Origin of the sequence: Halorussus halophilus, from assembly GCF_008831545.1 — an archaeon.
Taxonomy (GTDB): Archaea; Halobacteriota; Halobacteria; order Halobacteriales; family Haladaptataceae; genus Halorussus; species Halorussus halophilus.
Genome location: NZ_CP044523.1, coordinates 281,371 through 336,050, shown reverse-complemented (window position 1 = coordinate 336,050; position 54,680 = coordinate 281,371). Strand labels below are relative to the sequence as shown.

General features: G+C 62.9%; 57 protein-coding genes (2 of these 57 only partly in view). 23 read left to right on the top strand and 34 right to left on the bottom strand.

Annotated features, from left to right (window positions below; translation table 11 throughout):
• The 5 genes from F7R90_RS01625 to F7R90_RS01605 all read left to right on the top strand — a co-directional run.
• Positions 1 to 432: the 3' portion of a hypothetical protein gene (locus F7R90_RS01625; RefSeq protein ID WP_158055542.1), read on the top strand. Its footprint begins 87 nt before the window's first position; the window shows 432 of its 519 coding nt (coding positions 88-519); the start codon falls outside the window, past its left edge; its stop codon occupies positions 430 to 432.
• Between the two features lie 66 nt (positions 433 to 498).
• A complete protein-coding gene (locus F7R90_RS01620) occupies positions 499 to 768 on the top strand; it encodes a ubiquitin-like small modifier protein 1 (RefSeq protein WP_158058808.1) in 270 nt (89 codons plus the stop codon).
• Positions 769 to 1,038, top strand: a complete 270-nt coding sequence (locus F7R90_RS01615; RefSeq protein ID WP_158055541.1) for a hypothetical protein — start codon at positions 769 to 771, stop codon at positions 1,036 to 1,038.
• Positions 1,039 to 1,040: 2 nt separating this feature from the next.
• Positions 1,041 to 1,436 carry a hypothetical protein gene (locus tag F7R90_RS01610; protein ID WP_158055540.1) on the top strand — a complete coding sequence of 132 codons (396 nt, stop codon included), beginning with the start codon at positions 1,041 to 1,043 and terminating at the stop codon, positions 1,434 to 1,436.
• A gap of 39 nt (positions 1,437 to 1,475) precedes the next feature.
• The gene (locus tag F7R90_RS01605; RefSeq protein WP_158055539.1) at positions 1,476 to 1,778 is read left to right on the top strand and encodes a DUF4397 domain-containing protein; all 303 of its coding nucleotides are present in this window, start codon (positions 1,476 to 1,478) and stop codon (positions 1,776 to 1,778) included.
• Positions 1,779 to 1,840: 62 nt separating this feature from the next.
• Here the strand turns inward: F7R90_RS01605 and F7R90_RS01600 are convergent, their stop codons facing one another.
• The 4 genes from F7R90_RS01600 to F7R90_RS01585 form a co-directional block, all read right to left on the bottom strand.
• Entirely contained in the window at positions 1,841 to 3,106 is a 1,266-nt protein-coding gene (locus tag F7R90_RS01600; protein WP_158055538.1) for a trans-sulfuration enzyme family protein, read from the bottom strand.
• Positions 3,107 to 3,301: 195 nt separating this feature from the next.
• Positions 3,302 to 3,808, bottom strand: coding sequence for a GNAT family N-acetyltransferase (locus tag F7R90_RS01595; protein WP_158055537.1), 507 nt, complete (start codon positions 3,806 to 3,808; stop codon positions 3,302 to 3,304).
• Positions 3,809 to 4,243: 435 nt separating this feature from the next.
• Positions 4,244 to 6,166, bottom strand: a complete 1,923-nt coding sequence (locus F7R90_RS01590) for an aldehyde ferredoxin oxidoreductase family protein (protein WP_158055536.1) — start codon at positions 6,164 to 6,166, stop codon at positions 4,244 to 4,246.
• Positions 6,167 to 6,333: 167 nt separating this feature from the next.
• Complete coding sequence (locus F7R90_RS01585; RefSeq protein ID WP_158055535.1) at positions 6,334 to 8,784, bottom strand: outer membrane protein assembly factor BamB family protein; 2,451 nt, start codon at positions 8,782 to 8,784, stop codon at positions 6,334 to 6,336.
• A gap of 233 nt (positions 8,785 to 9,017) precedes the next feature.
• On the opposite strand from F7R90_RS01585, the gene F7R90_RS01580 reads away from it, so the two are divergent.
• A complete protein-coding gene (locus tag F7R90_RS01580; protein WP_158055534.1) occupies positions 9,018 to 9,422 on the top strand; it encodes a VanZ family protein in 405 nt (134 codons plus the stop codon).
• Between the two features lie 436 nt (positions 9,423 to 9,858).
• Positions 9,859 to 10,944, top strand: a complete 1,086-nt coding sequence (locus F7R90_RS01575) for an archaeosine biosynthesis radical SAM protein RaSEA (RefSeq protein WP_158055533.1) — start codon at positions 9,859 to 9,861, stop codon at positions 10,942 to 10,944.
• Positions 10,945 to 10,968: 24 nt separating this feature from the next.
• Here the strand turns inward: F7R90_RS01575 and F7R90_RS01570 are convergent, their stop codons facing one another.
• On the bottom strand, positions 10,969 to 11,481 hold the full coding sequence (locus F7R90_RS01570) for a hypothetical protein (protein ID WP_158055532.1): 513 nt from the start codon (positions 11,479 to 11,481) through the stop codon (positions 10,969 to 10,971).
• A gap of 2 nt (positions 11,482 to 11,483) precedes the next feature.
• Positions 11,484 to 12,125: a hypothetical protein gene (locus F7R90_RS01565; protein ID WP_158055531.1), complete on the bottom strand. Its 642-nt coding sequence runs from the start codon at positions 12,123 to 12,125 to the stop codon at positions 11,484 to 11,486.
• 215 nt (positions 12,126 to 12,340) lie between these two features.
• On the opposite strand from F7R90_RS01565, the gene F7R90_RS22645 reads away from it, so the two are divergent.
• Positions 12,341 to 12,466: a hypothetical protein gene (locus tag F7R90_RS22645; protein ID WP_267905101.1), complete on the top strand. Its 126-nt coding sequence runs from the start codon at positions 12,341 to 12,343 to the stop codon at positions 12,464 to 12,466.
• Positions 12,467 to 12,869: 403 nt separating this feature from the next.
• On the opposite strand, the gene purQ is transcribed toward F7R90_RS22645, so the two are convergent.
• Positions 12,870 to 13,547 (bottom strand): phosphoribosylformylglycinamidine synthase I, encoded by a 678-nt coding sequence (gene purQ, locus F7R90_RS01560; protein WP_158055530.1) that lies wholly within the window; start codon positions 13,545 to 13,547, stop codon positions 12,870 to 12,872.
• A 55-nt stretch (positions 13,548 to 13,602) separates the two neighbouring features.
• Entirely contained in the window at positions 13,603 to 13,857 is a 255-nt protein-coding gene (purS, locus tag F7R90_RS01555; protein ID WP_158055529.1) for a phosphoribosylformylglycinamidine synthase subunit PurS, read from the bottom strand.
• 183 nt (positions 13,858 to 14,040) lie between these two features.
• On the opposite strand from purS, the gene F7R90_RS01550 reads away from it, so the two are divergent.
• Together F7R90_RS01550 and F7R90_RS01545 are read left to right on the top strand one after the other, a co-directional pair.
• Positions 14,041 to 14,997 (top strand): formyltetrahydrofolate deformylase, encoded by a 957-nt coding sequence (locus F7R90_RS01550; RefSeq protein ID WP_158055528.1) that lies wholly within the window; start codon positions 14,041 to 14,043, stop codon positions 14,995 to 14,997.
• A 158-nt stretch (positions 14,998 to 15,155) separates the two neighbouring features.
• Positions 15,156 to 16,562, top strand: coding sequence for an aryl-sulfate sulfotransferase (locus F7R90_RS01545; RefSeq protein WP_158055527.1), 1,407 nt, complete (start codon positions 15,156 to 15,158; stop codon positions 16,560 to 16,562).
• A gap of 37 nt (positions 16,563 to 16,599) precedes the next feature.
• Here F7R90_RS01545 and F7R90_RS01540 read toward each other — a convergent pair whose 3' ends face one another.
• Entirely contained in the window at positions 16,600 to 17,667 is a 1,068-nt protein-coding gene (locus F7R90_RS01540) for a phosphoribosylaminoimidazolesuccinocarboxamide synthase (RefSeq protein ID WP_158055526.1), read from the bottom strand.
• A gap of 582 nt (positions 17,668 to 18,249) precedes the next feature.
• Between F7R90_RS01540 and cofH the strand changes: the two genes are divergently transcribed.
• Entirely contained in the window at positions 18,250 to 19,644 is a 1,395-nt protein-coding gene (gene cofH, locus F7R90_RS01535) for a 7,8-didemethyl-8-hydroxy-5-deazariboflavin synthase subunit CofH (protein ID WP_158055525.1), read from the top strand.
• Positions 19,645 to 19,670: 26 nt separating this feature from the next.
• Positions 19,671 to 20,234: a metal-dependent hydrolase gene (locus tag F7R90_RS01530; protein WP_158055524.1), complete on the top strand. Its 564-nt coding sequence runs from the start codon at positions 19,671 to 19,673 to the stop codon at positions 20,232 to 20,234.
• A gap of 18 nt (positions 20,235 to 20,252) precedes the next feature.
• On the opposite strand, the gene F7R90_RS01525 is transcribed toward F7R90_RS01530, so the two are convergent.
• The 6 genes from F7R90_RS01525 to F7R90_RS01500 all read right to left on the bottom strand — a co-directional run bounded on the left by F7R90_RS01525 (position 20,253) and on the right by F7R90_RS01500 (position 26,087).
• On the bottom strand, positions 20,253 to 20,447 hold the full coding sequence (locus F7R90_RS01525; protein WP_158055523.1) for a hypothetical protein: 195 nt from the start codon (positions 20,445 to 20,447) through the stop codon (positions 20,253 to 20,255).
• A 133-nt stretch (positions 20,448 to 20,580) separates the two neighbouring features.
• Positions 20,581 to 21,708, bottom strand: coding sequence for a 7,8-didemethyl-8-hydroxy-5-deazariboflavin synthase subunit CofG (gene cofG, locus F7R90_RS01520; protein ID WP_158055522.1), 1,128 nt, complete (start codon positions 21,706 to 21,708; stop codon positions 20,581 to 20,583).
• A 36-nt stretch (positions 21,709 to 21,744) separates the two neighbouring features.
• Entirely contained in the window at positions 21,745 to 22,362 is a 618-nt protein-coding gene (cofC, locus tag F7R90_RS01515) for a 2-phospho-L-lactate guanylyltransferase (protein WP_158055521.1), read from the bottom strand.
• Positions 22,363 to 23,041: 679 nt separating this feature from the next.
• Entirely contained in the window at positions 23,042 to 23,833 is a 792-nt protein-coding gene (locus F7R90_RS01510; RefSeq protein WP_158055520.1) for a hypothetical protein, read from the bottom strand.
• Positions 23,811 to 24,992 carry a tubulin/FtsZ family protein gene (locus F7R90_RS01505; protein WP_158055519.1) on the bottom strand — a complete coding sequence of 394 codons (1,182 nt, stop codon included), beginning with the start codon at positions 24,990 to 24,992 and terminating at the stop codon, positions 23,811 to 23,813. The genes F7R90_RS01510 and F7R90_RS01505 overlap by 23 nt, the downstream gene beginning before the upstream one ends.
• 204 nt (positions 24,993 to 25,196) lie before the next feature.
• Complete coding sequence (locus tag F7R90_RS01500) at positions 25,197 to 26,087, bottom strand: complex I NDUFA9 subunit family protein (protein ID WP_158055518.1); 891 nt, start codon at positions 26,085 to 26,087, stop codon at positions 25,197 to 25,199.
• A 133-nt stretch (positions 26,088 to 26,220) separates the two neighbouring features.
• Between F7R90_RS01500 and tmk the strand changes: the two genes are divergently transcribed.
• Both tmk and F7R90_RS01490 read left to right on the top strand, forming a co-directional pair.
• Positions 26,221 to 26,829 carry a dTMP kinase gene (gene tmk, locus F7R90_RS01495; RefSeq protein ID WP_158055517.1) on the top strand — a complete coding sequence of 203 codons (609 nt, stop codon included), beginning with the start codon at positions 26,221 to 26,223 and terminating at the stop codon, positions 26,827 to 26,829.
• 72 nt (positions 26,830 to 26,901) lie between these two features.
• The gene (locus F7R90_RS01490) at positions 26,902 to 27,372 is read left to right on the top strand and encodes a hypothetical protein (protein ID WP_158055516.1); all 471 of its coding nucleotides are present in this window, start codon (positions 26,902 to 26,904) and stop codon (positions 27,370 to 27,372) included.
• Between the two features lie 5 nt (positions 27,373 to 27,377).
• Here the strand turns inward: F7R90_RS01490 and F7R90_RS01485 are convergent, their stop codons facing one another.
• Positions 27,378 to 27,701, bottom strand: a complete 324-nt coding sequence (locus F7R90_RS01485) for a hypothetical protein (RefSeq protein WP_158055515.1) — start codon at positions 27,699 to 27,701, stop codon at positions 27,378 to 27,380.
• 131 nt (positions 27,702 to 27,832) lie between these two features.
• Here F7R90_RS01485 and F7R90_RS01480 point away from each other — a divergent pair, with 131 nt between their 5' ends.
• Positions 27,833 to 28,378 (top strand): XTP/dITP diphosphatase, encoded by a 546-nt coding sequence (locus tag F7R90_RS01480; protein ID WP_158055514.1) that lies wholly within the window; start codon positions 27,833 to 27,835, stop codon positions 28,376 to 28,378.
• A gap of 563 nt (positions 28,379 to 28,941) precedes the next feature.
• Here the strand turns inward: F7R90_RS01480 and F7R90_RS21980 are convergent.
• The 7 genes from F7R90_RS21980 to F7R90_RS01445 all read right to left on the bottom strand — a co-directional run bounded on the left by F7R90_RS21980 (position 28,942) and on the right by F7R90_RS01445 (position 35,713).
• Entirely contained in the window at positions 28,942 to 29,871 is a 930-nt protein-coding gene (locus F7R90_RS21980) for a hypothetical protein (protein WP_192498376.1), read from the bottom strand.
• Positions 29,872 to 29,935: 64 nt separating this feature from the next.
• The gene (locus F7R90_RS01465) at positions 29,936 to 30,415 is read right to left on the bottom strand and encodes a DUF7384 family protein (RefSeq protein ID WP_158055512.1); all 480 of its coding nucleotides are present in this window, start codon (positions 30,413 to 30,415) and stop codon (positions 29,936 to 29,938) included.
• Positions 30,408 to 30,545, bottom strand: coding sequence for a hypothetical protein (locus F7R90_RS21975; protein ID WP_192498375.1), 138 nt, complete (start codon positions 30,543 to 30,545; stop codon positions 30,408 to 30,410). The genes F7R90_RS01465 and F7R90_RS21975 overlap by 8 nt, the downstream gene beginning before the upstream one ends.
• 36 nt (positions 30,546 to 30,581) lie before the next feature.
• Positions 30,582 to 32,402, bottom strand: coding sequence for an LEA type 2 family protein (locus F7R90_RS01460; protein ID WP_158055511.1), 1,821 nt, complete (start codon positions 32,400 to 32,402; stop codon positions 30,582 to 30,584).
• 262 nt (positions 32,403 to 32,664) lie between these two features.
• Positions 32,665 to 33,630, bottom strand: coding sequence for an ABC transporter ATP-binding protein (locus F7R90_RS01455; RefSeq protein WP_158055510.1), 966 nt, complete (start codon positions 33,628 to 33,630; stop codon positions 32,665 to 32,667).
• A gap of 19 nt (positions 33,631 to 33,649) precedes the next feature.
• Positions 33,650 to 34,648 carry an ABC transporter permease gene (locus tag F7R90_RS01450; RefSeq protein ID WP_158055509.1) on the bottom strand — a complete coding sequence of 333 codons (999 nt, stop codon included), beginning with the start codon at positions 34,646 to 34,648 and terminating at the stop codon, positions 33,650 to 33,652.
• 3 nt (positions 34,649 to 34,651) lie between these two features.
• On the bottom strand, positions 34,652 to 35,713 hold the full coding sequence (locus F7R90_RS01445) for a substrate-binding domain-containing protein (protein WP_158055508.1): 1,062 nt from the start codon (positions 35,711 to 35,713) through the stop codon (positions 34,652 to 34,654).
• Positions 35,714 to 35,775: 62 nt separating this feature from the next.
• Here F7R90_RS01445 and F7R90_RS01440 point away from each other — a divergent pair, with 62 nt between their 5' ends.
• Positions 35,776 to 36,525 carry a TOBE domain-containing protein gene (locus F7R90_RS01440; protein ID WP_158055507.1) on the top strand — a complete coding sequence of 250 codons (750 nt, stop codon included), beginning with the start codon at positions 35,776 to 35,778 and terminating at the stop codon, positions 36,523 to 36,525.
• On the opposite strand, the gene F7R90_RS01435 is transcribed toward F7R90_RS01440, so the two are convergent.
• Positions 36,522 to 37,436, bottom strand: coding sequence for an acyltransferase (locus F7R90_RS01435; protein WP_158055506.1), 915 nt, complete (start codon positions 37,434 to 37,436; stop codon positions 36,522 to 36,524). The genes F7R90_RS01440 and F7R90_RS01435 overlap by 4 nt on opposite strands.
• 168 nt (positions 37,437 to 37,604) lie before the next feature.
• Positions 37,605 to 39,137: a heme-binding protein gene (locus F7R90_RS01430; protein WP_158055505.1), complete on the bottom strand. Its 1,533-nt coding sequence runs from the start codon at positions 39,135 to 39,137 to the stop codon at positions 37,605 to 37,607.
• Positions 39,138 to 39,549: 412 nt separating this feature from the next.
• Here F7R90_RS01430 and F7R90_RS01425 point away from each other — a divergent pair, with 412 nt between their 5' ends.
• Together F7R90_RS01425 and F7R90_RS01420 are read left to right on the top strand one after the other, a co-directional pair.
• Complete coding sequence (locus tag F7R90_RS01425) at positions 39,550 to 40,068, top strand: PadR family transcriptional regulator (protein ID WP_158055504.1); 519 nt, start codon at positions 39,550 to 39,552, stop codon at positions 40,066 to 40,068.
• Positions 40,069 to 40,134: 66 nt separating this feature from the next.
• Positions 40,135 to 40,563: a hypothetical protein gene (locus F7R90_RS01420; protein WP_158055503.1), complete on the top strand. Its 429-nt coding sequence runs from the start codon at positions 40,135 to 40,137 to the stop codon at positions 40,561 to 40,563.
• Positions 40,564 to 40,622: 59 nt separating this feature from the next.
• On the opposite strand, the gene F7R90_RS01415 is transcribed toward F7R90_RS01420, so the two are convergent.
• The 4 genes from F7R90_RS01415 to pyrH all read right to left on the bottom strand — a co-directional run bounded on the left by F7R90_RS01415 (position 40,623) and on the right by pyrH (position 45,464).
• Positions 40,623 to 42,446, bottom strand: coding sequence for a site-2 protease family protein (locus tag F7R90_RS01415; RefSeq protein WP_158055502.1), 1,824 nt, complete (start codon positions 42,444 to 42,446; stop codon positions 40,623 to 40,625).
• 56 nt (positions 42,447 to 42,502) lie between these two features.
• Positions 42,503 to 42,814, bottom strand: a complete 312-nt coding sequence (locus tag F7R90_RS01410) for a hypothetical protein (protein WP_158055501.1) — start codon at positions 42,812 to 42,814, stop codon at positions 42,503 to 42,505.
• Between the two features lie 116 nt (positions 42,815 to 42,930).
• Positions 42,931 to 44,721 carry a lysine--tRNA ligase gene (lysS, locus tag F7R90_RS01405; RefSeq protein WP_158055500.1) on the bottom strand — a complete coding sequence of 597 codons (1,791 nt, stop codon included), beginning with the start codon at positions 44,719 to 44,721 and terminating at the stop codon, positions 42,931 to 42,933.
• A gap of 17 nt (positions 44,722 to 44,738) precedes the next feature.
• Positions 44,739 to 45,464 (bottom strand): UMP kinase, encoded by a 726-nt coding sequence (pyrH, locus tag F7R90_RS01400; RefSeq protein WP_158055499.1) that lies wholly within the window; start codon positions 45,462 to 45,464, stop codon positions 44,739 to 44,741.
• Positions 45,465 to 45,587: 123 nt separating this feature from the next.
• Here pyrH and F7R90_RS01395 point away from each other — a divergent pair, with 123 nt between their 5' ends.
• From F7R90_RS01395 to F7R90_RS01385, 3 genes are all read left to right on the top strand, one after another.
• Positions 45,588 to 46,397, top strand: a complete 810-nt coding sequence (locus F7R90_RS01395) for a molybdopterin synthase (protein WP_158055498.1) — start codon at positions 45,588 to 45,590, stop codon at positions 46,395 to 46,397.
• A gap of 247 nt (positions 46,398 to 46,644) precedes the next feature.
• Positions 46,645 to 46,917, top strand: coding sequence for a DUF7123 family protein (locus tag F7R90_RS01390; protein WP_158055497.1), 273 nt, complete (start codon positions 46,645 to 46,647; stop codon positions 46,915 to 46,917).
• A gap of 547 nt (positions 46,918 to 47,464) precedes the next feature.
• On the top strand, positions 47,465 to 48,430 hold the full coding sequence (locus F7R90_RS01385; protein ID WP_158055496.1) for an NOG1 family protein: 966 nt from the start codon (positions 47,465 to 47,467) through the stop codon (positions 48,428 to 48,430).
• 10 nt (positions 48,431 to 48,440) lie between these two features.
• On the opposite strand, the gene F7R90_RS01380 is transcribed toward F7R90_RS01385, so the two are convergent.
• The gene (locus F7R90_RS01380) at positions 48,441 to 49,808 is read right to left on the bottom strand and encodes a DUF389 domain-containing protein (protein ID WP_158055495.1); all 1,368 of its coding nucleotides are present in this window, start codon (positions 49,806 to 49,808) and stop codon (positions 48,441 to 48,443) included.
• A 36-nt stretch (positions 49,809 to 49,844) separates the two neighbouring features.
• On the opposite strand from F7R90_RS01380, the gene F7R90_RS01375 reads away from it, so the two are divergent.
• Positions 49,845 to 51,131, top strand: a complete 1,287-nt coding sequence (locus tag F7R90_RS01375; protein ID WP_158055494.1) for a TIGR00341 family protein — start codon at positions 49,845 to 49,847, stop codon at positions 51,129 to 51,131.
• 1 nt (position 51,132) lies between these two features.
• Here F7R90_RS01375 and F7R90_RS01370 read toward each other — a convergent pair whose 3' ends face one another.
• The 3 genes from F7R90_RS01370 to F7R90_RS01360 all read right to left on the bottom strand — a co-directional run bounded on the left by F7R90_RS01370 (position 51,133) and on the right by F7R90_RS01360 (position 53,712).
• The gene (locus F7R90_RS01370) at positions 51,133 to 51,882 is read right to left on the bottom strand and encodes an SIMPL domain-containing protein (protein WP_158055493.1); all 750 of its coding nucleotides are present in this window, start codon (positions 51,880 to 51,882) and stop codon (positions 51,133 to 51,135) included.
• Positions 51,883 to 51,967: 85 nt separating this feature from the next.
• Complete coding sequence (locus F7R90_RS01365) at positions 51,968 to 53,293, bottom strand: TIGR00341 family protein (RefSeq protein WP_158055492.1); 1,326 nt, start codon at positions 53,291 to 53,293, stop codon at positions 51,968 to 51,970.
• 158 nt (positions 53,294 to 53,451) lie between these two features.
• Complete coding sequence (locus F7R90_RS01360) at positions 53,452 to 53,712, bottom strand: HalOD1 output domain-containing protein (protein ID WP_158055491.1); 261 nt, start codon at positions 53,710 to 53,712, stop codon at positions 53,452 to 53,454.
• A gap of 182 nt (positions 53,713 to 53,894) precedes the next feature.
• Between F7R90_RS01360 and engB the strand changes: the two genes are divergently transcribed.
• On the top strand, positions 53,895 to 54,515 hold the full coding sequence (gene engB, locus F7R90_RS01355; RefSeq protein ID WP_158055490.1) for a GTP-binding protein EngB: 621 nt from the start codon (positions 53,895 to 53,897) through the stop codon (positions 54,513 to 54,515).
• Positions 54,516 to 54,539: 24 nt separating this feature from the next.
• Here the strand turns inward: engB and F7R90_RS01350 are convergent, their stop codons facing one another.
• Positions 54,540 to 54,680, bottom strand: partial view of a DUF1611 domain-containing protein gene (locus F7R90_RS01350; protein ID WP_158058807.1) — the final stretch only. 903 nt of this gene lie beyond the right edge of the window; only the last 141 of its 1,044 coding nucleotides appear in the window; its start codon lies off the right edge, out of view; it ends in the stop codon at positions 54,540 to 54,542.

Sequence of the window (54,680 nt, the reverse complement as noted above, 5' to 3'; positions counted from 1 at the left end):
GACGGTGGCGCAGTCGCCGCCGGGATGCTGGGGACGCTCGGCCCGCCGCTCGTGCCCGCGATACTCCTCGGTGAGGGTCTTCCCGGAGCGGTCATTACGCTCTTCGAAGTGGGTCTTCCCGGAGCGGTCGTTACGGCGACTGCCGCGCTGACCGCGCTCGCTGTCCCACTCGGCGGCTACGTCGCGGGGTGGTTCGGTGGTCCCGGCAGTCGCCGGGGCGCGATGCACGGCGGCGCAGCAGTGTTCGCATCGATACTAGCTGTTGGGACAGCCTTCGCCTACCTCGGTAGTGGCGGTCTCTTGGCCGCGTTCGGCACCGGGGTCGCGCTCGCGCTCGTCACGCTCCCCACTGTCGCTATCGGTGCCCTCGTCGGCGGCGTCGCGGGCTACGTCGGTGGAAAGCGCCGCGCTCGCGCGGAGCGAGAAGCCTAACTCTCAATCGCGGCAAGCCACCCCGTCGGCGGCGACTTTATGCCTGACGCGTCCGACTTCGAAGACATGGACCTCGAACTGCGGTTCTTCGCTAACTTTCGCGAGGCGGTCGGACAGAAAGTCCTCGAACGGGCGTATCCCGACGACGCCACGGTCGGTGACGTGCTAACCGACCTCGTCTCCGAGTACGACTTGGACCTCTTCGAAGACGGTGACATCCGGCCGATGGTCTCCGTGATGAAGAACGGCGACGACGTACACCACTTAGAGGGAATGGACACCGACCTCGAAGACGGCGACAAACTCAGCGTCTTCCCGCCGGTCGCAGGTGGATAGATGCGCCGGGAGAAATCCTACCGTGGCATCAGCGAACGCCTCGCCCGCGAGTACCTCTGTAAACTCGGCGGCGAGATGGAGACGGGCGACACCGAAGGCGACGGCGACGTGGTCGCCGACGACTGGCGAGCGAGTATCTCTTCGGAGAAAGTCGAAATCGGCCCGACCGTCGAGTTGACCGAGGTGACCGTCGTCTTCGACGGCGACGAAGATGCCCTCGAACCACTCATCGAAGACTTCTCCCAGAAAGCGATGCGGGCGGGCGGGTGAGCATGACGGGGGACGACGACAGTCGAATCGGCGAAGAGAGTGCAAGCGGCGACCCGCTCGAAGGCGACGTGCTGGTCCTCACTGCCGCGAAGGCGAGTGTCGCCGGGGAGCAGGTTCCCGTTCTCGTTTCGAAGGCCCAGCAGGAGGTCGAAGAACGCACAGAGGGAATTCGGCGAACCAACGAGTGCGTCTTCGAGGACGACGAGCGTGCCGTCTATCTCGTTCCCGAAGGGTTCTGGCGGGAAGTCGGCGAAGCGATAGAACTCGGCCCCCGAGAGTACGAAGCCGTCGAACGAGCGCACGCCGAGCAACTGCGCCGAATCGGTCGCAGAGAGAACCGAGGCGAGGAGTTCGAGACCGCATTGGAACTGCGAGAAGTGGTCGTCCTCGGACAGTAAGGGGTTACGTACAAGTCGTTCGTGTCCGAATTATGTACCATGCCCACGAGTAGCGAGACGTTCGGCGTTCGAATCGGACACTTCGTTCCGGGCGCACCGACGGTCGATTTTCTCGTCGATGGAAATCCAGTACTCACCGAACGGACGTTCGGCGACATTAACGACTACACGGAACACGATGCCGCGGAGTACGAACTGTCCGTACGGCGGACAGACGGCGAGGAGACGATAGTGACGACACCTATCGACTTCGAAAGCGGAGCGTACTACACAGTGTTGCTAGTCGGAACGGCCGTGGAACCGAAACTCCGACTGCTGAAGGACGGAGCGAACGGGGGCTGACCGGTTCGAGTTCGATTCGAGTTCGAGAGCGCCCGAGGTCTCTTGGGGGTTCAGAACCCCCGTCAGTCCATCGAGGCGGCCGTTTCGGGTGCGTCTTCGCTCTCCGCGCCGATGGCTTCGAACGCGCTTTCGAGGTCTTCAAGCAGGTCCTTTGGGTGTTCGATGCCGACCGAGACGCGGAGCAGGGTTTCGGTGATGCCGAGTGCTTCGCGCTCTTCCTCCGGAAGCGGCGAGTGGGTCATGCTCGCAGGATGTTCGAGGAGGCTCTCGACCCCGCCGAGACTCACGGCGAGCGTGAACTCGTCCAAGTTGGCGACGAATCGCTCGACGTCTGCTAAGTCGCCGTCGAGTTCGAACGAGAGGACACCGCCGTAATCGTCCATCTGTTGGCTAGCGAGTTCGTACTGCGGGTGGCTTTCGAGACCCGGGAAGTGAACCGTTTTCACTCGGTCGTGGGCTTCGAGATAGCTGGCTACCTCGCTGGCGTTGTGGGCGTGCTGGCGCATCCGAAGCGGGAGCGTCTTCAGGCCTCTGAGGACCATGTAGGCGTCGAACGGCGCGAGGACGTTCCCCATGCCGACCTGCTGGAGGAACCCGATTTCCTCGGCGAACTCGTCGTCGGACGTAATCGCCGCGCCGCCGAGCGAGTCGCTGTGACCGTTGAGGTACTTCGTGGTGCTGTGGACGACCACGTCAGCGCCGAGTTGGAGCGGTCGCTGGAAGTACGGACCCATGAAGGTGTTGTCCACGCCGAGTAGCGCGCCGAACTCGTCGGCGATTTCGGCCATGGCCTCGATGTCGCAGAGTCGCAAGAGCGGATTCGTCGGCGTCTCCATCCAGAGGAGGGTGGTGTCTTCGGTCATCGCCTCGGCGACCTCCTCGGGGTCCGCCGCGTCCACGAAATCGACGCCGACGTTCAGTTTGTCGCGGAACAACTCCTTGAGCATCGTGTTCGTCCCGCCGTAGAGGTCTTCGAACGCGACAATGTGGTCGCCCGGTTCGACCGCCGCCATGACAGTCGAGACGATGGCGCTGGTGCCGGAGGCGAACGCCATTGCGTGGTCACCGTCTTCGAGCGCGGCGAGTCGCTTTTCCAGTGCGTGACGGGTCGGGTTCGACAGTCGGGTGTAGAGGAACTGGTCTTGGTCCGGGTCCAAGTCGTCGAGACCAGTGTCCATGTCGATACCCTCGACTGCGTACGTGGAGGCCAGGTGGATGGGAACTGTTACGTCTCCCATCCCGTTCGAGAGGTCTGGTTCTTCGCCGTACGTGACAGAGAGCGTTTCGAACCGTGAACGGTCGCCTTCAGAGAGTCGTTCGGGAGACATGCACAACCGACTCGGAACACGAGAGTCCCGTATTTGATTCCTTCGACTGTCTAATGCATCGAAAGAATCTGAACGTGTGAATAATTACCGGGGAGAATAGCGGCAGAAGTTGCTGTAATCTATGACGATATTTCATCGCCGCCGTCTCCCGGTGAGAACGCCCTCGTACCTCGCGCGCGGACCAACCGTTACATGTCACGTCGCCCGCACGTAGACGTTCTCTTTTCGGGTCTCCCGGCCGAGTTTCGTGTCCGCTTCGCGCTCTTTGCGGAAACCGTGGTCTTCGTAGAAGTCGTTGCCTATCTCGTTGTCGGCCAGCACCATCGCGTGGAGTTCTTGACTGCCTTGGGCTTCGAGTTCGTCCTCTATCGCGTCGAGCAAAGCGGTGCCAGCGCCCTCGTTCCAGTGGTCGGGATGGACGTACAACCGAAGGATGTCGCCCTCCTTTTTGCTGGGGTCGTCTCGGGCGTCATCGGTGACGCCGTGCGCAAAGCCGACGATTTCCTCGTCGTCCTCCGCGACCAGCATGACTTGCTGGTCGCTCTCCACGATGCCCGAGAGCGTGGCGGTACCGTACCAGTCGGCAACGGCTTCCTCGATGACGTTTTCGGGCACGATGTTCTCGTAGGTCTTCTTCCACGCGGCGCGAGCGACCGACTGGACGTGGTCGATGTCGTCCTGCGTGGCTGGTCGGACGTTCATGATTTCGGGACTAGTACGCGTTGGACGTGATTAGCCGTAGCGGTGGGTTTCTTCGCAGGAAATGGCTGAAAGTGGAGGATTGCGTGATGTTTGAGGATGCCGGTTCGGTTTGAACCGTGTTGCTAGTTACTGCTATCACAATCGCAAAAGAGTAAACAGGAGACGAAACACTGCAAATACGGAGAAGCTAGCTACTCCCGGTACCTCGGAGAGACCGCACAGCACCGCAACCGCCTGAGCCACACCCTCCCCAACCGACTGCGTTTCTCGGGTCCGAAAGACGCGCCAAGGCGCGTCTTTCGCGCTGCGATACTCATCCCTCGCGCGGTCTGTGCAGGCGGTTACGCGTCTTGCGTGACCGCCTGCTACGCACGCGCCGGTTCGGGAGTGAAAATTCGAAACCACACCTCGAAAAATCAGTAGATTGTTACGTCCTCAGTCGTCGCTAGACGCTGCCGCGCCGCCGGAACTGACGCCAGTGCCCGGTCCGACGTCGATGTCGAGTTCGTCGAGTTTCTCGTCGGGCACCACGCCGTCTTCCCAACCGCGGACCTCGTAGTACTCTGCTTTCATCTCGTCCAGTTCCGCGAGCGCACCCTCGGAGCCACCTTTGCCGGGGATGGCCTTCTCGCCTTCCACGAATCGCGCGGGCAGGTCGTCGTCGCTGCCGTCGAAGCCGACGAGGTTGTTGTAGTAGCGTTCGAGGTTGTAGACGCGTTCGCCCGCCTCCATCAGTTCGTCCTCGCTCACGTCGAGGCCGGTCATGCCGTTGTACTGGGAGACGTACTCCTCGACGCCCTCCGCGAAGGCGTTGAACTTGCAGATGTCGAAGGAGTCGCTGATGGCGTGCATGTCCTGGAAGGTGGCACAGAGTTCGCCCTTGCCCTCCCACTCGCGAGGGTCAACCTTCTCGGGGATGCCGAGCAGTTCTGCGGCGGGCGTGTAGCCCCGCAGGTGGCACGCGCCGCGGTTGCTGGTCGCGTAGCCGATTGCCATGCCCTTCATCGCTCGCGGGTCGTACGCGGCCATCGTCTGACCCTTCACGTCGATGGCCATGTCGGCGTCGCCGAGTTCTTCGGCGGCGTTGGCGGCACCCTCGGCGAGGAGGTCCGCGAGGTCGTCCTCGCGCTCGGCCACGCGCTCTATCATCTCTATCATCGTCTCGGTGTCGCCCCAGTCGAGGCCCTCGTCGAGACGACCTTCCTCGGTGGCTTCCATCGCCATCGCCATCGTGTTGCCCATCTCGATGGTGTCTACGGCCATGTCGTTACAGCGGTCTATCATCATCGCCACCTTGTCGCGGTCGTCGGTGGCGGAGTTCGGACCGAGCGCCCACGCCGACTCGTACTCGTAGGACTCCATCCGGACGTTGTGGTCCTGCCCTTTGTGGTGTACGTCCACTTCGACTTCCTTCTTACAGGCGACCGGGCAGGAGTGACACGTCGGTTCGTCCACCAAGATGTTCTCCCGGACGTTCTCGCCGGAGACGTGCTCTGCATCGATGTCGGGGTCGTTCTCCTCGGAGAAACTGCTCGTGGAGGTGAACTGGGCGTTCTTCGTCGGCAGGCCGTCCATCTCGTTCGTGACGTTCATCAGGACGTTCGTGCCGTACAGCGACAGTCCACCCTCGTTGGGCGCGGTCACGTCCGACTCCTGAATCACGCGCATCGCCTGCTTGTGGCCCTCTTGGAACGTCTCTTGGTCGGCCGGTTTCGGCATGTCCGTGGTCGCTTTGACGACGACGGCCTTGAGGTTCTTCGACCCCATGACCGCGCCCGTGCCACCACGACCGGACGCCCGGTCGTCCTCGTTCATGATGCAGGCGTACTTCACTTCGTTCTCGCCCGCCGGACCGGTCGCCATCACCGAGAGGTTCTTGCCGAACGACCCGTCGCACTCGTCTTCGAGTTCGTCCATCGTGTCGTGGACGCCCCAGCCCCACATGTGCGACGCGTCACGAAGCTCTACTTCGCCGTCCTCGACGACGGCGTAGACGGGGTTGTCGGCTTTGCCCTCGAACAGCAGGCCGTCGAAGCCGGCCCACTTCAGGCGTGCGCCCGACCAGCCACCGTGGTGGCTGTCCGTGACGGTGTTCGTCAGCGGCGACTTCGTGACGACGGCGATTCGGCCGCTCATGACGGCCTGCGAACCCGTCAGCGGGCCGTTCATGAACGCGAGCAAGTTGTCAGGCCCGAGCGGGTCTACGTCCGGTCCTTGGTCGAAGACGTACTTGACGCCGAGTCCCCGCGCGCCGATGTATTTGCGGGCGTCCTCGTCGTCTACACTCTCGTAGCCGACCGACTCGTCAGAGAGGTCGACCCGAGCGACGTGGTCGTGGAAGCCACCTAGTTGAGTCATGGGTAAGGTACAAGCATTATATTAGGGTGGTAAGCTGTTAGTCGTTGTCACAGCTACGTAACCAGAACCAGTTACGTTGGGCGAGAAGGGAGAAACGAAAACCGCAGGACGATTCGGAGATACGCGACAGTGACCGTCACACCGACGGTTCGGAGTCTTGCTTTCGTCTACCGGTCGAAGCCGTAGACTTGGCCGTCGGCCGACCCGACGTAGACGCCAGCGCCGTCGGTCGCCGGCGCGCCGTAGACCGACCCGAACGTCTCGAAGCAGTCGAGTTTGTGCCCGTCGTCGGCGTCGAGTTCGTAGACGCGCCGGTCGTCACTGCCGACGAAGACCGACCCGTCGGTCACCGTTGGCGCGGTAATCGCTTGGTCGCGCTCGACGAAGTAGGCCAGATCGACCTCCGGGTCGAAGGTCCACTGCTCGCTTCCGTCGGCCGTCGAGAGTGCGTACAGTTTGCCGTCGCGGCCGGGTTGCGCGCCGCCGATGGACGGCCCGGCGTCGTACTCGCCGACGGCGTAGACGGTGTCGCCCTGAATCGTGAGGTCCGCGACGACGTTCACTGCGTCGCCGAACGTCGTGCGCCACGCCATGTTGCCGTCGGGCGTCACGGCCTCGACCAGCGCGGTATCGTCGCTCGTCCGTCCGACGTAGAGGACGCCAGCTGCCGCCGCGACCGTCGAGACGGCACTGTCGAAGATAATCTTCCGGTCGCCCTCGGCGTCGAACGCCCACAGACCGACGCTCGTCGGGACGAACAGGATGCCGTCTAGGAGCGCGACTTCGCCGGTCACGTCGGCGTACGTCTCGACGCTCGACTCGTCTCGCGCGAACGTCCACACTTCGTCGCCCGTCTTCCCGTCGAGTGCGTAGACGCCCGGTTCGCCGTGGTCGATGCCCTCGCCTGCGAAGTACACCGTGCCGTCCGAAATCAGCGGTCGGCCCACGCCTCGCTCGGCCACGTAGGACCACTGCTCGGTGCCGGACGCCACGTCGAACGCTTTCAGCGTCCACGACTCGCTTCCCGACTCGCCGTGACCGACGTAGACCATGCCGTCGGCTTCGACCGGACCGTAGAGGAACTCGCCGACGTGACCGTCGATGGCCGACACTTTCCACCGGCGTTCCTCGGTCGTCGTGTCGAAGGCGTACAGGTTCGCCTCCAAGTCGAGGACCAACGCGGTTCCCGACCCGAGTTCGGTGCTGTTGTGCGTCTCCGTCGTCAGCGACGAGCGCCAGCAGGCGTCGTCGGCCGAGAGCGCGTAGACGTACCCTGCGCGGTCGGCGGCGTACACCGTGTCGTCCACGACGGCGGCGGTACCCGGCGTGGCGTACATCTGCGGGGTCCGAAGCGGGACGCGCCACTCCTCGTCGCCGTTCGTGGCGTCGAGCGCGACGACGTCCTTCAAGTCGTCGTCACTGTAGGTCTTGGTCGTCGCGTACACCGTGCCCTCGGCCACCGAGACTGACGCGTCGAGGTCTTCGTCGCCTTTCCAGCGGACGCTCCCACTATCGGCGTTCACGGCCCACAGCAGGCTTGGAACGTAGACGGTGCCGTCCGTGACTGCGGGTGGTCGCGCGAGTCGCTCGGACCCGAGGTCGGTCCGCCACGAGACGGTGCCGCTCTCGGCACCGACAGCGACGAGTTGCGCGCCGAGGCCGTCGTTGTTGCCGTTCGAATCGCGCGATTGGTAGCGGTAGCCAGTGAGGTAAACCGTGCCGTCGGCGACGGCCGTCCCCGATAGCGTCTGGTCGTAGGTGTCCGTTCCGAACACGTCGGTTCGCCACGTCTGGGTGCCTGCGTCGGCATCGAGTGCGAACAGCGACCCGCCGTCGGAGACGTAAACCGAGCCTCCGACCACGGCCGGGGCCTCGCCGAGCATGTCGTCTGCAGCGTAGTCGTCGTCGGACTTGGCTCCGGCAATTCGCTGTCGCCACTCCGTCTGTCCGCTCGCGGCGTCGAGTGCGAACACTGCTCTGTCTTCTCCACTGCCGACGAGGAACTTCACGTAGGCCGTACCGTCGGCGACCGTGACTGCCGAAACGCCTTCGCTCGGAGTCGCAGTCGTACACTCGTCGCTGTCTTGGGTGCTGCCGCTGGACGGGTCTGCGAAGGTCCACTGCTTCGTTCCGTCGTTGACGGCGAGTGCGTGGACCTCTCCGCCGGAACTGACGTAGACGTTCTCGTCGCCGACCGTGGCGGGCGAGACCACGCGTCCGACTTCGACGGTCGTCTGCCAGCGCGTCTCGCCGGTCTCTACGTCGAGTGCCGTGACGAGACCTTCGTCGTCTACCGCGTACGCGGTGCCGTCTGCGACGGTCGGTGAGGTGAGACTGGGGTCCCGTGCAGCGGAGACCTTCGTACTCCACTCGACCCACGGGGTGCCGGAGACGCCTGCGGCGGAACTCGACCCCGAGTTCGACTGGTCGCCGCGGAACATGCGCCAATCGTTCGGCCGCTGGTCGAGTGTACTCGTCGAGGTCGCGTCGTCGGGCGTCTTCGCGATAGCCTGCGGGTCGTCCGAACCGGTGGCCGTGCCGAGGAGGGCTGTGCCGCCGACCGAGAGACCGAGCGTCTTCAAGAAGTTTCGTCGGGCAGCGTTCGGTGTCCGTGCCATCTGGTAGTTCTACGGAATCAACCAACGTTATTATCGGACTGACAAGCCATTTTCACTGGGTTCATTTGCCCTTACGCGCCGACTAAATGTATCGAGCGACCCGCACGTTCGAAATAGGAACTTCGACATATCAGGGTGGAGTGGAACAGACTGGACTTGTCACGTTGTGGTCGTCCGCAGTTGGCAGGTCCACATCAGCACCTATTACTGCGACGAGTCGAACGACGGAAGTGATGCTTCCGCGATGGATTCGCTGGTCGGCAGTCGCGCTGGTCTGTGGCGTCGTCTTCTACGCGTCGGTCCTCGCGTCACCGACCGGTGGCGGTCCCTCGGTTGGTCCGTTCGGGGTTTTCGGACTGGATAAATGGCTCCACGGACTGGCCTACGCCGGATTGGGGGCAGCCGTGGCTTACGCTCTTCAAGCAGACAAGCACCTACCCCGAGCAGTCGGCATCGCGTTCGTCGTCGCCGTCGCGTACGGGGTCTTCATCGAGTTCGCGCAGGCACCGATACCAGAGCGGCACTTCTCGGTAGCTGACATGCTCGCCGACGCCGTGGGTGCCGCGCTGGGGGTCGTAGTGTTCGCGGGTCTCTTCGTCGTGCTGGAACGTCTTGGGTGGCCTGTGGAACGTACGTAAATTGGACTGACGACCGGTAAATCAACCGCCGTGACCGGCGGTTTCGATATTTTCACAAACCACCACGTTTCGGCACTGCCACGAATCACCGGGTGGGACTGAAAGGGGCGAGGGCTTTCGAGGACGAAACGTCGGTTGTGCTGACTGCGACGTAGCAACGGTGAACCTCTACAGCAACGATGAACGCAGTGGCGCTAGCTATTCCCGAAACCAATGAGAGACCGCACAGCACCGCTACCCCGACCACCGGCAGACAAAACGCGTCTTTCGAGGCCACCCTCACTTCGTTCGCCCAGACCTCGCACGAGGTCGGCGCGACCACGAGGGTCCCGCCAGCGCTCGCCGAGTTGTCCGAGAAATCAGTCTGAGAGCCAACTATCGAACTCCCACAGCCGACCCGAAGCCGATTTACGCGCCCAGAAACTACGTCGCGCCAATGAGCAAGCCGACGCCGGAGGTCTACGAGCAGGGCCGGGGGATGGACGCGCACAACAAGGTGATGCGCGACATTCGCGCCCAGAAGGACAAGACGTACGACCCCCACGAACCGACGCGCGTCTGGATAGACGAGGACCGGACGCCGGGCGGGGTCTACCAGAGTCTCACCATCATCCTCAACACCGGCGGGTGTCGCTGGGCACGCGCCGGTGGCTGTACGATGTGCGGCTACGTCGCCGAATCCGTCGAAGGCGGGAGCGTCTCTCACGAGGCACTGATGGACCAAATCGACGCCTGTCTCGAACACGAGCAGGAACAAATCGAGGAGGGCGAAGCCGACGGCAAATCCGGCCTCGTCAAGATGTACACCTCCGGGTCCTTCTTGGACGAGCGCGAAATCGGCGCGGAGAGTCGCCAAGCCATCGCCGAGACGTTCTCGGACCGCGAGCGCGTCGTCGTCGAGAGCCTCCCGGACTTCGTGGAGGCCGAGAAAATAGAGGACTTCACCCAGCACGACCTCGACACCGACGTGGCAATCGGGCTGGAGACCGCCAACGACCGGGTTCGCCACGACTGCGTGAACAAGTACTTCGACTTCGAAGATTACATCGAAGCCAGCGAACACGCAGAAGAAGCGGGCGCAGGCATCAAGGCGTACCTGCTGATGAAGCCGCCGTTCCTCTCCGAGCAAGAAGCCATCGAGGACATGAAGTACTCCGTGCGCAAGTGCGCCGAGTACGCCCACACCGTCTCGATGAACCCGACCAACGTCCAGCGGTACACGATGGTGGACCAACTCTACTTCCGCGACGGCTACCGGCCGCCGTGGCTCTGGTCGGTCGCCGAAGTACTGGAAGACACTGCAGACGCCGACGCTATCGTCGTCTCGGATCCGGTCGGCCACGGCTCGGACCGCGGCCCGCACAACTGCGGCGAGTGCGACGATTTGGTGCAGAAGGCCATCAAGGACTTCGACCTGCGCCAAGACCCCTCGGTGTTCTCGGAAGTGAACTGCGAGTGCGAGAAGACGTGGGAAGCGGTCGTCGAGCGCGAGAAGAGCTTCAGTCTGCCGTTGGCGCGGTAGCCGAACGCACCGGCCACTCGCTCGTTAGAAGAAGTCGCCCCCACAGCCCATCTGCGTCGAAATCGTCTGCGTCGTCGTCTCCGTCTTCTTCACGAGTACGTCCGTCGCCGACTCGTTACAGTCGAACTGCGACTTTTCGACAGTAACTTCCTTTTCTCGGCCCTCGACCTGCACACCTAGCTCGTACTCCCGCGCCGGTCGCAAGTCGATAGCCAATGCGTCCTCCGCGACGAAGTCGAAGCTCTGTTCGAACCACGGACCGTCCTCGGGACCGATTCGAACCCCGATTTCGCGGTCGCCATCCGTCCGATTCCAGACCCAGACTTGGTGGGTCTGGTTGGACCCTTCACCGACGACGAGCGACGCGAACGGTTTCGCTGGCTCCGAAAACGGAGCGGGAACTTTGCGCTCGATGGAGTCGTCCGATTGCTCTCGAACCTCCGGCGGACCACCGAAGGGGAGCGAGGAGGTACATCCGGCGAGTCCGAGCGAGAGCGAGGACGCGCCGAGCGCGAGGAAGTTGCGTCTCGAAACCATCTTCAGGCCTCCGTCGTCGTCCCGCAACCCATGTCGGTCGTCACGGACCCGACGACGACTTCCTCTGGGCGGACCAGCACGTCCGTCGCCGAGTCGTTGCAGTCGAGTTGCGAGCGCGGGACGGTGACGGTCTTCTCGCGGCCGTCCGCGCGAACGACCAGTTCGTACCGTCTGGGTTCGCGCAATTCGATTGGGACCTGCTGACCGGAGTCAAGTTCGACGCTCTGCTCTAGCAGGGTCGTCTCGTTGCTCGTGAGCGCGAGTTCGACCGAGAGCGACGACTCGGTGTCGTTCCACACCGCGAACAGGTGGGGCTTGTGCGCGAACGTGTCCTCGGGCCGCTCGCCGACGACGAAGGCAATTTCCGGGTCAGTCGGCTCCGCGTGTTGGAGTTCGCGCGACTGTGGAACACTGCGTTCGACCTCGCTCGGCGATACTTCTCGAACCTCGGGCGGCGTCTCGGTCGTCGTCTGAATCGGTGCTTCGGTCGTCCTCTCGCTACTCGACTCGGGAGTTTGCGTGTGCGTCGTCACGCCGGTTGTGCTGGACTCGCCGGAGTCGCCGGTACCGGAGAGACAGCCAGCGACTGCGAGGCTCAAGGCGGCACCGGACGCACGGAGCGCGTCACGTCTGGAGGGGGACACATTCGGAGGAAGATTGTCAGTAGATAAGTGTCTTCTGTCGAAGTTACGTACCGTTCAAACCGTCGTTTCCGGTCGTAGGACGCTCCTACTGGGGCGATACGCGCCGGATAACAAAGTCTGGTTACAGCGACTGTCCGTGTTGGGGGTGGCGCACCGAGGGCGACGCGTCCGGAGACCGGGGGAGTCGCCGGACGCCGCCTACCCGGTGTGTAAAAATGTCTCAAGAATGGGGCGAGTACCAAACAGTATTCTGTTCGAACGGGTGGATAGAAATCCGTGACCAAGCCGACACCGACGGTCGGTGGATAGCGACCGACACACCCGTCGAGGTAGAGCGATGACGGTGCCTGCTGGTCCGCTGTCGGTCTGGTCGCTCGTCGCCGTAATCGGGTGGGCGAGCGTGCTTGTGGTGGTGTGGGTACTGCTGTTCGCGTACGGCAGGGATAGTCCGGTCTGAAACCGATTCTGGGGTTTTAAGCGGCTGAGGGCGGTCTTTTTGTCTCTGAAGTGGCCAGCGTTTTCGCGAGTAATTACTGGCGACTCGGCGCGCGGTCGAATCCCGATAGTGGGCTTATCTCCGACGGTAGGAACGGAGCGAATCGGCTGGGGAGGCGTGTGGCTGAGGCGGAGCGGTGCGGTTGCGGTGCTGTGCGGTCTTCTAGGCACCGGGAGTAACTAGCTTCGACTCGACAGAAATCGTAAAGGTAGCGAAATCGATGATCAGAGCGGCAAAATTAGAGGTTCCTAGCCAGAGAAGCCACGCAGGATGCCCTGTCCGTCCGTGCCGCCGATGTCCGGAAGCGAAATTCGCTCCGGGTGGGGCATCAGTACGGCCACGTTCTCACGTTCTCCGAGGACCCCCGCGACGCTCTCTTTCGACCCGTTCGGATTCGCGTCTTCGGTCACGTTCCCCTCCGCATCGCAGTAGCGGAACAGAATCCGGTCCTCGTCGTTCAGCGTCTCCAACTTCTCGTCGGTAATCTCGAAGCGGCCTTCTCCGTGCGCGATGGGCAACTCAATGACCTCGCCCTCCTCGTATCGGGCCGTCCACGGTGTGTCGGCGTTCTCGATGCGGACGTGAACGCGCTCGCACTGGAAGCGCGCCGACTGGTTGGTCGTGAATGCACCCGGAGTCAGTCGCGACTCCGACCCAATCTGCGCGCCATTACACACACCCAGCACCGGCACTCCGTCTTCTGCGGCCGCACGAACGTCCGTCATAATTGGACTGTTGGCGGCGATGGCACCCGCACGGAGGTAGTCGCCGTAGGAGAACCCGCCGGGGAGCATGACCCCAGTTGCGTCTTCCGGCAGGCCGTCCTCGTGCCAGACGCGCTCTGCGTCGATGTCCAGATGCGAGAGGGCACGCTCTGCGTCTCGGTCGCAGTTCGAACCGCCGAACTGAACGATTGCGACCGTCACGCCGACCGCCTCCCGTGGTGTCGTACGACGGTCGTAATCGGCGAGATAGCGACAGTCATTCTCTCGCTTCGACCTCGACGTCGTAGTCGTGGATGGTCGGGTTCGCCAGCAGACGCTCGGTCATCTCCTCGGCGCGCTCGGCCGCGCTATCGGACGACTCCGCGTCCAAATCTAGCTCGAAGCGGTCGGCCGAGCGCAGTCCCTGTAGCTCGAATCCGAGTCGTTCGAGAGCCTGCTTGGTCGTTTCGGCCTCGGGGTCGAGGACCCCCTGTTTCAGGCGCACGGTGACCGTGGCGGTGTAGCCAGTCATCGACTGAAGGTGGTCGTCCATGCTCAAAAGCTCTTTTGGAACGCGACGGTTATGCACGAATATGCAGTTATAGACGAGAGACGAACCCCGGCCAATTCTTGCACAGAAGCGTCACCTTTTCCCTCGGCGCGTCGTACGCACGGCAACCATGCTCTGTAGCACGCGCCGTCGTCGGGTGGTACGATGACCCGCAACGAGTTGACCGAGATCACCGTCATCGGCGACGACGACACCGGTCTCATCGCGCAAGTGACGAATCTGCTGTTCGAGAACGACATCAACATCGAGGACTTGGACCAAGCAGTCCGCGAGGGCCTGTTCCGGATGACGATGCACGTCGATACCAGCGAGATGGAGACGACGAAGGAGACCCTCCGCGAGGAACTGTACGAACTCGGGCAGGACCTCGGCGTTGACGCCCACGTCAGGTTCCCGGCCGACCGTGAGACCCAGCGCATCGCGGTCCTCGTCACGAAGGAGTCTCACTGTCTCGAACGGCTCTGCGAGGCGCGCGAGAACGGAAATCTCGACGCAGAAATCGCGGTCGTCATCGGCAACCACTCGGAGTTGGAACCCGTCGCCGAGGAGTACGACGTGCCGTTCCACGACGTGGGCGACGAGAAAGGGTCGCCAGACGAAGACGAGATTCTCTCTCTTCTAGACGAGTACGACGCCGACCTCGTCGCGCTGGCGCGCTACATGCGGATTCTCAGCCCCAACGTCGTCTTCCGCTACGAGAGTCGCATCGTCAACATCCACCCGAGTCTGCTCCCTGCGTTCCCCGGCGCGAAGGCCTACCGACAGGCGAAGGAGGCAGGCGTCCGCGTCGCGGGCGTCACCGCCCACTACGTGACGACCGACCTCGACCAAGGACCAATCATCACCCAGCGGACGTTCAACGTACCGGACGACGCGAGCGTCCGCGACATCAAAGAGCGGGGGCAACCGCTGGAAGCCGACGCCCTGCTCGAAGCCGTTCGGCTCCACCTCAACGACGACGTGGCCGTGCATCGAGGCCGTACCGAACTCCGTGGCGAAGCGGGCGAGTATCAGCTCGGGATGCCAGAAGAACTCGACGGTGTGACCCCCAACAGTCCGACCGACGACCACCTACCTGCGGCCGACTCCGCCGACGATTAGTGCCCGCAGACGAGTGACAAAAAGTCAGCAAACCGCAATACGGCAGAGGGACACTAGCACGGTTTTCCGGCTGCAACTGTGCTTGTGCAGTGGGTAACGACTCGATTCCGCGTCTAGCCGGTGGATAACAAAGACGGTTCCCGAACTACCGCTGGCCAATGCGTGCCCGCGATGCTGTCAGGTTGTTGTTCGCTGGACTCGTCGTCGCTTCCGCGTTCGTCGTCGCCACGGGGTACCTCTCGGCGTCGGCCGCCCAATCGACCGACGGACGCCCGACGTTCGACGCCGAACCGAGAGACGGAATCACAGTCGTCGCGACCGACTCGAACACGTGGCTCGGCGAGTCGGGTGACGGACCCAGAGCGCGGGCCGAACTGGTCGCATTCGCGCCGAATGGGAGCGTGATGTACTACGACGACTCCCACACCCGCTACTGGGACGTGGACCCAGTGAAAGGCACGAAGACGACGGTGTTGTCGGTCGTCGCCGACCACCTCAACAAGTCCGAGTGCCACTCGACGACCGTCTGTACCCGAAACACGGTTCGAGAAGTGAATTTGACTACTGGCGAGACCGAGGTCCTCTACAGTCGCGTGACCCCGCGCAAGCACTCGACGCGCTGGCACGACGTGGACCGACTCGACAACGGCAACCTCGTCGTCGCCGACATCGCCCGCGATAGGGTGTACGTCCTCAACACGACCAACCAACTCGTAGAGTGGGAGTGGGACGCCCAGCGGGACTTCCCGCTCTCCGGCGGCGGGCCGTACCCCCACGACTGGACGCACGTCAACGACGTGGAGGTGTTGGAAGACGGCACCATCATGGCGAGTCTACGCAATCAGGACCAAGTCGTCTTCCTCGATAGGGAGACCGGACTGGTCGAGAACCGAACGCTCGGATCCGAGAACCAGCGTAATATCATCTACGAACAGCACAACCCCGACTATATCAACGAGTCGAACGGCGGCCCGGCGGTTCTCGTCGCCGACAGTGAGAACAATCGCGTGGTCGAGTACCAGCGCGAGGGCGACAACTGGACTCGTTCGTGGAAGTGGCACGACGCCCGGATGCAGTGGCCCCGCGACGCCGACCGACTGCCGAACGGCAACACGCTCATCGCCGACTCGAACGGGAACCGCATCTTCGAAATCAACGAGCAAGGCAACGTCGTCTGGAGCGTAGACGTGGCGTTCCCCTACGAAGTCGAGCGACTGAACACCGGCGACGAGAGTACGGGCGGGCCTGCCGCCGCGGAGTCCGGGTTGCAGTCGAAGTCTGGCGGCAGTAGCGGGGGCAACGGCGAGGGGTCCGCGAACGGAACGGCCGCCAGCAGTTCGAACCGCGGCGTCCTCGACAAAGTCTGGGTGTTCGTCAAGGGCGCGCTACCGGGCCGAACGGCGAACGGCCTGATGTACGTCACGCCGGTCTGGATGGGTGGCCCGGAAGTGCTGGCGGTGGCGTGGGCTCTGCTCGCTGTGCTTGTGTGGATCGGTGCAGAACTGTACTGGTCGCCGTGGACCGCGACGGTCCACAAGCCGCTGTCCATCTCGAAACGACGCTGAGCGAAACTCGGCTTTTGCCAGCGCGAAAAACGCAGCCTCAGAGGTCCCGAACGACCGCGACCGCGTCTTCGAGCGACGGCGCGTCGAACAGTTCGCGGCCGACGTAGGCGTTCGTTCCGGCGGCGTAGAGGTCGCGTGCGGCGGTGACGATGTCGTCGTCCAGCGGGTCAGGGGACTCCTCGCAGAGCGACTTCCAGTCGGCGATATCTTGGACTTTCGCCTGTTCTTTGGCGTCGTTCACGGCGTTCACCCACTCAGGTTGGGTTCGCTTGTGGTACTGCCGGAGGAACTCCTTGCTGACCTGCTGGCCGTGGAAGCTGAAGCGGTTCTCGTCGAAGGTGCCGACCACGTCGGCGACCCGAATCTCCCCGTCGAAGTAGAGACACTCGATTTTCCCGTCTTCGTGCGTGAGGTCCGCTTTTGCGGCTTGTTCGGTCAGCAGTCGGTTGACGGTGCGGGCGACGTTCTCCAACTGGTCGATGCTGGCCGTTCCTGCGATGTGGTCGGCCTCGCTCCGTGAGAGGTAGCGGTCGCCCTCCTCGTACTTCGTGGAGAACTCCACGATTGGCTCTTCCAGTTGGACGACGCCTTCGGGCCACGATTCGAAGTCCAGTCCGTGGTCCACGGGGTCGGTGCGGTGGCGCAGACTCGACCCGACCGGCACGCTGTTGCGGAAGACGACCTCCAGCGGAATCAGGTAGTTGTCGCCCGCCGCGGTGTGGTAGGCCTCGTAGTCGTACTCGCGGCCCTCGTGGGGAAGGGTCGGCACCTGCGTCAACTCGATGGCCATCTCGGTTGGAGGTTCGTCGGCGTCGGCGAGAGAGACGACCTCGCCGTCTCGCGGTTCTACCGCTCGACTGTCCGAGGCGCTTCGCGCCTCGCTGTCCGAGACGACTCCTTCGTAGTGGGTTGGGACGCCTTCGGATTCGAGCAACTCGAAGTTGAACGCGCCCATCGAGCAGAGACTCGCGCCTTTCTGGGGAATCTCGTCGGGCATCTTGCCCCAGTCGAACACGGAGTAGTCGTCGGTGAACACGAACGCGCCGCGGCCGAGTTCGGTCGCCGTTGGCTCTCGCTCGACGCGGAACTCCTTGACGCTCGTCACCGCGACCGCCTCCAGTCGTCGGTCATACCCGTGAGGTCACTGCGGCCGGACTAAGGCGTTTCCATTGCCGTGCGTATGTTGTGGTCGGGAGCGGGAGGTGTTGTACATGTTCGTGTATCATTTCCTGGATGCAACGAGTGTGATGTTCACCTTCAGGGTGTTTCGTGACCGTCGACCGTTCGAGAGGGCGGGACTGAAAGGGGTCGCTCGCTCGCGTACAATTGAGTCGCCTGACCGACCGCTATCCGCGCTGTTTGCGGATATGTCGGTCAGCGACCGCGAGCGGGCGAGGGCTTTCGAAGAAGAAGTCGCAGTCCAGTCGGGTGTACTGGGAAAATCATTGAAGCCAGCTACTCCCGAAACCTATGAAAACCGCACAGCACTGTACCTCCCCGCCTCAGCCACACCCCTCCCCAGCCGATTCGCTCACGTCCGTTCGCTCATCCCTCGCGCAGTTCGGGACAACATCCTCCGGAGTTGTGCCAGCGCGCGCCGAGTTGGTAGTTCTGCGAGTTCTCTCCTCCCTTCATCTCCCTGCCGTAACCCTGCGGTTTTTACCCTTCCCGCTCGTCGCAAGTGACGATGGCAGGCGAGGCCCGGACGAACGTTCCGCGCGACCGGTTCGACTTCGAGCACGTGCCCGAGACCGACCAGTCGTTCGAGAACGCGCTGGCGAAGGCCGACAGCGGCGAACGGTTGAGCGTCGCTGACGGCGTCGAGTTGTTGACCACCGGCACCGATTGCTCGGGAATCGACCTGACGCGCAAAGAGCAGGTCTTAGAGGCCGCGGACCGCCGCCGGGCCGAGGTGGTCGGCGACGGCGTCACCTTCGTCGCCAACCTGAACAATAACGTTACGACCGCCTGCAACACCGGGTGTCTGTTCTGCAACTTCAAGGACACCGCCCAGAACTTCGAAGTCGAGAGCGACGAGGACCACGCGGGCTTCACCAAAACCCCAGACGAGTCCCGTGAAATCGTCGCGGACGCGCGCGAGATGGGTATCTACGAGGTCACCTCGGTCAGCGGACTCCACCCCGCGCTCGCACTCGACGACGAGCATCTGGAGATGCTCGAAACCAGCGACAGAGGCGACCTGAACTACAAGTCACCCAGTGCCTACGACACCGACCCCGGCACCTACGTCGAGCAGATGGCGGCCATGAGCGTCGGCGACGTGCACCTGCACTCGATGACGCCCGAAGAGGCCTACCACGCGCGCCGAGGCACCGACTGGAGCTACGAGGAGGTGTACCAGCGACTCAAGGACGCCGGACTCGACAGCGTCCCCGGCACCGCCGCCGAGATTCTGGTAGACGAAGTTCGGGGGGTCATCTGCCCCGGTAAGATTCGCTCCGGCGAGTGGCTGGAAGCCATGGAGGCCGCCGCGGATGTCGGCCTCGACACGACGGCGACTATCATGTACGGCCACGTCGAGAACGAGATGCACCGCGTGATGCACCTCAAAGAAATTCGAGACTTGCAGGACCGCACCGGCAACATCACGGAGTTCGTGCCGCTCTCCTTTATCCACCAGACCACACCGCTCTACGAGCGCGGCATGGTCGATGGCGGCGCGACCACCCACGAAGACGAGTTGATGATAGCCGTCTCGCGACTCTTCTTGGACAACGTCGAGAACATCCAATCCTCGTGGGTGAAGTACGGCGACGAGCAGGGCCTGAAGATGCTCTCCTGCGGCGCGAACGACTTCATGGGCACCATTCTCTCCGAAGAAATCACGAAACGCGCTGGCGGAGAGTTCGGCGAGTTCCGCTCGGTTGCCGAATACGTCGAGATGATTTCGGCCATTGGGCGGACGCCAATCGAGCGCTCGACGGACTACCGACAACAGCGAGAAATAGACCCCGAAAATCCACCGTTCGGGCCGGAACTCGGCCCCGCCGCGGACGGCACGCCGCTCGTCGAGTCGGAGGCGAACGCAGAGACGCCCGACCCCTCCGTCGCCGACGACTGAGATTCGCCGCGAACCCCCCTCCGACCATGATGAACACCACCCACGCTGCGATGGGCGTCACGCTCGCCGCTCCGCTCGTGGCCGTCGCGCCGGAACTCGCGCCGATAGCGGCGCTCGCAGGCTTCGCCGGTGGCGTCTTCCCGGACTTCGACATGGTGGTCGGCGAGCATCGGCGAACGCTCCACTTTCCGGTCTACTACTCGCTGGCCGCGGTCGTAGCGGGCGCGGCCGTCTTCGTCGCTCCGATACCAACCTCGACAGGTGTCGCGGCCACGTTCTTCCTGTTGTCCGCCGCGCTCCACTCGATTACCGACGCGGCGGGCGGCGGTCTCGAACTCAGGCCGTGGGAACCGAGCGACGAGCGGGGCGTCTATCTGCATCCGGCGAAGCGGTGGGTCGCCCCGCGGCGCTGGATTCGCTGGGACGGCGCACCCGAAGACTTGCTGTTGGCGGTCGTACTATCGGTGCCGGGACTGTTGCTGTTCGACCAACGGATTCGAACGCTCACGGTGCTGGGACTCGGTGTCTCGGTCGTCTACACCGCGTTCAGGAAACGGCTCCCCGAGTGGGACGTGCCGATTCTGCGTTAGAAGAACGACGTAGCTGAGTTACCCGTCTATCGACTGAAGGTCAGATTGTCGGACGTGTAGTTCCACTGGTGGTGCGGGTACGCTGGAGAGGACGAACCACGTCTCGCCGTCTTTTTGATATCGGTTCGCTATCACGAAATTCCCGGTTCTGGAGTTACCACTGCGACTACCGCCGTAGCCGACTTCGTTTCTATCGCTGCTATCCCAGTTCACGCTCTGCAGGAAGGACGGTCCCTGTTTAAACTTTCTCTGGGCTTTCCCGACAGAATTCGAACGACTGTCGTGAGAGTCGGGTCTGCAGTATCGAAACGTACACTTCCATCCACTTCCGGCGAGTAAGCAGGCGTTACGCAGACGGTCCTCGTGACGTGGCCAGCACGGCACGATACCGCTCCCCTGCGTCGTCGTCGGCTTCGATTGCCCGCTGGATTCGCTCGGAGACCCACCTGCGGTCGTCGTTTCCACCGCGAGTGGCGTCCAGAAACCGCTCGTAGACGGGGAGTCGCTCGCGCAGCGGCACTCCTGCCTCCTCGGCGATGTCTGTCAACTCGCGGAGCGCGGGCCACGCGTAGTCGGGGTTGATGTAGTCGTCCGTGACCGGCGAGACGCCACCCAAATCGTCCACGCCGCAGTCCAGCAGTTCGCGCGTCGGCGAGAGGTTGGGCGGGACCTGCACCGAAATTTCCTCGGGCAGGCAGTACCGGGCCATCGCCACGACGCGGCGCATCGTCTCGACGGGCGGTTTCTCGAACTGCGAGCGCTCGTTCGGGACGACGTTCTGCACGATGACCTCCTGAATGTGACCGTATCGCTCGTGGAGTTCCCGAATCGCGAGCAGGCTCTCTGCTCGGTCGTGCCAGTCTTCGCCGATGCCCACGAGAATGCCGGTCGTGAACGGCACGCCGAGTTCGCCCGCCGTGCGAATCGTGTTGAGTCGCTGGCCGGGCGACTTGACTCGGCGGCCAGCGTGGGCGTCCACGTCCGCCGTCGTCTCCAGCATCACGCCCATCGAGGCGTTCACGTCAGCGACCAACGCCATCTGCTCGCGGGTCTGGTCGCCGGGGTTGCTGTGGGGGAGCAGACCCTCTGCTAAGGTGAGTTCACAGACTTCCCGGAGGTACTCGTGAATCGAGTCGTGGCCCCACGAGTCCAACTGCTCGTGAATTCGGTCGTAGCGGTCGTCCGGGTCGTCGCCGAACGTGAAGAGGGCTTCCGTACATCCGGCGTCTGCGCCCATCTGGACGATGTCGCGGACCTCCTCGGGTGAGAGGAGAGAAGCTTCGCCCGGCGGGTCGAAGTAGGTGCAGTAGGTGCAGGTGTACCGGCAGGCGGTGGTGAGCGGAACGAAGACGTTCTTCGCGTAGCTGAGTTCGTCGGCGGCAGAGACATCGTCTGGGGTAACTTCGAGTAACTGGTCAATGTCCTCGTCGGCAGGTGCGACGGTCACGTCGTACTTCTCGGCCCCCGGAATCATCGTCCGTGCCTTCCCCCGCGGGGCGGAAAACGGTTGCTACTCCCGAGCGACCTCGACCCGGCCGTCGTCCACCAACAGCGAGAAACCAGCCTCGCGCAACCAGTCTACCGCACGACCCTCGCCGTGCAACAGCACCTCCGCCAAGTCAGCACGTTCGTCTACGTCGGTCGCCAGTCGGTGGGAATCGACCACCTCGACGGTCGCGTCTACGTCGCGGGCGGCCTGCCGGTGGTCGAGGTACGACGCGCCGTGGTAATCGACGCGGAATTCGTCGTGGCGCACGACCAGCGCGTTCGTGCCGCCGCCACGGCCCGGCGCGACGGCTACGTCAGCGTCGGTGTCGAATAGTCGAGAGAGGGCGTCGGGCGTCGCCAGCGCGAGGTCTGCCATGACGATTGCCACTGGTTCGTCTGCATCGGCGAGAACAGCGTTTATCGCGGGCGAGAGCGGTCGGTCGTCTGTTCGAACTGTGGCGTCGAAGTCGGTCTCCAGTGGTGCCGTGGAGAGGATCTTGGGGTCGTGTCCAGTCGCCCGAATCGCGTCCAGCACGTCGGCCAACATTGCTTCTGCGAACGCCGCACGCTCCGCTTCCGAGAGGGTGCCAGCGAGGCGGGTTTTGGGTTCGTGAGCGGCGTACGGCACGACGACCTTCATTTGTGGTATTTGTGGGTTCTGTTGGCCGTGGTTAAGTGGTTGTGGAAAATTGGTTGGAGACTGGCGGAGTAAGCAATGATAACGGAGTGACTACCTCTACAGCCGAGAAGCTAGCTACTCGCGGTGCAACGGAGAGACCGCACCGCCCCGCTCAGCCCCGCGAGAGCCACGTCCTCCCCAACCGATTGCGATTCTCGGGGTCAGAAGACGCGACCATGTAGGGTCGCGTCTTCTGCGCTGTGATTCTCATCCGCCGAAAGACTCGCGTCCGCTCGTCTTTCGAGCCTGCACTCACTTCGTTCGCGCGGACCTCGCACGGAATGGCTCGACGGGCGTGCGCTTCGCGCGACCGCACGCCGCGCGCGCCCAGTGTGAGTGAAAATCCGAAATACGACCCCAAACTCATCGGCGCGCGGGAGCGACTGAAAGGAGCGACTCGCGCGAGATCGTGGCGAACGGACGTGAGCCACGGCTCGGCAGAGCGTGCTCTGCCGGTGGACGAGCGAAGTGAGGAGGTTGGGGAGGGTGTGGTGCGGTCTCTCCTTGGTTTCGGGAGTAGTTAGCGACACGTTCTCGAAATCATTCGAAGCAGAAACTCGTCAGAAGCCACCATCGACTACTCCTGAACGAACACACAGAAAACGGTCGGAAAATGAAGCTCGGTTACACCGCGATTCGCCTAGCGCAGTTTGTCGTAGCTGTCCTGCTGGGAGCGGTACCAGAGGAACCCGCCGACCACGACGACCAATGCGAGCAGTCCAGCGCCACCGTACAGTAGCATCTGGGTCTGCTGGCTGGACTTCTGCGAGGAGTTGGCGCTCTCTTTGGCCTTGTCGGCGAGGTCAACCGCGTTGCCGAAGTTCTCGGCGTTGAACGCCGAAATCGCGTTGCCAACGAAGCTCTTTGCTTCAGAGACGCCCGCGCCGTTCGAAGAGGCGTCCGAGATAGCCGACTCGGCGTCCTCGATGGCCTTGCGCGCCTCTTGGCTCTCCTCGGTGTACGGTCGGAACTGCCAGGCGTCGATTTCCTGACTGCTGCCGCCCTTCCGGACCTGGGAGAACTCTGCGAGGGTCGTCTTCTGGCCCGCCGCGTCGTAGCTGAAGTTGCCGACTTCGCCGACGGTGCCCTTGAGCGTGACCTTCACTTCGTTCACGTCGTTGCTCACGTCGATGGAGTGGTTGAACGACTGGCCGTCGTAGGACTTCTGGTTGACCCTATTACCGGCTTGGTCGAACGTGGTGACCGTCCACGTGACTTTCGTGAGGTTCGTCTGACCGTTGAGCGTCCACTTCTCGTAGTCGCTGTAGAGTTCCGTCAGCGTGAACTTCGTGTTCACTTCGTCGCCGACTTGCTTCTTGCTCGGGGCGTCGCTGGCCGAGACGGAGACGGCCGCCGCTGGGGCGACCGCCGAGACGAGCAGCGTCGTGGCGAGCAGCAGGGTGAGCAGTTTAGAACAGCGGTTCAAGTTCATCGTCGTCGTCCTCCACGAGACTTTCGAGGTTCTCTTCGCTCTCTTGCTGAATTTCGTCGATGTTGTCCTGTGCCTCGATGGCGATTTCCTGCAGTTCTTTGACTCGTGGGACGTTGTTCACGCCCGACAGCAGGATGACGCTGGCGACGAACTGGGAGTCCCGAACGGGGTAGTCGCCACCGCGGACTTCCATCGAACCGGTCTGCTCTTCGAGCCATTTCCGCCCGCGCTCTATCCCTTTCCGATTGAGGTGCTGCGGCGGACCGCTCATGACGAGCAGGGCACGCTCGGTGCCCTCGATTTCGCAGGGCAAGGTGAGTCGACCGAGTGCGGCCTTGCGGACCAGACTCGTGATTCGGTTGGTCGTGTTCGCAGAGTCCATCGAACCGTCGTCGTCGCCGCCTGTGAATCGGGAGAGGAGGCCGCCGCCGGAGTTGCTGTTCTCGACTTCTTCGGCCGCGTAGCCGATGGTCGAAACGCCACCGCCAGCGAGCGTGTTGATGATTTCGCTGGAGTCAACGACGCTCTCTGCGACTTCGTCGCTCCCGTCGATTTCGCCAGCACCGAAGAGGATACCGAATCGGCGGACGATTTCCTCGTTGATTTCGGCGTAACCGCTTTCGACAGACTCCCCAGACTGTCTCCACGAGTCGTTGTCGAACACCATCAGGTTGTCCACTTCGCGGACGAACGTTTGGAACGAGCGGGCCGCGTTCAGCGTGTAGATGCCACCCTCGTCGCTGCCTGGGAGGATTCCAAGCCCGTACACCGGTTCGGTGTAGATTCGCTTGACGTGCTTTGCGAGGACTGGCGCACCGCCCGACCCCGTGCCACCGCCCATCCCAGCGACGATGAGGAACGCGTCTACCTCGTGGACAGGGATGTTGTCTATCGCTCCCTGAATTTCGTCGATGTCTTCTTCGGCGATTTCCGCGCCGAGTTCGTTGTCTGCCCCCACACCGTGACCTTTGACCCGGGATTGACCGATAAGGACGCGATTGTCCTGGGGAACGTTGTCGAGACCCATCAAGTCGGCCTTCGCGGAGTTCACCGCGACGGCTTCACGAACGATACCGCTGCCAGTACGTTCGTCGTACTCGAGGAATTTGTCGACAATCTTCCCACCGGCCTGCCCGAACCCTATCATTGCGAGCTTCATTTTCCGTACCGTACTCCGTTGGGAGAAACACAACCACGACGGGTTGATAATACTTTTGGTCCCACACCCGATGACCCGTAATACGCCGTTACCGGGAACCGCAGTAGGGTAAGCCACCGTTTCGACCCGCTTCGAACCACACCCAGAAATCGGACATGTCCCTTTAAGTTTATCTGTGATTCGATGTATCTATTTATTTAAAAGTCAGGCGAGACCTTTGACGCCGAGATACTCCGCCAGCGTCGTCAGTTCCGACGCTTCGACGCCGAACGCGTCCAAGTCATTGTGTGACACGGTGTTGTCGAACTTGAGCGAACGATATTGGTCGCTCCCGAACGGGACGAACGGAACCGGGCCCGCGGCACTCAGCGCGATTTTCGCCAGCGGCATCGGCACCGGAACGACCGTCAACGACTTCCCGTCCGCTCGATAGGCGAGTTTCGCTACTTCGGCCATCGTCAACACTTGTGGGCCGCCGATTTCGTAGGTCTCGCCGTCGTGTTCTTCCCCACAGCCGTCGGCGAGGATGGGAGCGAAGTCTTCGACCCAAATCGGTTGGAAGCGGGTCTTTCCGCCGCCCGGCAGTCCGGTGACGTACGGCGTCGTGAGTTTCTTCGTGAAGCCGACGAACTCGCCGCCGTCGCCGAAGACGACAGAGGGCCGGAAGATGGTGTACGCGAGGTCCGAATCTTCCACGACTCGCTCGGCCTGCCCCTTCGCTCGGATGTACGCGGTCGGACCCTCCGGGTCTGCGCCGAGCGCGCTTATCTGGACGAGTTTTCGCACGTCGTGGGTTTCGGCGGCCTCGACGACGTTCTGGGTGCCGCCGAGGTGGACCTCCATGTGAGACTTGCCGCCAGTAGGCTTGTACAGCGGGGACAGCGAAACGAAGTTGACGACTACGTCTTGGTCCTCAAACGCTCCTTCGATGGAGTCGTAGTCGGTTACGTCGCCCTGCACGCGCTCGACGCTCGACGGCAGGTTTCCTTCGTCGGGGTGTCGAGACATGGCCGTCACGTCGTGGCCTCGCTCGTCCAGTACGGTCGAGAGGTGTCTACCGATGAAGCCGGTCCCTCCGGCAACTAAAATGTTCATAGTGCAGATAAGTACGGATAGAAGGTAAAGCTAACTGCCGGCGGTGGGTGCCGGAACTGACAGCAACGGCACGGCACTCTCGCCACAGCCCCAACCCACAGCCCTTTATACGGAGCCGTGACCACCTCTTTCTATGCTCATCACTCTGGAGGGACTCGACGGGAGTGGGAAGACGACGGTCTGGGAGGTGCTCCGAGAGGAGTACCCCGAGTTCGTCTTCACCCGCGAGCCGACCGACACGTGGTACGGTGACGCCGTGAACCGCTCTATGGGCGACGACGACGCCGACCCCGTGGCGGAACTGTTTCTCTTCACCGCCGACCACGCGGCTCATCTCGCAGACACCGTTCGCCCCGCGCTCGAAGCCGGGAACATCGTCGTCTCGGACAGATATTCTGACTCCCGGTACGCCTATCAGGCGGTCAGCATCGACGACGCGGTGCCGCGTCCCCTCGAATACATCCGCGGCGTCCACCAGCCGTGGACCCGCCCGCCGGACGCGACGATTTACTTGGACGTGGACCCCGAGACGGGCGCAGCGCGAAGCGGCGCGACGAACAAGTTCGAGCAAGCCGCCTACCTGAGTCAGGTCCAGCAGAACTACGAGCGACTGATGAAAGCCGAACCGGAGCGGTTCGTCAAAGTGGACGCCACCCAGTCGCCCGAGGAAGTTCTCGACTCGGTCATCGACGTGTTCGGCCGACTGCTCGAAGAACACGACGACTTCGCACCGGACGAGTAAGCACTGGACGAGAAGCACCGGAGGAGCTCCCGGACGAGTAGGTCTTTGGGCATTGGTATCGTAGAACACGACATGGCAGACGAGGAGACGGGGACGACGAAACGAACGACGGGAGCGTCCGGCGAGGAAATCGACAGTTCGCCGACTCCGCGCCACGAGCGCGAACAGCCGTCTCTGGGAGTGTTCTCGTTGCCACCGATTTCGCTCCCCGACGTGCGACTCCCCGAGCGGATTCACCTGCTGCTGCCGATTCCCGAACCGGCGACGAAGTACACGCCGTCGGTTCGACTCCGGACATCGTGGGTGCTGGCGATAGTCGTCCTGCTGGACTTGCTTGATGCAGTGGTCGGTCTAATCGCAGGGTTCGACACCCTCCCGTGGCTCCGCAGTGTCGTCGGACTCGGCGTCTCGATACTGTTCGCAGGACCGGCGGGCCTGCTGTACGCGTGGGAGTTGATAGCGACGGTTGCTGGTTTCGGCTGGTTGGCGCTCGCACCGACGGCGACGCTGTTGGTGCTTGGAAGATTGGCGCTCAGGCGCTAAAGAGTCTACCCAGTCTGCTCCGGCAGTTCCACGTCCTCCGGTGCTGGCATCCAGAACAATTCGAGCGACAGCGCCAGCGTAAATGGGAGCACCCACACGAGGATGAGCGCGTTCCCCTTGTTGGCGACCCCCTCGCCGCCGAAGCCGACGAACCCCGAGAGGAGGAGCGTGGTCACGAAGTAGATGAGCGGGACGAACAGCGCGGTGTAGACGACCGTTCCCCACTGGGTCGCCAGTCGCAGGCGGAAGAATCGCATGGCGACCGCCGCGGCGACGGTGTTGACGACGATTATCAGGAGGAACCCGATGACAGTCGCGGCCGAGGGCATAGCTGGGAGTTAGGGCGCGGTGGTCTTGTGGCTACCGGATGCGGATGGAGTTTGTGGGGTCGTGCCTACGATGCGCTGGCAGACGAGTAGGAACCAACGGCTATTTCTCCGGCCCGCGACCACCTCCACCCATGACCATCCGGTTCGTCACCAGCAACGCGGGAAAAGTCGAGGAGGCCCGCGAGTATCTGACCGACGAAGTCGAGCAAATCAACTACGACTACACCGAGATTCAGAGCGACGACCTCGGAGAAATCGCCGTCGCTGGCGCGAAAGAAGCCTACGAGGGAACCGACAGCGACGAACCGGTCTTGGTAGACGACGCGGGACTGTTCGTCGAAGCTCTCGGTGGTTTTCCGGGACCGTATTCCTCCTACGTCGAGGACACGGTGGGCGTCGAGCGCGTCTGGAAATTGGCAGAACGAGAGGAGAACCGCCGTGCGTACTTCCGCTGCGTGGTCGCCTACTACGACGGCGAGACAGCGGAGACGTTCGACGGGTCGGTGCCGGGGCGAATGGTCGCACCGCGCGGTGAGGGCGGCTTCGGCTACGACCCCATCTTCGAACACGAGGGCCAGACGTTGGCGGAGATGAGTACCGAACAGAAGAACGCGATTTCCCATCGTGGGCGTGCGCTGGCGAAGTTCGCTGACTGGCTGGCGGAGCGAGGAGAATGATGCGGCGCGACTTCCTGAACGTGTTCGTCTGTTGGTTCGATTTTCAGACGGGCGAGTGAGGTTACCGGGGAACTTCTGTCGAGAAGAGACAGTCTTTTCTGGCTGGTGTGGAGGATTCGGCTGAGTGACGACCGCTCCTAACACTCCACAACTGAGAGACCGCACCGCTCTGCAGGTGCCGCACCAGCGCACGCCGTGACTTGAATTTAGTAGCGTGTATTTCGACAGATATGGGGTGGCGCGTGCGGTCGCGGCGTTCATGCCGCGAGCTGTTCGCGCGAGGTCTGCGTGAGCGAAGCGAGCGTAGGCTCGGGAGAGCTTGCTCTTCCGGTGGACGAGGATCACAGCGCGGAAGACGCGACGCGTCTTTCGGACCCGAGGACCGCAGTCGGGTGGGGAGGCGTGTGGCAGTCACGCGAACGAAGTGAGGGTGGCCTCGGTAGACGCGGTTTGTCTGCCGGTGGTCGCGGTGCGGTCTCTCCTCGGTATCGGGAGTAGCTAGCTCAAACTCTGTAGACCGAATAGAAATCGTAGCTAGCTCGATTTAGACAGAGCAGTTCCGCTCAAATCTTGTCTCCGTAGGGGTCCGTTCGGAGCCAGACGTTCACCGATAGCGAACCGTCGGCCGTGGTCGCCGAGCCGATTTGAGTGTTGTCGATGATGAAGTAGTAGGTGCCCGTCACCGGTTCGTTCACGGCCCACGCCTCGCCGTTGGAGTCGCGCTCGGTGAGGTTGTCCACGACTTCGAACGACCCGCCGTCGCTGAACAGTTGGTCCTCGTAGGCACCGACCTGCTCGGCAGTCACGCCGTAGAGGTCGAAGTCGCGGTCGTCGTCGGTGGTGATGATGAACGTGAACACCTGTTTCGACGTTACTTCGAAGCCGACGAGTTCGTAGTCGCCAGCGGCGACAGTGAGTCGCGCGTCGTGCGGGTAGCTCCGTACCGGGTCGGGAAGCGGCTTGTCGGTCGGCGTGGATTCGACCGCCTCTCCCTCCGAAGTTGAGGAATCGTCGGTCGAATCGCCATCGGTGGAGCCGTCATCGCTTCCAGTAGAGCCACCGCTACTGCCGCCAGTAGAACCTCCACCGCCGCCTCCGCCACCCCCGCCGCCAGTAGAACCGCCACCACTGCCGACAACCCCACCCGATTGCTCGCTGGGGGCCGCGGTCGTGGTGGCTGTAGTGGTCGCGTTGGTCGTAGTGGTCGCGTTCGTTTCCGTGGGCAGTGCCGTAGTCGTTGGCGGCGTCTCGGCGACTGTCCCGTCCGCCTCAGCAGGTTCCGAGGCCGCCTCGTCCGAAGTTGCGGTCGGCGCAGTCGCTTCGGGAGTCGCCACTGTGGAGGTTGCTTTCGGTGTCGAGATTCGCGTGGTCGTGACCGTCTTTTCGGTACTCTGGACGGTAGTCTGGTCGTCGTTCGATTCGTTCGCCGAGCAGCCAGCCAGCGTTCCGACGCCTAACGCGAACAGCCGAAGCATCCCCCGACGTGACGGCATTATCGGCACTCGGGACCAAACTGAGAAAGATGTTCGTCTGGCGTATTCCAGTCTTTAAGTCGGCTCAGCTCCGGGGGTCGCAGTCCGGGCCGGGGTACTCGCCACCTTCCACGACCTCGTAGAGGCTCTCAGGGTCGAACAGGCGTGCGAAGCCTTCCGGCGTCTTGACGCTCAGGTTCAGCCGCGACCCGAACGCCGCGCTGGCCTTGCCTCCTCGAAGGTCGTCGTCGTAGCTCAGGAGATGTGCGACCCGGCCACGATACGCACTCGCCAGCGCGGGGTGGTCGCCTTCGGGATGGTCAACCGGCACGCGCAGGTCCTCGATTCGCTCGCGCCACGCGGTTGCGAGGTCGGCCGTGGCGAGTTCTGAAATGACGGCTTCGGCATCGTCCAGCAGGGCGTCACTGGCGACGAGTTCGACCCACGTGTGTGCGCGAACGAGATCCATGGCCTCGCGGGCCGCACCCCCGACGAAGAGGTCCGCGACGAGTACGTCGGCGTCTGCGACGACGCTCGCGGGGTCGGTTTGTAGGCTTTCAGGCATCGTCGCGCCCCTCGCTCGTTTCTCCGTTGCTCGTCTCGCGCCCGCTCCGTCGCGTTGCCAACGTCTCTCGAATCGTCGCTACGTCGGTCTCGTACGCCTCGGCGCGTTCGAAGAGCGTCGCCCAGTCCATACCGAGAGTGGACGGTGGCGGAGAAAAGGCCTGTCGCTACTGGCCGCTCGTGCCGAATGCGTTCGTCTCGATGGTGTCGGTGTAGCTCATCGAGTCGAGCGCGACGCGGTGGCGTTGGCCGCGATACTCTACGACGGCGTAGTAGGTCACCGACAGTTCCGAGCGTTCGCCGTTTTCGAGGTGGCTCACCCACCAGTCGCCAATCTTCGCGTTGTCGAGGTAGCCCGTCGTCTCGATTCGGCGCGTCGATTGACCGGGCACCGTCGTCCCGACTTTGGTCGCGTTGTCCGCCAGCACCACGTCGTTCATCTCGACCTGGTAGCCGAACTTCACGATTTCGAGCGGGCGACTCCGCTCGTTCTGCACTTCGCCGGTGACGAGCATCGGCGTGCGTTCGAACGTCGCCTCGCCCCAGCGAGATTGCATGTCGCCGAAGGTAGCGACGTGTCGGCCTCGAATCTCGACGCGCTGTTCGGTCGTCTCGAAGCCTGCCAGCATGTCCGTCTCGAAGGTCTGTTCGCGCTCGGGCAACTCGACGGGAACGGTCGCGAATCCGAGATCGGCGCGGACGCTGGAGTCGGTTCGAAGCTTCGTCTGCTCGCCGTTGTTGACGTGGCTCACCCACCACCGCTGGATGCGCTCGCGGGGCACGTCGCTGGCGAAGGTCAGTTCGTTTCGGCCCGGTCCCAGCGTCGCGTTCGTCTCGTCTTCCACGAGCGTTACGTCGTTGAGAGAGACGGTGTAAGCCGCGTCGAGACCGACTTCGCTGGCCGACGAGTCGTCACCGTTTGGATTGTTCACGACCACGCGCGTAGAGAACTTCGTGTCCTCGCCGCTGGCGCCCCAGTCGCTCTCCATCGTCTCGACGGTGGGTGGTTCGAAGCCCATGCCAGCCTCACCGGAGACTGCGCGTGTCGTCGCCTGACCGCCGCCGAGGACGTCCGTCTCGAAGACGACGGCTTTGCTGAGGAACGGCAGCGGCACTCGCTGAGTCCCCTCGTCGGTCTCGACCACGGCGAACGCCTGCACGTCGAGGCGCGTTCGCTCGTCGTTCTCGATGTGGCTGACCCACCACTCGTCGAGTTTGCCGTTGTCCAGCGTCGAGTTGATGCGAATCGTCTCGGTACTTCGGGCGGCGACTTCGACGCCCTCGTCGGTCGTTCCCTCGGCGACGGTCACGTCGTTCATCCGCACGGTGTAGCCGATCTTCGAGAACTTCAGCGGGGAGTCGTTCGGGTTTCGAACCGTACCAGCGAAGTTCAGCGGCGTCTCCGATTCGGTCGCGTGCCCCCACGACGCGCTCGTCGATTCGACGGTCAGCAGGGTTCGGTTACCGACTTGCACCGGTTGGCCGGACTGGCTGTTGAACGACGCCAGCAGGTCCGTCGAGAAAGTCTGCTTCTGGGTCGGAACCGACTGGGAAATGCCCACCGCGCGAATCTTCGGCGAGATGGAGACCGTCGTCTCCTCGCCGTTGTTGATGTGGCTCGCCCACCACGACGGAATCTGTTGGTTGTCGATACCGGTCGTCAGCGTCAGTTCGTTTCGCCCTGGGGACAAGCCGACGCCGCCGCTCTTCCCGTTCGCGAGCGTCACGTCGTTCATCGCCACCTCGTAGGAGACCCCCGCGACGCCGGGAATCGAGACTTTGTTCGGGTTGTTCACCGCAATCGTCGTCCGAATCTCGGTCCGGTCGGCCGACACCTCGCCCCACTCGTTCTCTATCGACTCGACGCTCGGCGGCGTCGTCGAGAGGGTGCCCGTCGAGAGCGCCGCCCCGAGTCCGACCGTCGTGACGACCATCCCGACGACGAGGACGGTCGCAATCTTGCCGAGCGTCCCGCCGACCAGACTCACGGCGACACCTCGCCGTGTCGGTCGCGGCCTGTTCGACTGTCTGCTGTCCGGTCGTGGACTGTCCCACTGTCCACCCCATCACGTTCACGTGCCATGCGGGGCGTTTTGGAGGGGGCCGACAAGTAGTTTTCCCGAAGTTGACCGATTCGATAATTGGCTCGGTGGGCAGTCGAAGGCCGGAACGGCGAAAATAGCAGGTTGCGTGTCAGTTCGGTAGAGCGGTCATCGAGAGGAAGGAATTGTCGAGAGGAGAGAGTAGTCGTCAAGACCGGAGGACGGTCACGCGCTCGCGCGGCAGTGCGACGCCAACACGCTCGCCCTCCGGTGGGTCGGCCGCGTAGGCGTCGAGTCGCTGGTCGCCGACCGAACAGACGACGCGACAGCGGCCGTCTTCCCGGAGCACGCGCTCAACGGGCGCGGTGAAGTCGGGGGCGGCCGCACCGAGCGCGACGTGTTCGGGCCGAATCGTCAGGTGCGACCCAGACTCGAAGTCCAGCGAGTCACCCGGTGTGTCGAGAATTCCGTCGTCCAGTTCGAGGCAGTTCGCACCCGTGAACCGGGCGACGAACGGTGATTCGGGGCGTTCGAACACCGCTTCGGGCGTTCCGGTCTGGACGATTTCGCCGTCGTGAACCACGGCGATGCGGTCCGCGAGGACGCGCGCAGTCGTCCGGTTGTGCGTGACGTACACCGCAGTTTCGTCGGCCAGCACGTCCGCGAGCAGTTCACGGAGCGTCGCGCGGGTTGGCACGTCGAGCGCCGACAGCGGTTCGTCCAAGAGGAACGCGTCGGGGCGAACCGCGAGCGCCCGCGCCAGCGCGACGCGCTGGCTCTCGCCGCCGGAGAGAGTCGGCGGATACCGCTCGGCGAGGTCCGAGACGCCGAACTCCGAGAGTAGTTCGTCCGGATTTCGAATCTCGTGATAGCGCGCGCCGAACGCGACGTTCTCCCGAACCGTGAGGTGCGGGAAGAGCGCGTAGTCTTGGAAGACGAAGCCCAAACCGCGGTCTTCAGGGGATCTGTCGGTCAGGTCCTCGCCGTCCAGCGCGACGGTGCCCTCGTGGTCGTGGAAGCCCGCAATCGTTTCGAGTAGGAGGCTCTTGCCCGACCCACTCGGCCCCAGCGCGACCAGCGTTTCACCCGCCGGAACCGAGAGGTCGGCCGTGACTTCGAAGCGGTCTGCGCCCTCGGCGGTGAACGCGGCAGCGATGTCGATGTCGAAGGTCACAACGGGACACCTCCAACGCTCATGGCCACCCTCCGTCATCGTACGCAATCGTTCGAACGAGCAGGAAGATAATCGCGGAGAGTCCGAGCAGGAGCGTCGCGACTGCGCCGCTCTCTTCGAGGCCCGACGAGAGGTAGGTGTTGTAGATGAACACCGGCGCGTGCTGGCCCGTAATCTCGCCCTTCGGCGGGTAGAAGAAATCGACGCTGTAGGCGACGATGGCGACTGCACCGAACTCCGAGACCGCTCTCGCCCACGCGAGGACACCACCAGTCAAGACGCCGCGCCACGCCAGCGGTGCCGTCACGCGCCGGAACGTCTCGAAGCGGTTCGCGCCCAAGGTTCGAGCGGCCCACTCGACGCGAGTATCGACCGACTCGAAGGCCTCGCGAGCGGCGTTGACGGCGAACGGCGCGGAGACGAACGTCATCGCCAGTACCATGCCGAGCATCGTGCCGAGAATCTTCAACTGCGGGAACGCGCCACCTTTGCCGAACCCGAAGAGGATAGCGAGGCCAGCGACGCTGTGGGGAACGACGAGCGGTAAATCGACGAGGCTCTCGACGAGCGTCTTTCCGGGGAACCCGCGAGCGAGGACGAGCGCCAGCGGCACGCCGAAGGCGACGCTCGCCAGCGCCGCGAGCAGCGGGGCGTACACCGAGAGGTAGAGCGCCTGCTGGACCGACGGGTCGGCGGCCATCTCCGCGACGAGCGCGGGGTCTTGGCGCGCGACGAGCAACAGGAGCGGGAGTCCGAGCGCGACGAGTAGCACCGTCCCTAACGTCGCCGCCGCGAGTCCGAACGTGCCGCGGTTATGCGCGACCGCCAGCGCGGCCGCCGAGAGGACGGCGAAGACTGCGTACACGCCGGGGTAGCCGAGCGAGAACGCCACCGCGAAGGCGACGAGTTGCACGGTCAGCACGGCGAGAACGGTAGTTCCCTTGCCGACGCTCGCCGGGACCGCGCGCCGCTCCGCCGAGGTGGTGTTGTCCGTCGAAGTCGTCGTGTCCGCGCTCACGACTTACAGTTCGAGCGGACCCACAGAAGTTTTTGCCTCTGCGTGGGCCGCGACTCGGTCGGGCACGTCGCCGTCCTTCGTGACCACGGCGGGTTGCTTCGGGATGAGACCCTTGTTCTTCAGAATCTTGTGACCGGGGTCGGTGATCATGTACTCGACCCAGCGCGCGCCCAGGTCGGGGGCTTTCGCGACGCTCGGCACGGTGATGCCGTAGGCGATTGGCGCACCCTTGTAGGTGTTTCCGCCAGCCTCGACCGTCGCCTTCGCGTAGTGTTCGGCGTACTTCGTGGAGAACTTCGAGAGGTCCACTTCGGGCTGGAGGTCGATTTTCGGCATGTCGGAGGTCGAGGCGATAGAGCGGTAGTAGAACGCATAGTCGAGCTTTCCGGCCTTCAGTTGTCCCTCTAGCTTGGTCTCGGTGCCGGTCGGGACTGTCGAGTTCTCTCGGAGTTTCTGGTAGGTCTGCTCGTCGTAGAGTCGCTCGCCCTCGAACTTCTCTTTCCCCAACTGCTGGGCCATCACGGCGCGATAGCCGCCGGGGTCGGCCGCGGGGTCGCTGTGGCCGATGGTCACGTCGTCGCGCGCGAGGACTTCCCACCAGTTGTCCTCGCTGATCTCGTCTGCTCCGGGCGAGTCTTCGCGGTACTGGAGCGACATCGCGTTGGTGGCGAAGATAGCGTACCAACTCCCGTAGTCGGGAACCACCATGTCCCGAATCAGGCGGAAGTCCGAGACGCCGAGTACGTCCGCCTTACGGCCGATGTTCGTGATTTTCTTCGTCGAATCGACCGACCCTTTCGCTTCTCGGTTGACCTGCACGCCGTACTCGTCTTCGAACTTCGGTTCGGCCGCGCTGAACGGCGGCGCGAGACTCCCCGCGTGGAAGATAGTCATCGACCCCGAGAGGTCGGCGTTCGTGGTACCGGAGTCGGACCCGTTCGTATCGCCACCGGACTCCGTCGTCCCGTCGCCGCTCTGGCCGCCACCCATGCAGCCAGCGAGTCCGGCGACGCCGAGAGCGCCAGTCGCTTGCAAGAATCGCCGTCGAGAGCGTTGTTCCGTCATGGACACAACGTTTTGGCGCGTGCGACATAACGGTTTTGCAACTCCCCCCGAAAACGGAGGGCATGGACGACGGTGGTCTGGACACCGGTTTCGACGCGCACCTCCACGCTGACGGCGTGCAGTTCGCCGACGACGACGCAAGACTACTGCGTGCCGTGGACGAAGAGGGGTCGCTCAATCGCGCGGCGGACGCGCTCGGTCGGTCGTACTCGCGAGCACACCAACGCCTGACCGAGTTAGAGGAGTCGTTCGGCCCGCTCGTCGCGCGCCAACGCGGGGGCAGTGGCGGCGGCGGCAGTCAACTGACCGACGAAGCACGCGAGTTGCTTGCGCGATTCGAACGCGTTCGCACAGAATTTACGGGCACCGCTGAAGTCGAGGAGACGGTCCTTTCGGGACGCATCGTGGACCGAGACGGCGAGTTAGCGACCATCGAGACGGATGCGGGACGAGTGCGCGCGCTGGTTCCGAGCAGGGCGAGCGGGGTAAGCAACAGTAAAGTGCAACTCAGCGTTCGGGCCGACGCAGTGACCTTGCACGCGCCGGACGACGCGCCCCCGGAATCCGCGACGAGCGCTCGAAACCGGTTTTCGGGAACGGTTTCGGTGCTTGAGGAAGGGCAAGCGGTCGCGCGCGTGGTGGTGACTCTGGACGGTGACAGTGAGACAGTGAACGGTGAGCGCGACGGACAGTCGTCGCTCGCCGCGCTGGTGACGAAATCGAGCGTCGAGAAGTTAGACTTGCACGTCGGGTCAAAAGTCGTCGCCTCGTTCAAAGCGACGGCCACGCGGGCGACGGCACAGGAGGATTAGTTCGGCGGGTTCAGGTCGCGCTGGAACTCGTCGAACACGTCGAGGTCGTCTGGGACGTGGTCCTCGATTTTCCGTTCGTCTTTGCGGTTCTCGCCCGCGTCCTCTATCGGTTCCGCGACCGCTTCCCAACCGGGCTTGATTTTCAGACTCTTCGCGGGCGTGCCCGCGACGATGTGGTGAGCGGGCACGTCCTTCTGGACGATGGACTTCGCGCCGACGACCGCGTTCTCGCCGACTCTGACGCCCGCCTTCACCATCGAGTCGTAGGTCAGGCGCACGTCGTCTTCGACGACGGTGTGGAAGTTTGTCACTTCCGTCTGGTCCACGATGTCGTGGTCGTGGCTGTAGATGTGGGCGTCGTCCGAGATGGACACGCGGTCGCCGATGGTCAGCTTCCCGCGGTCGTCTAGATGCACGTCGTCGTGGACGACGGCGTTGTCGCCGATAGTGATGTTGTGCCCGTAGGTGAACGTGATGCCCTTGAAGAATCGGCAGTCCTCTCCGCACTCTTCGAAGAAATGGTCGGCGAGCATCGCGCGGAATCGGAGCGCGAACGCGACGTTGTCGGCCATCGGCGTCGCGTCGAACTGCCGCCAGAGCCACTGGAGGTGCTTCGAGCGTTTGAACTCCTCCTCGTCCTTCTCGGCGTAGTACTCGCTTTCGAGCGTCGCGTTGCACGGGTCGTAGCTCTGCAAGCGCACGCGCTCTGCTGGCGAGACCGACTCGCCCGCCTGCCAGCGGTTGTATGCCTCGCGGTCGCCGTGGAGGTCTACCAGCACCTCTTCGACCACCTCGCACATCTTTCCGGGGTTTCCGGGACCCGAATTCGACAGTCGCTCGTCCACCTCCGCGATAAACTCGGCCAATCCGTCCTCCATCTCGTCCGGGAGGGTTACGTGTCGTTTAGTCATGAGATCCTCCAGATGTTTGCTATCCCGTTACTTCTCAGTCTGTCTTCATGGGGGTTTTGGTTCCGGCGGTACGGGTCAGTATCTCCCGAGAGCGAGTTACGTTCGTAGTAAAACATTAACAGGAATTCGAACGCGCAGGGAGCGTAGTACGAAAGCGGTGGCCGACACCTACGCCAAGAACACGTGTCGCGGTCGGTCAGCCAGAATGTCGCGGCCCCACTCGACGGTGTCGCTGAAGGCGTCGCTGCGGAAGAAGCCCATCGCTTTCTCCTTGGACTCCCACTCGCTGGCGATGAACATGTCGTTCTCGTCTTCGAGGTTGGCGAGCAGGTCGGTCTGGACGTGGCCGTCCATGTCTTCTAAGACGCCGCCGACGGTGGCGAACTTCTCGGTGAAGTCCTCGCGGTGTTCGGGTTTGACGGTGTAGAACATCCCCATCGTGCCGAAGCCTGCACCTTCTCCTGCTCGACCGACGATTCCCGGCAGGTCGGCCAAGAAGCCACCTGCTGTGTCGGCCGCGCTCTGAGTGTCCCAGATGCTGACGACCGCCGAGCGGTCGGCGTCCTCAGCATTGTAGACTGCCGTCTTCACGTGCGTGTCGTAGTGGTCGAAGTTCTTTCGCAGGCCATCGACCTCTTCGAAGAGTTCGTCGGGGTCGGCCTCCGAGTACAGCACCATCGCGTACACGTCCTCGCCATGGGGCTGACCCGCGTAGATGTCTAAGTCTTCGAGTTCGCCGCGGATGTTCTCGGAGTCGTCGCCGTGGTCGTGGTGGCTCTCGTCGCCGTGGTGACCACCTTCGCCATCATCGCCGTGATGGTGCCCACTGCCCTTGCCATCGTCGCCGTGATGATGGCCATTGCTCTCACCGTGGTGCTGACCGCTTTCGGCGTGGTGATGATGGCCGTCCTCGTCCTCTGCGGGCACCGTCTCGCCAGCCATGAACGCCGAGAGGTCCTCGGGGTCGAACTGGCGACCGAAGTAGAACTGGCCGAACTCGGCGTACTTCGAACTGCTCTCGTCGAAGCGCAGTTCGTACAGCAGTTCCTTGATGTGCGTCGGGTCGTTGCTGAACAGGTCCACGCCCCACTCGAAGTCGTCGAGGCCGATGGAGCCGCTGATGACCTGCGTGACCTGTCCGGCGTAGGTCTTGCCGATGTCGCCGTGGGTGCCGAGCATCTCCGCACGCTCGTCGAACGGCAGGTCGTACCAGTTCTGCTCCGGTTGGCGACGCTTGTTCATGGGGTAGAAGCAGACGAACTCGCTGTCGGGAATCTCGGGGTAGAGTTTACTCTCGACGTAGCGAGCCATCCCCGTCTCCTCGATATCTGCGGGGTCCTTGGTCATCTCCTCGGAGGTGTAGCCGCCGACCTCGGTGACCGAGACGTAGGAACTCGTCTGCTCGGTGTAGCCTGCGAATTCGGTGTCCTCGAAGGCCCGTTCGGCGGTGTCCAACTGCGCCATCGTCGGTCGGAAGTGCAGTACGAGCAGGTCGGCCTTGTGGCCGAGAATCGTGAACACTGCCGAAGAGCCTTCCTCGGCGTCGGCCACGTCCACGCGCTCGCGAAGGAACGAGACGCCGTCGTCGAGTGCCCGTTCGCGTTCGCGCTCGGGGGCGTCTCGCCACGCGTCCCAGTCGATGGTCCGGAAGTCGTGGAGTGCGTACCAGCCCTCGTTCGTCGCTGGCATTTCTCTCGTCATATCTCCAACTCGGGACTGACGGGGTAAGGAGTTTTTGAGTCGGCGTGGCGGGGACGGGTCCAAGCCTTCCCCTCGACACTCAGTGAAACCTTCCGCCGAAAACGCCCGCCTAACCTACCACAGGGGGAATGAAAGGGGCCGTCCGCTCGCGCTTGTCTCGGTCGTCTGCGCGGGCTACTATTCGAACGCGGCGCGGTTTGCCGCGCTTCGAATATCCCGCGACAGCGACCGCGAGCGGGCAGGGGATTTCTAATTGGTCAACGTCGCCGTGACTTCTGTCGATTGTCGTAGAAGAGACGTAGATGCAGTACTCCTCACTGCACAATAACCCAAACTCCCCAAACCGGCTACTCTCGCTCCCAAACCTTCCCCGACCGAAACCCTTTCAAAAACAGACTCTGAAAGTCCGGTAATGCGGAAAAGCGGCCCACCGAAAGGCCTCATCTCGTATCTGGTGCTGGAACTCTTGGACGAAAAACCGCGGTACGGCTACGAGATACTCAAAGAGATACGCGACATCAGCGGCGGCCACTGGGAGCCATCCTACGGCTCTGTCTACCCTATCCTCTACAAGTTCGAGGAGAAAGAGTGGGCCCAGCGCATCGAGCGCGAGGACGAACCAGACCGGAAGTACTTCGAACTCACCGAGGCGGGTCGGGAAGAACTCGAAGAGAAGCGCAAGGAGAGCGGCGGCAAGGCCCACGACTTCGCGGACGTAATCTTGGGCTTCTACCACGTCTTCGTCGCGTTCGCCACCGACGACCGCTTCGAAGTCGCCGATTTACCGGGGGAGTGGCAGTTCAACGAGACGTTCAGTTCGTGGATAGTCGAGCAGATAATCCGGCACCACGAGCGGGACTTCGAGGAGTTCGAGCGGATTCCGGACACGCCCGAGGAGTTCTACGAGCGGATGGAGTTGGACGAGGAGTAGCGCGCCGCAGTCGAGGAACAATAGGGGACCCAAGAGTTTACCGCACATGACAGCGTGCCTTCATGTATGAACAGGTCCCTCGAAAGTCCTCCCTCCACGATGACCGCCTTACTCGTCGGAATCGCCATCGGGATGAGCGTCGTGTTCCTCTACCTCGTCAGCGGACTCACCATCGCAGAGTGGGACGTCTCTGACGTTATCGCGCATCTGACTCTCGAAGCAATCGGGACGTTCCTCCTCTTGGGAGTACTCACGGTCGGTACGTTCGCCATCCCAATCGCGGCCTACGCTCGACTCCGCCTGCTCGCACCGGCCGTGATTCTCGGCGTGGTCCTTCTCGGCTGGTTCGGCTTCGCCGTCTCGACGGGGACTCTCACGGCAGACGACGTGTTCGGACTGGGACTGTACGCTATCGGTCTCTCGCCACTGTACTTCGTCTGCTACGCAGTCGCTAGCGGTGTCGAATACGTCGCTCGAAGGCGAGTCGCGGCGTAAGTTCCGGTTCAGTCCGTTCTCGATTCAGTTCGAAGAGAAACAGAAGGCGCTCGAATCTACTACCCCGCCAACAACTGCGGGCCGAACACCATCAACAGCAGACTGGCCAGCATCACCAGTCCGATAGTCGTCGTGACCATCGTGGTTAGCTGACGGCCCTGTGCGGTCGGTAACCGAGAGACGATAGCCTCCGTTCCCATCCGGAGCATGTGGCCGCCGTCGAGCGGGAACGCCGGGATGCAGTTGAAAAAGCCGAGGTTGAGGTTCACCCACCCAGTCCAGAACAGCAGGTTGGCCAGTAGGAACAGGCCCCAGTCGCCGAGGAACGAGAGGGGGCCACCTGCGGCGGTGAAGAAGCCGCTGTTCAACGCGACGAAGCCTGCGAAGTTCGACGACATGCCGAGCGAGATGCTCGCGAACGGGAGCAAGAGCACGCCGAGCAGTCCCGAGAGGAACCCGACGACCGGACCGCCGACGCCCTCTGCGAACTCGCCGCCGAGTAGACCGAGGAACTGCTCTGCGGGGTACAACTGGACGCCGAAGCTGTTGAACGAGATGCCGCTGGTACCCGGCACGACGAGAACGCCCACCTTCCCGTCACGGAGCGTCACGTCCGTGGTCTGGAGCTGGCCGTTCGCGTAGTACTCGACAGAGATGGTCTCCGAGGGACCGTACTGGTCCAAGGTAGCACTCAGGTCGCTCGCGTTGACGATTCGCTCCCCGTCGATGCGCGTGAGGACGATTGGTCCGTCCGTCGGCATCCCCGCGGCTTCCGCACCGCCTGCCGTCTCGGAGCCAGCTGCCGATTGGACAGTCACCATCGCGCCGATTGGCCCGGTGACCGTGCCGGTCTGTCCGTCCTCGGTTTCGTAGCTCAGCGACGCCACCGACCGGTTTTCGACCGCGTTCCGGAACCCGTCCTCGCTGTGGACGGCGGTGCCGTTGACTGCGGTGATGGTGGAGCCTTTAGCGATTCCGGTGTCACCGGACCCGCTCGACTCCGGCGCGAACGGGGAGTTCTGGTAGACGACCGTCACTAAAAGCGAGCGTTCGATGTTCGATTCGGTTCCATCTGCGAGCGTCACCGACACCGTCTTGCCGTCCGTCTGGGTGAGTTTCCGACCGAGGTCGGCGTTGCTCGTGACGTTTTGACCGCCGACGGCGACGATGCGGTCGCCCGGCTCGATACCGGCCTGTTCGGCCGCCGACCCCGGAAGCACGCCGCTGACTGCCGCACCTGATGCGACCGAAATCGACCCGACGACCGGCCCGAAGAGCAACAGGAACGCGACGAGCGTCACCGCGAAGTTGTTCGTGACGCCAGCAGCGAACATCCGGCTCTGACTGCCGCGGTTGGCCTTCTGCCGGCTTTCTTCGTCCGGTTCCACGAACGCACCGACCGGGAGGATAGCGAGCAGTGCGACGCCCATCGACTCGATGTCGATGTCTTCGACGCGGCACATCAGACCGTGGCCGCCCTCGTGGACGACCAGTCCGACGAGCAAGCCGAACAGAATTTCGGGAGCGACAGAGAGTGGGAGGAAGTCGTTGACGCCGGGAATGACGAGGACGTTCCGCGGTTGGGTCGCCGCGGTCGCCGGAGGCGGGTTCTGGAGGACGGCGACCGCCTGTACGACGAGCAGGAGGAACGACCCGAGCATCACGACGAGCGCGATACCGAGGCCGAAGTTCCCCCACGCTCGCCAGAACCGTTTGGGAGCGGCGAGGCGGTCGAGGAACTTCCGGCCGCGCTTCGTGTGAATCGTCAGAATCGGGCCTTGGAGGCCGACGTACGACGGCAGCCACCCCTGCGAGTCGAGGTACAGCACTCCGAACCAGTAGAGCGCGAGACCGACAGCAACCCACAAGAGCGTATCGTTCATCGCACGAAAGAAAGAACGCGGCGGTCAAAGGCGTTTGGGAACGCCCCGAGTTCGAGTTACTCCGCCGTCTGCCAGTCTTCTTCGAGGTCCTGCTGCTCGGTATCGCCAGCCTTCCGACGTTGGCGAATCTTCCGAGCGGCGACGGTACCGGCGACCACGCCAGCGAGGATTGCCATGCGACGGAGGTAGCTGCGGGCACGGCCGGGACCAGACGATTCCGTTTCGGTCGTCTCTTCGGTCTCGGTCTCCGCTTCCTCGACTTCCACATCGGGTTCGACCTCGACCGTTTCTTCTTCGACGTTTTTCTCTTCGACAGCTTCGACGCGCTTCAGCGCGGGTTTCTCAAGGTTTAGTTCGATAAGGGCCATGGTAGGTATCCTATAGTTCGGTCTCGCCGATTATAGACCTGTCGGCGGACTTCACACTCTGATTAACGGCAGCCAGCAACTTTGTTATGCAGTCGTTGAACGAGTATAGGAGCGTCCTAACCCTGCCGCCGGAGGCGGGTTAGCACGAACTCTTTGTCGAGTTTGGCGAGGAACGGGCCGAGTTTCGGCCCCTGCTCGTCGTCGAAGAACAGGCGGTAGCCAACCGAGAAGAACTCCCCGATGTCGATGTCGTGACGTTTCGCCGTCTCGTAGATTTCGCCCTGAATCGCCTCGGGGTCGTCGCTTTCCTCCACGAAGTCCGCGAGGTCGTCCAGCGCGGCCGCAGTTTCGTCGTCCAGTTCGACATCGGGCATCTCGGTACGTTTGAGGTCGTAGTCGAACTCGTTGCCCGTGCGTCGTGCCCACTCACGGGCGTGACTGATGCGCGAGAGCGCCATCTCGACGGCCCACTCGGGCGCGTCCTCGGGGATGTGCCCCTCTCTCCGGGCGATTTCCTCTCGCAACTCGGGGTCGTCGGTCATGCCCAGCACTGCCGCAAAGGTGTAGGGAAGTCGCAGTCGATGGCCGAAGGTGTCGTCGATGACGGCGTCGTAGGCCTCGCGCTTCGAGTCAGTCCGAACCGGGACGCTTCCGGTTTCGGGGTCAGCGATTGGGGTTCCATCCGCTTCGAAGCGAGCGGCGACGGACGGTCGAACCGTCGGCGGGTAGCTCGCAGTCGCGATTTCGGTCGCCTTCTCCTCTGCCTCTTGGTCGCCGTAGTAGACGCGTTCGAGTTCGTCGTAGTCGTTGACGAGGTGGTCGAGATGCTCGACGCTGAAGTCCCGCGCCTTGCTCGGGTCTTTGGTGAAGAAGTACCGAAGGACTTCGGGTTCTATCATCTCCAGCACGTCTTGGACGAGGACGACGTGACCGGAGGAAGAGGAGAACGCCTCGCCGTCGAGCGTGAACCACTCGTAGGCCATCGGAAGCGGCGGTTCGAACTCGAAGACGTTGCGCGCTACGTCCGAACCGCTGGGCCACGAGCCCTCGGCGTGGTCCTTGCCGAACGGTTCGTGGTCAACTCCCAAAACCTTCCACTGAGCGGGCCACTCGAAGCGCCACGGAAGTTTGCCCTCTCGGAAGGTGGCAGTACCTTCGTGCCCACAGCCGTCGATTGTCTGGTCGCCCGCCTCCATGTCCGTACAGCGGTACTCGACCGTCTCGTCGTCCAGATTGACCGCGGTGACCGTCTCGGTAATCTTGCCGCACTCCTCGCAGATGGGGTTGAACGGCACGTAGTCCTCGTCCACCTTGTCCTGATAGTGACTCAGAACTTCGCGGGCTTGCTCTTGGTTTTCGAGGACGTGTCGGACAGTGCCGTCGAACTTCCCTTCCTCGTACAGTTCCGTGTTCGAGACCATCTCGACCGGGATACCGAGCAGTTCCGCACTGCGTTCGATGAGCTTCGAGAAGTGTTCGCCGTAGGACTCACAGCAGTCGAAGGGGTCCGGAATGTCGGTGTAGGGCTTGCCGAGATTTCGGCCCAAGGCACCGGCGTTCACGTCGCCCAACTCCACGACGTTGCCGTCTAAGTCCGCGAGTTTCCGGGGGAGGCCGCGAAGCGGGTCGCGGTCGTCGGCAGTGAAGACTTGTCTGACTTCGTAACCGCGGTCACGCAGGGCTTCGGCGACGAAGTAGCCCCGAACGATTTCGTTCATGTTGCCGAGGTGTGGTACGCCCGAGGGCGAGATGCCGCCCTTGACGACGATTGGCTCCTCGGGGTTCCGGTCCAGAATCTTCTCGGCGACCGACTCCGCCCAGAACGCGTGTGGCTGGGGACCTTGCAGGACGTACGGGTTGTCGTCGTCGTGCATCGACCGAGCGGCTTCGGAAGACTCGTCGCTCATCTATTCGCTCACCCAGTTCACCGTTCGTCGTTGACCCAGTAGGTCATCTGGTCGTCGGCACCCTCGGGGATGATGTCGGTCCCGTCGTGGTCACCGTAGCGGACCGCGTCGGCGATGCGTTCGGGGTCAGTACCGTCGAGGACGATGGTTCGGACGCCAGACCGCTCGATGAGCTTTGCCGCCAGAATGTCCACCGGCGCGGAACTGCCCGCGGTCATCTCGATGTCCGCGATGACGTCCACCAGTTCGCTCCCGGTGATTTCGTCGAACTTCGTCGCGTCGTCGGTTTCGTTCGGGTCGTCGCTGAAGACGCCGTTGACGCTGGTCGCGTAGACGAGCAGGTCGGCGTTGACGTACTCGGCGAGCGCGGCACTCACGGCGTCAGTGGTCTGACCGGGCGTCACGCCGCCCATGACGGTGATGTCACCGCGGTGCATCGCACGGCCTGCCGCCTCGTAGTCCTCGGGCGGACTCGGCGCGGCCTGCTCGGAAAGGGCGGCGATGAGCAGGCGGGCGTTGAGTCGCGTCACGTCGATGCCGATGTCGTCGAGTTCGATCTCGTTCGCTCCCAAGTCCCGCGCGACACCGATGTACTCCCGTGCGACGCCGCCGCCACCGACGACGGTCCCGACAGTGCATCCTTCCGCAGCGAGTCCCTCGATGACGTCGGCGTGGTCGCGCACCCGCTGCGAGCCGAGGTCCGGCGCGAGTACACTGCCGCCGATGGAGACGACTACCTTCATGTTGTCGCGGAATAACCCGGACGCGGCCTTAAGGGTTGCCAACTGCCCGTAGCGTGTTACTGGGGACACAAATTGTCGAGAACCACCGAAGGCTACAAACGCTGCCCGGCCGATTGTTCGTCCATGTACGTGCTGGGTGTCGTCGGCCCCGACGTGGCGACGGACCGCGTCGCCGAGCGACTGGTGAACCGACTCCGCGAAGACGGACGGGTGGCGACCGTCGCCCGAGACGAGAGCGACCGAGCGACTGACAGTGAGTCGTCTGGTGGCCTTGCCGACGCGAGCTATCGCCTCTCGAAAGACGGCTGGTCGGCAACGGGCAAAGAGCGGTCGCTCCCGAAACTGCTGTCCGACCTCGCGCCCGACTACGACTACGCGATTCTGACAGGGTTCCCAAAAGCGGACGTGCCACAAATTGTGCTGCGGGGAGCCGAGGCAGAAGTGCGCGAGACCTTGCTCGAAGTAGACGATGCAGACACGCTCGACCCCGCAGAAGCGGTTTCGAAGCTCCACGGGACCGAACCGTACGAGACGCTGGACTCGCTCGTCACCCAAGCAAAAGCGTCCGAGGACGCCCCCTACTCGGGAGCTATCGCTACCTTCACCGGCCGAGTGCGCTCGAAGGAAGATTCGGAGGATGAACCCACTAAATACCTCGAATTCGAGAAGTACGAAGGGGTCGCGGCGGAGCGGATGGACGCCATCAGCGACGAACTGACCGAGCGCGAGGGCGTCTTCGAGGTGCTCATGCACCACCGAACCGGCGTCATCGAGTACGGCGAGGACATCGTCTTCGTCGTCGTACTGGCGGGCCACCGCGAAGAGGCGTTTCGAACCGTCGAGGACGGCATCAACCGGCTCAAAGACGAGGTTCCGATATTCAAGAAGGAGGTCACGAGCGACGAGCAGTTCTGGGTTCACGAACAGTCGTGACCGCCGAGCGCGGGGAATTTCCGACACTGTGTCAGCTATTCGCAAGACGTTCTGGGAGTGCTGGAGAAACCGAGAAACAAAGACTCTGAGGAGTTTTTGAACTATCTACTGTCCTTAGAAAACGTCGTAAAAAGTCGGTTTTAACTGATTTTTAGCTTTCGTGTTTTTGGATTGAGGTAAAGACTCGGAAAACCACCCTACACATCTCCTCTTTATAACATGCTATGGTGCTAAGCGATGAGTGAAGATGAGCGCAACTACCCAACCCTCCGAAGTCCAGTCCGCTGACGCCCAAACCCCCGAAACTGCGTCGAAGAAGGAACGCCTCCAGCAGTTCCTCACTCGCGAGGCCGCGGACGGCGAGATGTACTTCAAGAGCAAGTTCATCGCGGACGAAGTGGGCCTGTCCTCCAAGGAAATCGGCGCGCTGATGGTCAAGCTCAAGGAATCCGCCACGAACATCGAAATCGAGAAGTGGTCGTACACGAGCGCGACCACGTGGCGCGTCTGCCCGGCGTAATCGGAGTCGCGTCGTAATCGGTCGCATCGCGCGGTCATCTGCCATCTGGTTGGTCCCCGATGGTCCCCGCCCTCACACGTTCCTGCTTTCTCAGATTGTGTAGCTTTGGGTGAGTTATTGGTGAGTCGAACTAGTCGATACAGTAGGAATTGGCGACGACTTAGACTGAAACTGTGAAGAAAAACAGCAGAGAAGCTAGCTACTCCCGAAACCGATGAGACCGCACGCACCGCCCCGCGCCGCAACAGCCACACGCGTCCCCACCCGACTGCGGGCTTCAGGGCTTGCAATCCTCGTCCACCGGCAGACAAACCGCGTCTGCCGAGCCAGCACTCACATTCGTTCGCGCAGACCTCGCGCGGACTGGTCGCGGCATCAACGCCGCGACCGCGCGCGCCGGTTCGACGGTGGAAATTCGACACGGAATCCAGAATCACGCTCATCGATTCAGCGATACCAGTATCGATTCAGCGACGCCACCGTCAGACACGGACACACCCAAGGCGGTATGAACGCGCTTATATGCGAACGAGAGTTACGTACGGCCATGATTTTCGAGAACCTGCCGACGACGCCAACGTCGGAGGAACTCATCGACAAGGCCTTCTCCCGGGCCGCACGCACCGGCCGCGCCCAGAGCGGCACGCAGGGCCAAGAGTCGATGCTCCAGACGGCGTCGAACATCCTCAGCGACAACCTCCAGAACATCGGCACCGAGTGGCCGGACTTCCGCGACGTAGACCCCTTCTACTACGAACTCGCGGACGCCATCGTGGACGTAGACGAGTTGCGCAAGAGCCTCTCCGAGATTCAGTGGGCCTCCCGGAAGACCAAGGAAATCGGCCGCGAGTACCAAGGCAAGATGATGGGCGACGCGGAAGCAGACCGCAAGATTCGCAAGCAGGCGTTCGCCCGCCTCGCCGACGTGGTCGAAGAGGTCGAAGACGACCTCCTGCTCGTTGGCAAGGCCAGAAACGACCTTCGAAACCTGCCGGACATCGACCCCGACGAACCGACGCTCGTAGTCGCCGGGTACCCCAACGTCGGCAAGTCCTCGTTCGTCAACCACGTCACGAACGCGCGCAACGAAATCGCGGAGTACCCCTTCACCACGAAGGGCGTCCGCGTCGGCCACTTCGAGCGCGACCATATCCGCTACCAAATCGTGGACACGCCCGGTCTGCTCGACCGGCCCGCCGACGAGCGCAACGACATCGAGAGCCAAGCCGTCTCCGCGCTCGAACATCTCGCCGACTGCGTGCTGTTCGTCGTGGACGCTAGCGGCTACTGTGGCTACCCGATCGACCGACAACTCGAACTCCGGGACGACCTCGCAGAACAGTTCGGCGAGGTGCCCGTTCTCACCGTCTGCAACAAGTCGGACCTCTCGGAAGACGTGGACGCCGACGCGTACATGAGCGTCGAGAACGACGAGAACGTAGACGAAGTACTCGAAACCGCCGTGGACGCCGTCGGCTACGAACCCGACCTGCCGTTCGACGACCGAGAATAGACGCGTCGCGTTACGTTTCTCCAGCGTGCTGCACACCGACGAACCGCACGCGAACTGCTGGGTCTCGACCGGTTCGAGCCACGATGCGTTCTCGAATCGTCTGTGCGAATCCGGCGTACGACTGTCCCCGCGGTGCTTGCACGACGACAGTCACTGTCGTTTTTCCTCGCCCGAGAACGGGGCCAGCGTACCCCGAGCGCACCGTCACCAGCGAGAGGTCTGCGTAGGCTGGTTGCGAGAGTACGTCTTCGACCGCTCGATTCGCTTCGCGCTCGAACGTCGCTTGCTGGTACGTTCCGTAGGCCGCCCCGACAGTTGCGGCGACGACGACCAGCGCGAGTGCGAGACCGATTGCGGAGCGCCTCGGAGTCGCGCCGAGCGACGGGAGACCTTCGCTGTTCGACCCCCACGCGACGCGTGACCGTCGATACCCGAGTAGTCGCAAGGTGGTGTACACCGCGGCGTTGATGGCCAGGAACGTCGCGGTGACGACGACGAGCGACCCGGCCGCGACGACCGGTCGTTCCCAGACGAGTGCGATGCCGACCACCGCGGCCGCCGGGACGAGTGCCGCGGCTATCATCACGCCGATGAGCGAGGTCGGTCCCTTCGTCGTCATACCGAACGCCGCGGCCGCGCCCGCCGCGATACCGACCGCAATCGTCAGAAAGCTCGGTGCGGCCCGACTGCTGACGAGGTCGATAGTGGTAATCGTGAGACTCGGCGGGACGAAGTTCAGCACGCGGACGAACGCCGCGAACAGTGCCGCGCCGAGAATCGCCACGATGAGTCCGACGACCTGCAAGCGAACGCTCTCTCGAACCATCGCCCCGTCGCCGGAGACGACGCCGACGCTGGCGGTCAGTACCGGGCCGACGAAGGGCGCGATGACCATAGAGCCGACGACCACGGCAGGGGACTCCACCAGCAACCCGGCGGCCGCGATAACGGCCGCGAGAAAGACGAGACCGACGTACGAGAGCGGGTCGCGGCTCAGGTCGCGGGCTTTCGAGCGCAGTTCCGGCAACGGAAGCGGGTCGTACGTCCCGGCGTAGCGGTCCATCAGGGTCTCGATGGTCGGCGTCGTCGCAGTTTCGACGGTGCCAACCACCGTGTAGGCGTCCTCGTCGAGTCCGGCGTCGTGGAGCGCGTCGAGCATCTCGCCGGAGGCGTCGGCCGGGAGCGGGAATTCGAGGAGCAACGAGTCGCCGTCGTCGTTCAACACGACGTACGTAACGTCGTTCTCGGAGAGGACGTGAACGATGGGACCGCGCTGCTCCTGTGGGACGGAGACGTGAACGAGTCGCACGAACGTGCCACGATTCGGTGGTGCAAAAGCGTTCAGGCCGCCGATGGCAACCGGCGCGCTCTCGTTCATAAGACCCTTCACCTCAGGGTGAGTCGTCCGGGTCGAATGCGGCACATCGAAGTCCTCGTGTTGGACGAACACCAAGACGCAGTCTTGAACGTACTCCACGAGGAGAACATCGACTACGTACTCACAGACGAGACGAGCGGGCGTGAAGACGCTGCAGTCGTTCGATTTCCACTCCCCACGCAGGCCGTCGAAGAGGTGCTTTCGACCTTGCGAGAGGCCGGGTTGGAGGAGGACCGCTACACGGTCGTCGGCACAGCCGAGTCCGCTCGTACGCAAAATTTCAGCGACTTAGAAGCGCGCTTCGTCGCGGGTGGCGAAGACGACGACAGAATCGCCCACGAAGAGATTCGGGCGAAGGCGCTGGACATGACGCCCGACGCGAAGACCTACTACTCGATGACGCTACTGTCGGCGGTGGTGGCTACCGCGGGTCTCCTGTTGAACTCACCGGCCATCGTCGTCGGGTCCATGGTCATCGCGCCCCAAGTCGGGTCGGCGCTGACCGCCAGCGTCGGCGTCGTGCTAGGCGACCGAAAGATGGCAAAAGACGGCATCGGCGCGCAGGTGTACGGCCTCTTTCTCGCCGTCGTCGGCGCGCTCGTGTTCAGCGGCTTTCTCCGCGCGGCGGCGTTCGTGCCGCCCGCGTTAGACGTGACGACCGTCAGTCAAATCGGGAAGCGCGCTTCGCCCGGACTGCTCTCGCTCGCGGTGGCGATTGCGGCGGGCGCGGCTGGGGCGTTCGGGTTGGCGACGGCACTCCCCGTTTCGCTGGTCGGCGTCATGATTGCGGCGGCGATCATCCCGGCCGCCGCGGCCGTCGGCATCGGACTGGCAGCCGGAAACCCCGTCGTCGCGCTCGGTGCGGCGAGTCTGCTGGTCGTGAACGCGCTGGCCATCAACCTCGTCGGCATCGCAACACTGCGCCTGCTCGGCTACAGAAGCCACCAGTCGCCCGACGAATCGAACGGCTCTATGGGATTCGCGAAGAAAGTCGCGCTCGCCGGTCTCGTGCTAACTGTCACTGCGGGTGCTGGCTTCGCCATGTCTCAACAGATGGCCTTCGAAAACACGGCCAATCGCGAAGTGCAGGACGTCCTCGAACAGAGTCGCTACAATCAACTCGAACTGGAGAGCGTCGAGACAGATTTCAACGACCGCGGCGTCTTCGAACCGACCCAGCAGATAACCGTTCAGGTGAGTCGTCCCGCCGACGTTCGGTATCCCGAGTTAGCTTCGACTATCGCCGAGCGATTAGACCGGGAGTACGACCAGCGCATCACGGTCGAAGTGCAGTTCGTGGAGCGCCAGCGGGCGAATAGTTGAACTAGCTACTGCTGGCGTTGTAGACCACCTGCACCTGTGCGACCACGGTGACTGGCCCAGATTCGATGTTGGTGGCGGCGTCACCGCCCGCCGTCGTGGCCTCGGCGACAGTCGCCCGAACTGGACTGAACGACAGGTCGCCAGTCGAGGCACTGTGGACGTTCGTGATGGTGAGGTTGGCTTCCTCGGCGATGACATCTGCGTTGGCGCGGGCGTTGCTCATCGCGTCGCGGAGCGCGGCAGAGCGCACTTCGCGGCGGCGGTCCTCGGAGAGCGTCAACTCGACGCTATCGACCCGGTTCGCGCCGTTCGAGACGGCCACGTCGATTATCTGGCCCACGCGGTCGGCGTTCGAGAGCGTGATTTCGAAGGCGTGGATGCCCCGGAATCCGGTCGGTTCGCGGCCCTTCTCGGTGTGGTCGTACTGCTGGTCGATGTTGAACGCGACGGTCCGGATGTCGTCGTCGGTGACGTTCGCGTCCGCGAGCGCAGAGCGCATCTGCGAGACGTTCTGCGCGAGTTGCTGACGGACTGCGTTGGCGTCGTCACCCTCCGCGACGACTGCGACCCGGAGGATGGCTTGGTCCGGCGTCGCCTCGGCCTGTCCGCTCGACGCGACGCTGATCGACTGACCGTCCGTCGAATTCTGCACCTGTGCGTTCGCCGAGTCGGTCGGATTCAGGCTCCCAGCGCACCCAGCGGTGACAACGAGCAAGACGACTCCCAGCGTTGCGAGTATTCCCCTGTGCATCGAACACTGCTACGACGGTAACCGGGATATAGTTCCCGTAGAGTCAAATGGCGGCTTTACTCATGGCGGCGGAGTAATCTGCGTTTCAGAGCCAATCGGGCCACGGACTACTCTCGTCTTCGCCCGGTATCCGCTCGTACTCTACGTATCGAACTTGCACCTCCACGCGACGCCCGTTCGCGTCGTTGACGCGCTCGCTGATTCGCTCGGCCAACCCCGGATAGCTCTCGCCCGGTGGGTGGCCGACCGTGACGACGACTCTCTCCGGTCGCGTGAACGGTAACGTTCCGCCTGTTTCGAACTGGGTGTCGAGCAGCGACGCGTTCCCAGTTCCCTCGACCGTCGTCCGGATGTCCTCCTGCGCTTGATTCTGGAATCCGGCCGACTGAATCGTCGTGTAGGTCACGCCGCCGAGGAATACCGACAGCACCGCGAGGGCGACGAGCAAGACGCCCACACGCTTGTACAACAGCGAGCGGGTCTCCTTCAAGTCGAACCACGTCTTCGGTCGGTAGCCGAGATACCAGAGGACTAGAAGGCCCGCGAGGTTGATGGAGAGCAGGTTCACCAGCACGAGGACCGCCGAGCTAAACGCTGCGAGGGGTTCCCCCCACGCGATAGCGATGCCGACGGCCGCGGCGGGTGGGACGAGCGCCGCCGCAATCATGACGCCCACGAGCGCGACCGAAACGCCGGACGCGAGACTCAAGATTCCGGCCGCACCCGCACCGAGGGCGACGACGAGCGAGAGGAAGTCCGGCGAGAGTCGGCCACTGACTTGGGAAATTTCGGTGACGTTCATCCCCGGCGGGACGAGATAGCCGTATCGCACCCCCAACGCGAACAGCGTGGCGCTCCCGACGGCGGTGAGGCCGCCGATAATCTGGAGTTTGACGCCCTCTCGAAAGAGGTCGCGGTCTCCCAGCACGGTCCCGACGCTCGCACCCATGGCTGGACCGATGAGCGGCGCGATGACCATGGACCCGACGACCACGGCCGGTGAGTCGAGGAGAAGACCCGCCGTGGCCACGACTGCGCTGATGATGGTCATCGCCACGAACGTCGGCAGTTCGGGCGACATCTCGCGTGCTCTGGTCCGAATTTCCTCGCGGGCGATGCGCTCGGTATCGCCGTTCTCTTCGGCGTAGCGTTTCTCCAGTTCTTCGAACTTCCGTGAAGTGTCGGTCTCGGCGTCGATGATGATGGCATGGGTCTCGTCGCCGACGCCCGCGTCGTCCAGTTTGTCCAGAATTGGCTGGACGGCGTTCGTCGGAAGGGGGAAGTACGCGATGGCGGTGTACTCCCGACCACTGGTCTCGTCAGTCATCATGTAATCGACGCCCTCGGAGTCGAGGACGTCGGCAACCGCTTCTCGCTTGCCCGCCGGTATCGAGACCTGCACGAACCGCATACCCGCAACTGGTGTGGCGACTGACTATAAATGGGGCGGCAATAGCGTGAGTGGGTTTAGTGGGTTGTTTTCGTTGTCGGGGATGTCGTGCGGTTTCTTTGGATACGGCGCAGAAACGTGCGTCTCAGAGTACCGGAAACTGCGTCCAGAAGGAGTAGTTACTCTTCTTCGTCGGTGACCCGGACAGAAATCTTGTCGGCAGATTCCCGGACTGTCACCGTCACTTCCTGAATATCGAGTTGGATAGTCGTGTTCGCCTCTCGGTCGGAGTCGAACAGCGCATCGAGGGCGTCCGTATCGACGAAGTCGTAGAGTGTCGAACCTAGGGGAAAGCTGAACCCTTCGAATTCCTCCAGTGCTTCGAGGACGACGACGCTCGCCTTCGCTCGAACGGCCTCGGTTTCGGAACTGACCTTCATGACTTCTCACGTACTCCAATGGAGGAACGGTGAAAAGAGTATTGGTCGATGTCCCCTATACTATAAAATACTCGTGGCCGACACCAGTCGGTGCGAAAGTCACGCGCTGGATGAACCGAGACCCCTCGAAACCTGCATTTCCAAATCACACCGATTAAACCCTCTCGAAGCCAAATCAGACCATGTTCGAAAATCGCCCGAATATCGGTTCGGAGGTCGTCTTCGTCGGCCGGTCGAACGTCGGGAAATCGACGCTCATGCGAGAACTCACCGGCCACAAGTTCGACACCGGTGGCAAGCCTGGCGTCACGCGCTCGCCCAACCACTACGACTGGGCCAGCGACGACTTCATGCTGACCGACCTGCCGGGATTCGGCTTTATGTCCGGCGTCTCCGAGGACCGCCGCGAGCAAATCAAGACAAACATCGTGCGCTACGTCGAGGACAACGCCGACAAGATTCTGGTCGGCATCCTCGTCGTGGACGGCAAGAGCGTCGTGGACATCATCGACCGCCACTCCGGCGAGGACGAGGTCCCCTACGACGTGGAGATGTTCTACTTCCTGCGGGACGTCGGCATTCCCACAGTCGTCGCGGTCAACAAGATGGACAAGGTAGACGACGAGGACGAGCGCCTGAGCGACCTCTGTGACAGACTGGGTCTGCATCCGCCGTGGAAGCAGTGGCAAGACACCATCGCGCCCATCTCCGCGAAGCGCGGCAGTATCGACCCGCTGAACGAAGCGGTCAAAGAGAAACTACACGAGCAGAAGCGCGACGATTTGCTGAAGTTCTTCTCCTGATTACAACGAGTTCCGAACCGAGCCCTACAGCGACTCTCGGACTGCTTCTAACAACTCTGACGGCCCGTCTTCGTCGTAGACGTTCGCCGCCGGAAGCCCGTGTTTCTCCGCTTCCGTCTCGCCGTCGCCCCACGTCGAGAGTGCGGCGACAGTCGCGTCCGAGAG

What these genes read in the sequence shown, in the direction of transcription:
- F7R90_RS01425 (WP_158055504.1), top strand. Translation starts at nt 39,550, where the DNA reads ATGCGGAAAAGCGGCCCACCGAAAGGCCTCATCTCGTATCTGGTGCTG.
- F7R90_RS01430 (WP_158055505.1), bottom strand. Translation starts at nt 39,137, where the DNA reads ATGACGAGAGAAATGCCAGCGACGAACGAGGGCTGGTACGCACTCCAC.
- F7R90_RS01485 (WP_158055515.1), bottom strand. Translation starts at nt 27,701, where the DNA reads ATGCCCTCGGCCGCGACTGTCATCGGGTTCCTCCTGATAATCGTCGTC.
- F7R90_RS01570 (WP_158055532.1), bottom strand. Translation starts at nt 11,481, where the DNA reads ATGGTTTCGAGACGCAACTTCCTCGCGCTCGGCGCGTCCTCGCTCTCG.
- F7R90_RS01370 (WP_158055493.1), bottom strand. Translation starts at nt 51,882, where the DNA reads ATGCACAGGGGAATACTCGCAACGCTGGGAGTCGTCTTGCTCGTTGTC.
- F7R90_RS01420 (WP_158055503.1), top strand. Translation starts at nt 40,135, where the DNA reads ATGAACAGGTCCCTCGAAAGTCCTCCCTCCACGATGACCGCCTTACTC.
- F7R90_RS01590 (WP_158055536.1), bottom strand. Translation starts at nt 6,166, where the DNA reads ATGACTCAACTAGGTGGCTTCCACGACCACGTCGCTCGGGTCGACCTC.
- F7R90_RS22645 (WP_267905101.1), top strand. Translation starts at nt 12,341, where the DNA reads ATGTCTCAAGAATGGGGCGAGTACCAAACAGTATTCTGTTCGAACGGG.
- F7R90_RS01395 (WP_158055498.1), top strand. Translation starts at nt 45,588, where the DNA reads ATGTACGTGCTGGGTGTCGTCGGCCCCGACGTGGCGACGGACCGCGTC.
- F7R90_RS01390 (WP_158055497.1), top strand. Translation starts at nt 46,645, where the DNA reads ATGAGCGCAACTACCCAACCCTCCGAAGTCCAGTCCGCTGACGCCCAA.
- F7R90_RS01605 (WP_158055539.1), top strand. Translation starts at nt 1,476, where the DNA reads ATGCCCACGAGTAGCGAGACGTTCGGCGTTCGAATCGGACACTTCGTT.
- purS (WP_158055529.1), bottom strand. Translation starts at nt 13,857, where the DNA reads ATGACTGGCTACACCGCCACGGTCACCGTGCGCCTGAAACAGGGGGTC.
- F7R90_RS01360 (WP_158055491.1), bottom strand. Translation starts at nt 53,712, where the DNA reads ATGAAGGTCAGTTCCGAAACCGAGGCCGTTCGAGCGAAGGCGAGCGTC.
- F7R90_RS01500 (WP_158055518.1), bottom strand. Translation starts at nt 26,087, where the DNA reads ATGAACATTTTAGTTGCCGGAGGGACCGGCTTCATCGGTAGACACCTC.
- F7R90_RS01615 (WP_158055541.1), top strand. Translation starts at nt 769, where the DNA reads ATGCGCCGGGAGAAATCCTACCGTGGCATCAGCGAACGCCTCGCCCGC.
- F7R90_RS21975 (WP_192498375.1), bottom strand. Translation starts at nt 30,545, where the DNA reads ATGGACTGGGCGACGCTCTTCGAACGCGCCGAGGCGTACGAGACCGAC.
- tmk (WP_158055517.1), top strand. Translation starts at nt 26,221, where the DNA reads ATGCTCATCACTCTGGAGGGACTCGACGGGAGTGGGAAGACGACGGTC.
- cofC (WP_158055521.1), bottom strand. Translation starts at nt 22,362, where the DNA reads ATGAAGGTCGTCGTGCCGTACGCCGCTCACGAACCCAAAACCCGCCTC.
- F7R90_RS01610 (WP_158055540.1), top strand. Translation starts at nt 1,041, where the DNA reads ATGACGGGGGACGACGACAGTCGAATCGGCGAAGAGAGTGCAAGCGGC.
- F7R90_RS01385 (WP_158055496.1), top strand. Translation starts at nt 47,465, where the DNA reads ATGATTTTCGAGAACCTGCCGACGACGCCAACGTCGGAGGAACTCATC.
- pyrH (WP_158055499.1), bottom strand. Translation starts at nt 45,464, where the DNA reads ATGAAGGTAGTCGTCTCCATCGGCGGCAGTGTACTCGCGCCGGACCTC.
- F7R90_RS01415 (WP_158055502.1), bottom strand. Translation starts at nt 42,446, where the DNA reads ATGAACGATACGCTCTTGTGGGTTGCTGTCGGTCTCGCGCTCTACTGG.
- F7R90_RS01530 (WP_158055524.1), top strand. Translation starts at nt 19,671, where the DNA reads ATGATGAACACCACCCACGCTGCGATGGGCGTCACGCTCGCCGCTCCG.
- F7R90_RS01440 (WP_158055507.1), top strand. Translation starts at nt 35,776, where the DNA reads ATGGACGACGGTGGTCTGGACACCGGTTTCGACGCGCACCTCCACGCT.
- F7R90_RS01545 (WP_158055527.1), top strand. Translation starts at nt 15,156, where the DNA reads ATGCGTGCCCGCGATGCTGTCAGGTTGTTGTTCGCTGGACTCGTCGTC.
- F7R90_RS01410 (WP_158055501.1), bottom strand. Translation starts at nt 42,814, where the DNA reads ATGGCCCTTATCGAACTAAACCTTGAGAAACCCGCGCTGAAGCGCGTC.
- F7R90_RS01445 (WP_158055508.1), bottom strand. Translation starts at nt 35,713, where the DNA reads ATGACGGAACAACGCTCTCGACGGCGATTCTTGCAAGCGACTGGCGCT.
- engB (WP_158055490.1), top strand. Translation starts at nt 53,895, where the DNA reads ATGTTCGAAAATCGCCCGAATATCGGTTCGGAGGTCGTCTTCGTCGGC.
- F7R90_RS01505 (WP_158055519.1), bottom strand. Translation starts at nt 24,992, where the DNA reads ATGAAGCTCGCAATGATAGGGTTCGGGCAGGCCGGTGGGAAGATTGTC.
- F7R90_RS01595 (WP_158055537.1), bottom strand. Translation starts at nt 3,808, where the DNA reads ATGAACGTCCGACCAGCCACGCAGGACGACATCGACCACGTCCAGTCG.
- F7R90_RS01510 (WP_158055520.1), bottom strand. Translation starts at nt 23,833, where the DNA reads ATGAACTTGAACCGCTGTTCTAAACTGCTCACCCTGCTGCTCGCCACG.
- F7R90_RS01620 (WP_158058808.1), top strand. Translation starts at nt 499, where the DNA reads ATGGACCTCGAACTGCGGTTCTTCGCTAACTTTCGCGAGGCGGTCGGA.
- lysS (WP_158055500.1), bottom strand. Translation starts at nt 44,721, where the DNA reads ATGAGCGACGAGTCTTCCGAAGCCGCTCGGTCGATGCACGACGACGAC.
- cofG (WP_158055522.1), bottom strand. Translation starts at nt 21,708, where the DNA reads ATGATTCCGGGGGCCGAGAAGTACGACGTGACCGTCGCACCTGCCGAC.
- F7R90_RS01550 (WP_158055528.1), top strand. Translation starts at nt 14,041, where the DNA reads ATGACCCGCAACGAGTTGACCGAGATCACCGTCATCGGCGACGACGAC.
- F7R90_RS01490 (WP_158055516.1), top strand. Translation starts at nt 26,902, where the DNA reads ATGGCAGACGAGGAGACGGGGACGACGAAACGAACGACGGGAGCGTCC.
- F7R90_RS01600 (WP_158055538.1), bottom strand. Translation starts at nt 3,106, where the DNA reads ATGTCTCCCGAACGACTCTCTGAAGGCGACCGTTCACGGTTCGAAACG.
- F7R90_RS01465 (WP_158055512.1), bottom strand. Translation starts at nt 30,415, where the DNA reads ATGCCTGAAAGCCTACAAACCGACCCCGCGAGCGTCGTCGCAGACGCC.
- F7R90_RS01580 (WP_158055534.1), top strand. Translation starts at nt 9,018, where the DNA reads ATGCTTCCGCGATGGATTCGCTGGTCGGCAGTCGCGCTGGTCTGTGGC.
- F7R90_RS01365 (WP_158055492.1), bottom strand. Translation starts at nt 53,293, where the DNA reads ATGCGGTTCGTGCAGGTCTCGATACCGGCGGGCAAGCGAGAAGCGGTT.
- F7R90_RS01480 (WP_158055514.1), top strand. Translation starts at nt 27,833, where the DNA reads ATGACCATCCGGTTCGTCACCAGCAACGCGGGAAAAGTCGAGGAGGCC.
- cofH (WP_158055525.1), top strand. Translation starts at nt 18,250, where the DNA reads ATGGCAGGCGAGGCCCGGACGAACGTTCCGCGCGACCGGTTCGACTTC.
- F7R90_RS01435 (WP_158055506.1), bottom strand. Translation starts at nt 37,436, where the DNA reads ATGACTAAACGACACGTAACCCTCCCGGACGAGATGGAGGACGGATTG.
- F7R90_RS01575 (WP_158055533.1), top strand. Translation starts at nt 9,859, where the DNA reads ATGAGCAAGCCGACGCCGGAGGTCTACGAGCAGGGCCGGGGGATGGAC.
- F7R90_RS01380 (WP_158055495.1), bottom strand. Translation starts at nt 49,808, where the DNA reads ATGAACGAGAGCGCGCCGGTTGCCATCGGCGGCCTGAACGCTTTTGCA.
- F7R90_RS01375 (WP_158055494.1), top strand. Translation starts at nt 49,845, where the DNA reads ATGCGGCACATCGAAGTCCTCGTGTTGGACGAACACCAAGACGCAGTC.
- F7R90_RS01585 (WP_158055535.1), bottom strand. Translation starts at nt 8,784, where the DNA reads ATGGCACGGACACCGAACGCTGCCCGACGAAACTTCTTGAAGACGCTC.
- F7R90_RS21980 (WP_192498376.1), bottom strand. Translation starts at nt 29,871, where the DNA reads ATGCCGTCACGTCGGGGGATGCTTCGGCTGTTCGCGTTAGGCGTCGGA.